The sequence below is a fragment of the Arthrobacter sp. lap29 genome (assembly GCF_032458965.1).
GTDB lineage: Bacteria > Actinomycetota > Actinomycetes > Actinomycetales > Micrococcaceae > Specibacter > Specibacter psychrochitiniphilus.
Map to the genome: position 1 here is coordinate 287,701 of NZ_JAUCEK010000003.1, position 57,671 is coordinate 345,371.

The 57,671-nt window shown below is 60.6% G+C and carries 45 protein-coding genes, 3 pseudogenes and 1 riboswitch (2 of these 49 only partly in view); of the genes and pseudogenes, 23 read left to right on the forward strand and 25 right to left on the reverse strand.

All coding sequences use genetic code 11. The annotated features are described in order from the left end of the window. On the forward strand, positions 1 to 491 hold the end of the coding sequence (locus RY113_RS06860; protein WP_315913981.1) for a cytochrome c biogenesis protein ResB. The gene continues 1,216 nt to the left of window position 1, outside the view; the window shows 491 of its 1,707 coding nt (coding positions 1,217-1,707); the start codon falls outside the window, past its left edge; its stop codon occupies positions 489 to 491. Further along, positions 491 to 1,594, forward strand: a complete 1,104-nt coding sequence (ccsB, locus tag RY113_RS06865) for a c-type cytochrome biogenesis protein CcsB (RefSeq protein ID WP_315913982.1) — start codon at positions 491 to 493, stop codon at positions 1,592 to 1,594. Before RY113_RS06860 ends, ccsB begins: the two co-directional genes overlap by 1 nt. A 144-nt stretch (positions 1,595 to 1,738) precedes the next feature. On the opposite strand, the gene RY113_RS06870 is transcribed toward ccsB, so the two are convergent. The 3 genes from RY113_RS06870 to RY113_RS06880 all read right to left on the reverse strand — a co-directional run bounded on the left by RY113_RS06870 (position 1,739) and on the right by RY113_RS06880 (position 5,808). Then, positions 1,739 to 2,200, reverse strand: a complete 462-nt coding sequence (locus tag RY113_RS06870) for a hypothetical protein (protein ID WP_315913983.1) — start codon at positions 2,198 to 2,200, stop codon at positions 1,739 to 1,741. A gap of 127 nt (positions 2,201 to 2,327) precedes the next feature. After that, a complete protein-coding gene (locus tag RY113_RS06875) occupies positions 2,328 to 3,728 on the reverse strand; it encodes an NAD(P)/FAD-dependent oxidoreductase (RefSeq protein WP_315913984.1) in 1,401 nt (466 codons plus the stop codon). Between the two features lie 442 nt (positions 3,729 to 4,170). Then, positions 4,171 to 5,808 (reverse strand): ABC-F family ATP-binding cassette domain-containing protein, encoded by a 1,638-nt coding sequence (locus RY113_RS06880; protein WP_315913985.1) that lies wholly within the window; start codon positions 5,806 to 5,808, stop codon positions 4,171 to 4,173. A 256-nt stretch (positions 5,809 to 6,064) separates the two neighbouring features. Then, positions 6,065 to 6,183, forward strand: a riboswitch (SAM riboswitch). Between the two features lie 37 nt (positions 6,184 to 6,220). On the opposite strand from RY113_RS06880, the gene RY113_RS06885 reads away from it, so the two are divergent. Further along, on the forward strand, positions 6,221 to 6,763 hold the full coding sequence (locus RY113_RS06885) for an OsmC family protein (protein ID WP_315913986.1): 543 nt from the start codon (positions 6,221 to 6,223) through the stop codon (positions 6,761 to 6,763). A 114-nt stretch (positions 6,764 to 6,877) separates the two neighbouring features. Here RY113_RS06885 and RY113_RS06890 read toward each other — a convergent pair whose 3' ends face one another. After that, positions 6,878 to 7,546 carry a GntR family transcriptional regulator gene (locus tag RY113_RS06890; protein WP_315913987.1) on the reverse strand — a complete coding sequence of 223 codons (669 nt, stop codon included), beginning with the start codon at positions 7,544 to 7,546 and terminating at the stop codon, positions 6,878 to 6,880. Between the two features lie 12 nt (positions 7,547 to 7,558). On the opposite strand from RY113_RS06890, the pseudogene RY113_RS06895 reads away from it, so the two are divergent. After that, positions 7,559 to 8,546, forward strand: a pseudogene (locus RY113_RS06895) (1-aminocyclopropane-1-carboxylate deaminase). A gap of 234 nt (positions 8,547 to 8,780) precedes the next feature. On the opposite strand, the gene RY113_RS06900 reads toward RY113_RS06895, so the two are convergent. Next, positions 8,781 to 9,737 (reverse strand): hypothetical protein, encoded by a 957-nt coding sequence (locus RY113_RS06900; protein WP_315913988.1) that lies wholly within the window; start codon positions 9,735 to 9,737, stop codon positions 8,781 to 8,783. Between the two features lie 360 nt (positions 9,738 to 10,097). Here RY113_RS06900 and RY113_RS06905 point away from each other — a divergent pair, with 360 nt between their 5' ends. From RY113_RS06905 to RY113_RS06930, 6 genes and pseudogenes are all read left to right on the forward strand, one after another. Then, positions 10,098 to 11,897, forward strand: a complete 1,800-nt coding sequence (locus RY113_RS06905) for an ABC transporter ATP-binding protein (RefSeq protein WP_315913989.1) — start codon at positions 10,098 to 10,100, stop codon at positions 11,895 to 11,897. After that, positions 11,897 to 13,642, forward strand: coding sequence for an ABC transporter ATP-binding protein (locus RY113_RS06910; protein WP_315913990.1), 1,746 nt, complete (start codon positions 11,897 to 11,899; stop codon positions 13,640 to 13,642). The genes RY113_RS06905 and RY113_RS06910 overlap by 1 nt, the downstream gene beginning before the upstream one ends. A gap of 98 nt (positions 13,643 to 13,740) precedes the next feature. Further along, a complete protein-coding gene (locus RY113_RS06915; RefSeq protein ID WP_170120891.1) occupies positions 13,741 to 13,887 on the forward strand; it encodes a hypothetical protein in 147 nt (48 codons plus the stop codon). 88 nt (positions 13,888 to 13,975) lie between these two features. After that, positions 13,976 to 15,024, forward strand: a pseudogene (locus RY113_RS06920) (LLM class flavin-dependent oxidoreductase). 197 nt (positions 15,025 to 15,221) lie between these two features. Continuing rightward, positions 15,222 to 15,722 (forward strand): N-acetyltransferase, encoded by a 501-nt coding sequence (locus RY113_RS06925; protein WP_110105107.1) that lies wholly within the window; start codon positions 15,222 to 15,224, stop codon positions 15,720 to 15,722. 306 nt (positions 15,723 to 16,028) lie between these two features. After that, complete coding sequence (locus RY113_RS06930) at positions 16,029 to 17,702, forward strand: ribonuclease J (RefSeq protein ID WP_110105106.1); 1,674 nt, start codon at positions 16,029 to 16,031, stop codon at positions 17,700 to 17,702. Between the two features lie 116 nt (positions 17,703 to 17,818). Here RY113_RS06930 and RY113_RS06935 read toward each other — a convergent pair whose 3' ends face one another. Both RY113_RS06935 and RY113_RS06940 read right to left on the reverse strand, forming a co-directional pair. Further along, a complete protein-coding gene (locus RY113_RS06935; RefSeq protein WP_315913991.1) occupies positions 17,819 to 19,537 on the reverse strand; it encodes an L-lactate permease in 1,719 nt (572 codons plus the stop codon). Positions 19,538 to 20,151: 614 nt separating this feature from the next. Continuing rightward, positions 20,152 to 23,340 carry a type I restriction endonuclease subunit R gene (locus tag RY113_RS06940; protein WP_315913992.1) on the reverse strand — a complete coding sequence of 1,063 codons (3,189 nt, stop codon included), beginning with the start codon at positions 23,338 to 23,340 and terminating at the stop codon, positions 20,152 to 20,154. 418 nt (positions 23,341 to 23,758) lie between these two features. Between RY113_RS06940 and RY113_RS06945 the strand changes: the two genes are divergently transcribed. Together RY113_RS06945 and RY113_RS06950 are read left to right on the forward strand one after the other, a co-directional pair. Next, positions 23,759 to 24,607, forward strand: coding sequence for a Fic family protein (locus tag RY113_RS06945; protein WP_315913993.1), 849 nt, complete (start codon positions 23,759 to 23,761; stop codon positions 24,605 to 24,607). A gap of 335 nt (positions 24,608 to 24,942) precedes the next feature. After that, positions 24,943 to 26,751, forward strand: coding sequence for a plasmid pRiA4b ORF-3 family protein (locus tag RY113_RS06950; protein WP_315913994.1), 1,809 nt, complete (start codon positions 24,943 to 24,945; stop codon positions 26,749 to 26,751). Between the two features lie 126 nt (positions 26,752 to 26,877). Here the strand turns inward: RY113_RS06950 and RY113_RS06955 are convergent, their stop codons facing one another. After that, positions 26,878 to 28,791, reverse strand: coding sequence for a hypothetical protein (locus RY113_RS06955; protein WP_315913995.1), 1,914 nt, complete (start codon positions 28,789 to 28,791; stop codon positions 26,878 to 26,880). A gap of 234 nt (positions 28,792 to 29,025) precedes the next feature. Here RY113_RS06955 and RY113_RS06960 point away from each other — a divergent pair, with 234 nt between their 5' ends. Next, the gene (locus RY113_RS06960; protein WP_315913996.1) at positions 29,026 to 29,256 is read left to right on the forward strand and encodes a nucleotidyltransferase domain-containing protein; all 231 of its coding nucleotides are present in this window, start codon (positions 29,026 to 29,028) and stop codon (positions 29,254 to 29,256) included. Positions 29,257 to 29,507: 251 nt separating this feature from the next. On the opposite strand, the gene RY113_RS06965 is transcribed toward RY113_RS06960, so the two are convergent. From RY113_RS06965 to RY113_RS06985, 6 genes are all read right to left on the reverse strand, one after another. Further along, complete coding sequence (locus RY113_RS06965; protein ID WP_315913997.1) at positions 29,508 to 30,797, reverse strand: HipA domain-containing protein; 1,290 nt, start codon at positions 30,795 to 30,797, stop codon at positions 29,508 to 29,510. Continuing rightward, positions 30,790 to 31,089: a helix-turn-helix transcriptional regulator gene (locus tag RY113_RS18500; protein WP_354212230.1), complete on the reverse strand. Its 300-nt coding sequence runs from the start codon at positions 31,087 to 31,089 to the stop codon at positions 30,790 to 30,792. The genes RY113_RS06965 and RY113_RS18500 overlap by 8 nt, the downstream gene beginning before the upstream one ends. A gap of 233 nt (positions 31,090 to 31,322) precedes the next feature. Beyond that, positions 31,323 to 32,360 carry a 5'-nucleotidase gene (locus tag RY113_RS06970; RefSeq protein ID WP_315913998.1) on the reverse strand — a complete coding sequence of 346 codons (1,038 nt, stop codon included), beginning with the start codon at positions 32,358 to 32,360 and terminating at the stop codon, positions 31,323 to 31,325. Positions 32,361 to 32,482: 122 nt separating this feature from the next. Beyond that, complete coding sequence (locus RY113_RS06975; protein ID WP_315913999.1) at positions 32,483 to 33,676, reverse strand: restriction endonuclease subunit S; 1,194 nt, start codon at positions 33,674 to 33,676, stop codon at positions 32,483 to 32,485. Further along, positions 33,673 to 35,280, reverse strand: a complete 1,608-nt coding sequence (locus tag RY113_RS06980) for a class I SAM-dependent DNA methyltransferase (RefSeq protein ID WP_315914000.1) — start codon at positions 35,278 to 35,280, stop codon at positions 33,673 to 33,675. Before RY113_RS06980 ends, RY113_RS06975 begins: the two co-directional genes overlap by 4 nt. Positions 35,281 to 35,294: 14 nt before the next feature. Next, positions 35,295 to 37,367 (reverse strand): hypothetical protein, encoded by a 2,073-nt coding sequence (locus RY113_RS06985; protein ID WP_315914001.1) that lies wholly within the window; start codon positions 37,365 to 37,367, stop codon positions 35,295 to 35,297. A gap of 383 nt (positions 37,368 to 37,750) precedes the next feature. Between RY113_RS06985 and RY113_RS06990 the strand changes: the two genes are divergently transcribed. Both RY113_RS06990 and RY113_RS06995 read left to right on the forward strand, forming a co-directional pair. Then, positions 37,751 to 38,422 carry a hypothetical protein gene (locus RY113_RS06990; RefSeq protein WP_315914002.1) on the forward strand — a complete coding sequence of 224 codons (672 nt, stop codon included), beginning with the start codon at positions 37,751 to 37,753 and terminating at the stop codon, positions 38,420 to 38,422. 80 nt (positions 38,423 to 38,502) lie between these two features. Next, complete coding sequence (locus RY113_RS06995; RefSeq protein ID WP_315914003.1) at positions 38,503 to 39,378, forward strand: TM2 domain-containing protein; 876 nt, start codon at positions 38,503 to 38,505, stop codon at positions 39,376 to 39,378. A gap of 98 nt (positions 39,379 to 39,476) precedes the next feature. Here the strand turns inward: RY113_RS06995 and RY113_RS07000 are convergent, their stop codons facing one another. From RY113_RS07000 to aceA, 6 genes and pseudogenes are all read right to left on the reverse strand, one after another. Continuing rightward, positions 39,477 to 39,857, reverse strand: coding sequence for an RNA-binding S4 domain-containing protein (locus tag RY113_RS07000; protein ID WP_315914004.1), 381 nt, complete (start codon positions 39,855 to 39,857; stop codon positions 39,477 to 39,479). Between the two features lie 136 nt (positions 39,858 to 39,993). After that, positions 39,994 to 40,422, reverse strand: a pseudogene (locus tag RY113_RS07005) (sugar phosphate isomerase/epimerase family protein); the annotation flags it as partial. A gap of 68 nt (positions 40,423 to 40,490) precedes the next feature. Continuing rightward, positions 40,491 to 40,673: a hypothetical protein gene (locus tag RY113_RS07010; RefSeq protein WP_315914005.1), complete on the reverse strand. Its 183-nt coding sequence runs from the start codon at positions 40,671 to 40,673 to the stop codon at positions 40,491 to 40,493. A gap of 191 nt (positions 40,674 to 40,864) precedes the next feature. Further along, entirely contained in the window at positions 40,865 to 41,572 is a 708-nt protein-coding gene (locus tag RY113_RS07015; RefSeq protein WP_315914006.1) for a DsbA family oxidoreductase, read from the reverse strand. Between the two features lie 197 nt (positions 41,573 to 41,769). Beyond that, positions 41,770 to 43,425 carry a malate synthase A gene (aceB, locus tag RY113_RS07020; protein WP_315914007.1) on the reverse strand — a complete coding sequence of 552 codons (1,656 nt, stop codon included), beginning with the start codon at positions 43,423 to 43,425 and terminating at the stop codon, positions 41,770 to 41,772. A gap of 112 nt (positions 43,426 to 43,537) precedes the next feature. Next, positions 43,538 to 44,860, reverse strand: coding sequence for an isocitrate lyase (gene aceA, locus RY113_RS07025; RefSeq protein ID WP_315914008.1), 1,323 nt, complete (start codon positions 44,858 to 44,860; stop codon positions 43,538 to 43,540). A 166-nt stretch (positions 44,861 to 45,026) separates the two neighbouring features. Between aceA and RY113_RS07030 the strand changes: the two genes are divergently transcribed. From RY113_RS07030 to RY113_RS07060, 7 genes are all read left to right on the forward strand, one after another. Next, positions 45,027 to 46,523: a helix-turn-helix domain-containing protein gene (locus tag RY113_RS07030; RefSeq protein ID WP_315914009.1), complete on the forward strand. Its 1,497-nt coding sequence runs from the start codon at positions 45,027 to 45,029 to the stop codon at positions 46,521 to 46,523. A gap of 277 nt (positions 46,524 to 46,800) precedes the next feature. Further along, positions 46,801 to 47,043, forward strand: a complete 243-nt coding sequence (locus RY113_RS07035) for a hypothetical protein (RefSeq protein ID WP_315914010.1) — start codon at positions 46,801 to 46,803, stop codon at positions 47,041 to 47,043. 9 nt (positions 47,044 to 47,052) lie between these two features. Continuing rightward, positions 47,053 to 47,571, forward strand: a complete 519-nt coding sequence (locus tag RY113_RS07040; protein ID WP_110105090.1) for a GIY-YIG nuclease family protein — start codon at positions 47,053 to 47,055, stop codon at positions 47,569 to 47,571. Positions 47,572 to 47,721: 150 nt separating this feature from the next. Then, positions 47,722 to 48,540, forward strand: coding sequence for an SDR family oxidoreductase (locus RY113_RS07045; RefSeq protein ID WP_396334219.1), 819 nt, complete (start codon positions 47,722 to 47,724; stop codon positions 48,538 to 48,540). A gap of 2 nt (positions 48,541 to 48,542) precedes the next feature. Beyond that, complete coding sequence (locus RY113_RS07050) at positions 48,543 to 49,805, forward strand: acyl-CoA dehydrogenase family protein (RefSeq protein WP_315914011.1); 1,263 nt, start codon at positions 48,543 to 48,545, stop codon at positions 49,803 to 49,805. Between the two features lie 11 nt (positions 49,806 to 49,816). Further along, positions 49,817 to 50,884 carry a phosphotransferase family protein gene (locus RY113_RS07055; RefSeq protein WP_315914012.1) on the forward strand — a complete coding sequence of 356 codons (1,068 nt, stop codon included), beginning with the start codon at positions 49,817 to 49,819 and terminating at the stop codon, positions 50,882 to 50,884. 131 nt (positions 50,885 to 51,015) lie between these two features. Beyond that, positions 51,016 to 52,908 (forward strand): FAD-binding monooxygenase, encoded by a 1,893-nt coding sequence (locus tag RY113_RS07060; RefSeq protein WP_315914013.1) that lies wholly within the window; start codon positions 51,016 to 51,018, stop codon positions 52,906 to 52,908. On the opposite strand, the gene RY113_RS07065 is transcribed toward RY113_RS07060, so the two are convergent. Beyond that, positions 52,905 to 53,654, reverse strand: coding sequence for a hypothetical protein (locus RY113_RS07065; protein ID WP_315914014.1), 750 nt, complete (start codon positions 53,652 to 53,654; stop codon positions 52,905 to 52,907). The genes RY113_RS07060 and RY113_RS07065 overlap by 4 nt on opposite strands. Before the next feature lie 148 nt (positions 53,655 to 53,802). Between RY113_RS07065 and RY113_RS07070 the strand changes: the two genes are divergently transcribed. Next, a complete protein-coding gene (locus tag RY113_RS07070) occupies positions 53,803 to 54,435 on the forward strand; it encodes a hypothetical protein (RefSeq protein WP_315914015.1) in 633 nt (210 codons plus the stop codon). Between the two features lie 18 nt (positions 54,436 to 54,453). On the opposite strand, the gene RY113_RS07075 is transcribed toward RY113_RS07070, so the two are convergent. The 4 genes from RY113_RS07075 to hpaE form a co-directional block, all read right to left on the reverse strand. Then, on the reverse strand, positions 54,454 to 55,257 hold the full coding sequence (locus tag RY113_RS07075) for an aldolase/citrate lyase family protein (RefSeq protein ID WP_315914016.1): 804 nt from the start codon (positions 55,255 to 55,257) through the stop codon (positions 54,454 to 54,456). Further along, a complete protein-coding gene (hpaH, locus tag RY113_RS07080) occupies positions 55,224 to 56,027 on the reverse strand; it encodes a 2-oxo-hept-4-ene-1,7-dioate hydratase (protein ID WP_315914017.1) in 804 nt (267 codons plus the stop codon). Before hpaH ends, RY113_RS07075 begins: the two co-directional genes overlap by 34 nt. Positions 56,028 to 56,108: 81 nt before the next feature. Further along, the gene (gene hpaD / locus RY113_RS07085; RefSeq protein WP_315914018.1) at positions 56,109 to 57,173 is read right to left on the reverse strand and encodes a 3,4-dihydroxyphenylacetate 2,3-dioxygenase; all 1,065 of its coding nucleotides are present in this window, start codon (positions 57,171 to 57,173) and stop codon (positions 56,109 to 56,111) included. Continuing rightward, on the reverse strand, positions 57,170 to 57,671 hold the 3' end of the coding sequence (gene hpaE, locus RY113_RS07090) for a 5-carboxymethyl-2-hydroxymuconate semialdehyde dehydrogenase (protein ID WP_315914019.1). It continues 998 nt past the right edge of the window; 502 of the gene's 1,500 nt are visible here — the last part of the coding sequence; the start codon falls outside the window, past its right edge; its stop codon occupies positions 57,170 to 57,172. The genes hpaD and hpaE overlap by 4 nt, the downstream gene beginning before the upstream one ends.

Consider the following 57,671-nt stretch of genomic DNA (forward strand, 5'->3'; position numbering starts at 1 on the left):
ACAGCGGGGTGCCGCGCAACGTTTTCACCTTGGATACTTCCGGAATGAAGGAGATCAACTCCCGCAACCTGGACGCTGGCGGCATTGTTCTGAAACCAAATCAGAGCTACACGCTCCCCGACGGCAACGGCACCATCAGCTTCGATGGCATCAAACGATTTGCTGCCTTGGATATCCGTCACGACCCGGGTCAGGCCTACGTTCTAGTATTCGCATTGTTGGCGTTGGCGGGCCTCATGGGCTCCTTGTTCTTGAACCGCCGCCGTGTCTGGGTCCGCACGGGTAACCACCCAGACGGGCGCACCATGGTGGAATTTGGTCTGCTGGCTCGCGGCGAGGACCACCGATTGGCCGGAGAATATGCGGCCATCAACAAGGCGCTGCACGCAAAATGGCTGGTGCCAATGGACGCGGCAGGGCAAAATGATGATGAGCAGATAATAATCAACGACTCCGCACAGAGCGTCACTGCGGCAAGTAAGGACCAGTAATGCCAGAGATCAATCAAAGCTTCGCCCTGCTGAGCGAGAGGCTCATGCTGCTGGCCGGTCTGGCGTATGCAGTGGCTTTTTGCGCCTATGCGTGGGATCTGTTTACTTTTAGCCAGGCAGCCAAGCGCGGCCTCGCAGCCGACACCCGTGCCACGGCCGCCGCTGCCGGTGTGGAGAAGGACGCCGTCCTGGCCGGTGTGGGTTCAGGTGCGGCTCGCGGTTCCGCAGGCCAGGATCTTGGTGCCGGTCCACAGGACCGCGGTGTGCGTCCCAGCTCCAAGACCCATGCAGGGTCTGACGGCGTCACGGCCGGGGACTCCATGCGCTACGGCAAGGAGCGGCGCGTTGTAGCCCGGGTAGCCGTGGCACTGACCATACTGGCCGCCGTGGTTCAGGGCTTTGCTGTGCTCTTCCGCGGGTTGGCGGCAGGGCGTGTGCCGTGGGGCAATATGTATGAATTCTGCACCACTGGCTCTTTTGCTGTGGCCGTAGTATTTTTGCTTGTTCTGACCCGCCGCGATCTGCGGTTCCTGGGGACCTTTGTCATTGGCCTGGTGCTGGTGATGGTGGTGGCCGCGTCCGTGGCGTTCTGGACACCTGTTGGGCACTTGGTTCCGGCACTTCAGAGCTACTGGCTGGTTATTCACGTCTCCATTGCGGTTCTGTCCTCGGCGTTCTTCACCCTCACCTTTGCCATGTCCGTGCTGCAACTTTTCCAGTCTCGGCGCGAGGCCTCTATCGCCTCGGGCAAGCCGGATAAGTTCCACGTCATGCGCCTGGTGCCGAACGCGCTGAGTCTGGAGAACCTTTCTTACCGCATCAACGGCATTGCGTTTGTTGGCTGGACACTGACGCTGATGTTCGGCTCCATCTGGGCCGAAAAGGCATGGGGCCGCTTCTGGGGCTGGGACACCAAGGAAGTCTGGACGTTCGTGATCTGGGTTGTCTACGCCGGTTACCTGCACGCCCGGGCAACCAAGGGCTGGACCGGAACCCGTGCGGCCTGGCTGTCCATTGTTGGCTACCTGTGCGTGGTCTTCAACTTCACCATTGTGAACGTGTACTTCTCCGGCCTGCACTCCTACGCCGGTGTGGGTAGCTAAGACGTAAGTGCTCCTGCGTACAGTTTGATCCTGAGTACTGTTTGACCCCGAATGGTGTGCCACTTCAACAGTGGCGCACCATTTGGCCTTTAACGGTGTGCAGGTTCGGGGCAGGGTCACACGCAGGTGAACTTCAGCGTGAAACTACTTCGTGCCGCCTTGGCGGAAGCCTGGCTTGGTGTAGGTGCGGGCCAGTAGTGCCAGCGCTATAGCGGCCACCATGAGGCCAAAATCGCGCAGAGCCACGTCGTAGAAGCCTGGGTAAGTGAGCAGGTTGACGATAATGCCTGCCAGCCAGAGCGCCACAATGTAGGCGGCGTACCGTGGGCGCAGGATCATGGCAATTGCTGCAATGATCTCCACTACGCCAATCGCCATCATGGTGCCGTGGGCGCTGAACGGGGAGACGTTCTCGATCCATGGTGCCAGGTAGTTTTCCCAATGGGTTAAGACATTGAAGAATTTGTCCACGCCCATGATCAGCGGGATGGCGATGAAGCCAACCCACAAGAGCAGGAAAGCCCCATAAGCGGGCTCGGCCTTGACGCGTGCCAGTGTCTGGGAGCTCCAACCACTGGACGGTGCGGGAATTGAATGTGTTGCCATGACTCCTCCATCTAAAAACGTGATCTATGTTTTTAGAGTGCGCTTCACGACACAACTTGTCAATAGTCCAGCAAAAAGTGGGCCGGGGCAGCTGCCCCGGCCCACGACGTGAAACTTTGATGCGAAACTACTTCGCGCTGAACTCGCTGGTCAGGGCGGTCAGGGTGCCGGTGTCCACATCTTGCGACGGGCCATTAAGGTAGCGGTCCAGCGAATCATCCATGGCATTGATCCACCGGGTGTGGTGCTTGGTGGCCATGGTGCCGGTGACCACGGATTGGTGAATCATGTCCCGGTAGCCCAGGATGTCGGTTTCCTTGTGGTGCATCCAGTCCTTGAACAGCTGCGAAACGGCGTGCAGATCAAACGGCGGGTAGTCCGTTGCGGCAATGAGCTCACGCAGGTAGTCCGACTGGAAATCCGCTTCGGCATTGTGATCCGCCAAGGCAGCCTGACGTTCCAGCCACAGCTGAATATCAGCCTCGCGCTGGGCTAGAGACGGCAGCTCGATGGCGCCCGTCATGACGTCGCGGGCAAACCATGCCTGCGCGTCAAACATGTTGAACGTGTAGTACTGATCCTGCGCGCCAAGGTAAAACAGGTTGGTGTTCTCCTGCCACACCGCGCCCTTGTAGAGATTCCCCGGGTAGAGCACATTCTTGGACGTCAGTGACAGATCGCTGGGCAGGAACGGGTACTTGTGCTGGTATCCGGTGCACAGCACGACGGCGTCAAACTCGCCGCAGGTGCCGTCGGAGAAGTGCGCGGTTTTACCCTCGAAATGGGTGACGAGCGGGCGCTCCACAGTGTTCTCGGGCCAGTCGAAGCCCATGGGGTTGCTGCGGTAGCTAAAAGTAATCGAGGCGGCGCCCATCTTGTGGGCCTGCATGCCAATGTCCTCCGCGGAGTAGCTGGCGCCAATCAGCAGCATATTCTTGCCGCTAAAGCGCTCTGCGCCGCGAAAATCGTGGGCGTGCAGAACCTCGCCGGGGAAAGAGCCAATGCCCTTGAACTCGGGGACCGTGGGGGTGGAGAAATGGCCGGAGGAGACCACGAGCTTGTCAAAGACATGATCGGTGGTGACGCCGGTGATCAGGTTCTCCACCGTCAACGTGAATTCCTGTGTGTCCTGGTTGTAGCTGGTGTGCCGGGCAACAGTATTGAACTGGACGTATTTGCGCACATCTGACTTTTCAACACGGCCCTTGATGTAATCAAAGAGGACCTCGCGGGGCGGGAAAGAGGAGATGGCGCGGCCAAAGTGTTCGTCGAAGGAGTAGTCGGAGAATTCCAGGCATTCCTTCGGGCCGTTGGACCACAGGTGGCGGTACATGCTCGAGTGCACGGGTTCACCGTGTTCATCCAAGCCAGTGCGCCAACTGCTGTTCCACTGGCCGCCCCAGTCGCTTTGCTTCTCAAAGCACATGATCTCCGGGATGTCAGCGCCGTTCTGGCTTGCTGAGTCAAAGGCACGCAACTGTGCCATGCCGCTGGGGCCTGCTCCAATGATTCCGACTCGCAATGTCATGCTTTTCTCCTCATTATTTGGATCATTTTGTCCTCGTGTCACCAGACGCTTCGAATCCATAGCTCAACAGCATGAACGGGCGGGCCGTGATCGGCGCTCCCGTGGCGGAGCATCAAGGCGCTAAGTGCGCGGGCGGCAGACTTGCTGCGGCAAAAGACCAGGCGGATGGCCGCCCGTGGTTCTGGCGGAACTTACACGCGGAAGGCGTTGTCCGGAACCTGTGTGAGGTACAAGGAGTGCACCAGGATTCGAAAAGCAGCCTGCTGCAGATCCAAAAAGTGCAGCAAACTTGTTACCTATTGCAACATTTTAGGGATAATAAGTCAAAGCGTACTGATTAGTAAGTACTTCTAATGCTTTGTTTCTGTGGGCTCCGCGAAACGGCAAAGGGTCTGCGCAATCCTTTGATTGTGCAGACCCTTATGGAACGTTGCTTGATGCCTTAAAGCTCTTGTAGCTGGCCGCTCTCCACCATCCACCGGGAGTCCAAGCGCACGTTTTCAAGGAGCCGGCGGTCGTGGGTGACCAGGAGCAGCGTGCCTTCGTAGCTCTCCAGCGCTTCCTCGAGTTGCTCGATGGCTGGCAGGTCCAAATGGTTGGTGGGCTCATCTAGCACCAATACGTTCACGCCGCGGGCCTGCAAAAGTGCCAACGATGCGCGGGTGCGTTCGCCGGGAGAGAGCGCACCCACCGGGCTTGTCACCTGGTCAGCTTTCAGCCCAAACTTAGCCAAAAGGGTACGCACCTCGCCCTGATTCAGTTCCGGCACGAGCGCCTCGAAGCCCTCTCCTAGCGGAGCCTGTTCTGGGAATTGGCTGCGCGCCTGGTCAATCTCCCCGATGGCAACATTCGCGCCCAGGGAGGCAACACCGTCATTCGGGGAAATGCGGCCCAGCAACAGCCGCAACAGGGTGGACTTGCCGGCGCCGTTGGGGCCGGTGATGCCTATGCGTTCTCCAGCGTTCACCTGTGCAGTCACCGGCCCCAGGGTGAAGCTGCCCTGGCGCACCACCGCAGCGTTAAGCGTAGAGACCACGGTGCTTGAGCGGGGTGCTGCGCCAATGCTGAATTGGAGGGCCCACTCCTTGCGTGGCTCCTCAACCTCGTCCAGGCGGGCGATCCGGGACTCCATCTGGCGCACCTTCTGCGCCTGCTTCTCACTGGATTCACTGGCGGCCTTGCGCCGAATCTTGTCATTGTCGGGGGCTTTTTTCATGGCGTTGCGTACACCCTGCGAGCTCCACTCGCGCTGGACTCGGGCGCGCCCCACGAGGTCCGCCTTCTTGTCCGCGAACTCGTCATAGGCTTCGCGGGCGTGGCGCTTTGCAATGGCACGTTCTTCCAAGAAGGAGTCGTAACCGCCGTCATACACGGCCACCTTGTTCTGCGCCTGGTCCAGCTCCACTACGGAGGTGATGGTGCGGGCCAGGAACTCGCGGTCATGCGAGACGAGGACCACGCCGCCGCGCAGACCCCTGACGAACTCTTCCAGCCGGGCCAGTCCCGCCAGGTCCAGATCATTGGTGGGTTCATCCAGAAGTACTATGTCGAAGCGGCTCAGCAGGAGCGCGGCCAACGCCACGCGGGCGGCCTGCCCGCCGGAGAGCCCTGTCATGGGGGTGCTGGGAGTGAGGTCCAAGCCGAGCTCGGCCAGGGTGGCCGGGATGCGTTCATCCACGTCTGCGGCACCGCAGGCGAGCCAGTGGTCCAGGGCTGCGGCGTAGCGGTCATCGTCGGCGCAGTTGCCGGAGCCTAGTGCTTCTGCGGATGATTCCATCTCCTCCGTGGCCTGGGTGCAACCGGTGCGCCGGCCAATGTAGGCGGCGATGCTTTCGCCCTCGATCCGCTCATGTTCCTGCGGCAGCCAGCCGACGAAGGCGTCTTGTGGGGCAGTGCTGACGGTGCCGCCCTGCGGGGTGGTGGCGCCCGCGAGGAGAGCCAAAAGTGTTGACTTGCCGGCACCATTGGCACCCACCACGCCTATGACGTCGCCCGGGGCCACAGTGAAGGAGAGGTTACTGAAAAGGGTGCGGTGTGCGTGGCCTCCGGAAAGGTCCTTCGCGACAAGTGTTGCGCTCATGCATCCATCTTAAGTCGCTTCCTTGCGCCGCCCGGACGTTTTTGTGCTGCCGGGGTCCCGGCGCACCCGCTCCCACCCGTCCCCGCCTTCAACCGCGCCTCCATTGTGCATCTCCCATCGGTCCGTGAGAAAAGGTCGTTTAGAACTGAGTTAAGCGACTTTTTCTCACGGACCGATTCGGGGAAGCCGCCGAAATGTTGCCGTGTGTGACGGCAAGGTTGCTTGAGGCCCTCTGTCAGGGCAATCTAGTGGACAGAATCAAGAGTTCCAGTCAGAGGCCCTGGCCGACTGGACGGCAACCCTCGCAACCATAGTGGGGTGCCCCAGGTGAGGATTCGACGCCGCCGGCAGCTGCCGCGGGCGTAAGTATGGCGCGGTGCCTGGCACTTGCGTTCCCCTGAATGGAGACATCATGACTGAGACCACTGTAACTATTGACGACGCAGCACAGCGATCGGCGCGCCTTGGCGAAGCCGGCGCAGCCTGGGCCAAGCGCATCGGAGCCAATCCGGACAATGCGAAGCTCACGTACACAGCCGCCGGCGTGGGGGTTGGCTCGGTGGCCACGCGCATCAGCGCCGGCAAACACCAATTCCTCGTCGACGAACCTGCCGCACTTGCTGGGGACGATGCCGCAGCCAGTCCCGTGGAATTCGCACTCGGTGCCGTCATCGCCTGCCAAGTTGTGGTGTACCGCCTCTACGCGGAGCAACTGGGTATCCAGCTCGATGACATCACCATCAAGGCCGAAGGTGATCTGGACGTCCGTGGCTTGTTCGGGATCGATGAGTCAATCCGTCCCGGCTTCAGCGACATCCGCCTAGCCGTAAGCATCACGGGACCTGAATCGCAGGAACGCTACGAAGAGCTCGGCCGCATTGTTGAAGCACGCTGCCCTGTCCAAGACCTGTTAAGCAACACCACGCCTGTCAGCGCAGTCGTCACGAAGGCTTAGACATCACTAAATCCTGAGCAGCGTCAACGCCGAGAACGCCGCACCGCATGTGTTCGAGGATGAAGCCTAACGATTCGACACGGTGGTGCGGCGCAGGCAAGTAGCCCACAACACTCAAGCTGTAGTTTCTTCGGCGACTGCTTGGATGCCGAGAGCCAGCCAGTTCGCACGTGTGGCCAGTGCTGCGCCGTCGGCGTCGCCCGCAGTGGCAAGTTTGATGATGTCCGCATGCGCACTGACCGAATGCTGCGCATCGTGGGAACTGAACCGTTGACGCTCCACTCTCCGCAACAGTGGCATGGCCTGGTCCAGCATGGTTGGCACCATGTCATTTCCGCACGCACCAACGAGAACGGCATGGAACTGGTCATCGGCAGCCAAGGCGGCATCGGCGTCGTTCTTCTTGATGGCGGCGGCAAAGCGCACGTTGGCAGCGGTCATGGCGGCAAGGTCCTGCTCGCTCAGCAGGGGAACTGCCAGCCGCGCCGCCAGCTCGTGCATGGCCGCGACTACCTGCTGCGCATTCACGGTGGAGGCGGCATCAAGCGGGGCGACGATGGTGGCCCGGCCCGGCTGGGCAATAATCAGCCCGGCCCGCTCAAGCCGGAGCAGAGCCTCCCGGATAGGGGTTCGACTCACGCCCAACCATGCCTCTAGCTCCGGATCCCGCAGGCGCTCGCCCGGAGCGAAGGTGCCATTGACGATGGCGTCGCGGATGGAATCGTACACGTCATTACGAAGCAGGGAGCGCTTGTGAATTCCCTGGGGCGGAGGAGTCGGCATGCAACATAGGATATATCGTCCCAGGTGGAGTTTGGCCGCAGCCCCGTCCACGAGTTGGCGCGTCTGAGCAAACATCCCGGCGGCGCGAGGATTTGGGCCAAACGTGAGGATGTCAACAGTGGTCTGGCTTTTGGTGGCAATAAGACCCGCAAACTCGACTACATTGTTCCGGACACCATTGCCCAAGGAGCTGACACGCTCGTCTCCATCAGCGGATATCAGTCGAATCACACCCGTCAGGTGGCGGCAGTGGCTGCAAGCCGGGTGTGAAAGCCCGTCTCGCGCAGGAAAACTGGGTGGACTGACCGGACCCGCTATCCAACCGGGTAGGCAATATTGAGCTTTCGCGCATCATGGGTGCCGACGTCCACCTCGATGCAGCTGGGTTCGACATTGGCATCCGTAGCAGCTGGGAACAAGCCATCAAGGACGTCGAAGATGCCAGGGCAAGCCCTATCCCATCCCGGCAGGCGCCTCCGAACATCACTTGGGCGGGCTGGGCTTTGCTAACTGGGCCTATGAAGTGGAGCAGCAGGAGAAGGAACTAGGTGTCTTCTTCGACACGATTGTGCTCTGCACCGTTACCGCCTCCACCCACGCAGGCATGATCGCTGGATTTGCGGGACAAGACAGGCCGCGGCGCGTCATCGGCATTGACGCCTCAGCCACCATTGAAAAGACTCGCGCTCAGGTGGCCCGGATCGCCCGTCACACAGCTGAGCTGATGGACTTGGACAGGAAGATCTGTGACGACGAGACCACTGTCTTGCAAGGCTGGGCCGGCAACCACTCCGGCATCCCTGTGGACTCCACGCTCGAGGCCATAAAACTCACCGGATCCCTTGAAAGCATGATCATCGACCCTGTGTATGAAGGAAAATCCATGGCTGGGTTGATTGACCTTGTCCGCAGCAAGGACATTCCTTCCAGCAGCAACGTCCTCTACGCGCATTCGGGCGGACGGCTGGCGTTGAATGCCTACAGCGGACTGTTTCGCTAAAGAACATTAGCGGACTGGGGCAGGATTCCCCAGCGCTCGGGGCTTCCCGTTCAGCGCCAAGGGCTTCCGGCCCTGTAATCGGAGCGCCTCTGGCAGGCTCTGCCTCCGCGGCGAGGGCGGTGGCCTGTGCCAGCTCAAAGCGGGCTAGCTTAGTCTGGTAGTGCAGCTGCCGCCTGGCCTCCAAGGTCAGCTCCACCCAGTACGCTGCCTCACGGGCGCCGGCGAAAATGGCGATCAGGCCGTGGGGTACGCGTTTTTTGGGCCGGGCGGAGAGCTTGAATTCGAGAGGGACATGTGGGCGGACTGGGGCTTGCGGAAAATGAGGAACAGGGCTGGTCCCAGCCAAATGAAGTAGCTGAGCAAGGCCAGTAACACCTTGTTGTTCTGCCATGCGGCCACAACAAGCGGGCTGACCACTGCCAACGCCACCACCAGCAGTACTGAGGCGTACGCCAGCCCCACGCCTGGGCGCGGATTGCTGCGGTACAAGGACACTGCCAGAGCGGATAGTGCAGCGCTCACAACTGCCAGCAGGGTCAGTGCCAGTGCCGAGAGCAGGACCCGCACGGGCGTGAGCTCACTGTGCAAGATCAACGAAACCAAGGTGATGAGTAGCCCGGCAAAGGCCCACCAGGCCACCAGCCTGGTGATCTTGCGCCCATCCACCCGGATCCGGTTGTGTGTGGAAATGCCCCACATCCGTTCCCACCGCTGAATGTGCAGCCGCATGGAAGTAGTCAGGTGGAACTCATCAATATCTCGTTGTACTGCCGTGTCACGCTGGCGGACCACGGAGAAAATAACCAGCATCAACGAGAGCATGCCCAGGAAGAACTTAGGCCCGGAATCAGGGTCGGAGGGCAGGAAGAAGACGTTGTGCAACGCCATCCACATGGTTGCGGCGGCGGCAATGCCAACTAATAGCGTCAGGAGCTCCAGTAGCTCCTCCAGTGCCATAACCTGGGATTCATTGGCCATACCCAAGGGGCTACGGCCGCTAAAGACCAAAGCAACCAGCGTGGTTGCCGTGGCGCCAAGGATCCACCCAAGGGCATCAATGCTAAATTCAAAGGTCCCCGGACTGGTGAAAGGTGCCAGCAACCGCTCGAGGAGACGTCCCCACACCATGTTGAGATCGCCAAACGAGGCAATGCGCCCCTTGTCTAGGGGGTGATGGATTTGCAGGATCATTAAACACAGGAGCAAGCCTAAGAACAGCAACGTAAGAATTTGCCGTCGCTGGCTGCGTTTCTCCCGGTGAAACTCGGAAACGGCGCGAATATGGCGTTCCTGAGGTGCGTGAATTGTCATCTCCGATCATTGACCCTGTCCCGTGATGCTATCGGAGGGCAGTGCGGCCCGGCACAAAATACCGGAGGCTCCACAAGCTGCAAGATTTCACTTGGTCCATGACTCCTGTGTGCACTAGGGTCAATAACTGTGAGGTAGAGAACACAGACACGCAGATCGCACCGCCCGCAGCAAGCTGCCGCGGCGTGCTGGATCGCGTCTTCGTAGCCCACCAACCCCTGAATTCGATAGAAGGCCGCAGTGCGTTCATTCCCTTACAAATCCGCCGGAAAACCCGATCTCCGTTCACCCTCACGCTATCTTTTGTGGCTGGCTGGCGCCCAACGAGGAACCCTCCTGCTCGGCATTCTGTACGGTTCCATCTGGACGGTGTGCCAGGCCCTGACGCCATACATTCTGGGCCAAGCCATCGACCAGGGCATCCTGCCGGGCAACTTCGGCCGTCTCTCCTTCTGGGTGGGCCTGCTGGTGGGCTTGACCATCATCCAGTCAATCTCCGCCACGCTGCGTCACCGCGCCGCTATGAGCAACTGGATGCAGGCGGCCTTCCGGTCCGCCCAGATTGTTGGCCACAAGGTCACCCGCAGCGGCGACGCTCTCCCGCAAAAGTTCTCCACCGGCGAGGTGGTCTCCACGTGTGCCTCCGACGCCATGCGCATTGGCGAGATTTTCGACGTCGCCGCACGCCTGGCCGGCTCCGTTGTGGGATACCTGCTGGTCTCCTACCTTGTCTTCCAGTCCTCCTGGCAGCTGGGACTGGTGGTCCTGGTGGGCGTGCCGCTGTGCGGTGCCGGGATGTTGTTCGTGATCCGCCCCCTCCAACGTCGCCAAAAAGACCAACGTGAAGCGGCCGGAAAAATGACGGCATTGGGCGCTGACACCGTGGCCGGCCTGCGCGTTTTGCGAGGTATTGGTGGCGAGCACATCTTCGTCCAGCGTTACCGCGAGCGTTCCCGGGAAACTCAGCTCGCCGGCAACAAGGTGGCCTGGTCCCTGGCCGACCTCGACGCCGCCCAGGTCTTCGTCGTTGGAATTTTCAGTGTCGCTTTCACCTGGATCGGCGCGGTACAGGCCGTGACCGGGCAGATCGAGGCCGGCCAGCTCGTGGCCCTCTACGGTTACGCGGTCTTCCTGGTCTCGCCCATCCGCACCGCCGCTGACGCCGTCTCCCGCCTCATCCGTGCCCAGGTCGGTGCCCGCCGCATCATCGATGTGCTGGCCACCCCTTCAGCCGTGCACGACGCCGAGACAACAGTCCCAGCCCCGGCCGCACCGAGCGCTTTGCTCGACTCGGTTTCAGGAGTGGTGGTTGCCCCGGGTGGGATGAGCGCGATTGTTTCGGAGGACCCCGCCGCAGCCGCTGAGCTGGCCCGGCGGTTGGGCCGTTTTGAGGACGCAGTGCTGCGTGAGGCTGTGGTGCAGTGGGGCAGCGAGGCCCTGCACCTGATGCCGCTGCGTGAGGTGCGCTCCCGCATTGTGGTCTCCGACGCCGAACCGCAGTTGTTCACCGGCACTCTCCGCGAGGAGCTGGACCCGGACGGCCGGCACAGCGACACGGAGATTATGGCGGCCATTGAGGTGGCCAGTGCACAGGACGTCTTTGATGGTCTGGAGCAGGGCCTAGACGCGGAAGTCACGGAAAAGGGGCGCAGCTTTTCCGGCGGCCAGCGCCAGAGACTGGCCTTGGCTCGTGCTGTGCTGACCGAAGCGGAGGTGCTGGTGCTCATTGAACCAACCAGCGCCGTCGATGCACATACCGAACAACGGATAGCAGGGGCGCTGGGCAAAAGCCGCGGTTCCGCTGCGCACACCACACTTGTGGTGACGGCCAGCCCGCTGCTGCTGGGCGCCATGGACACTGTGGCTTTTCTGAAGCACGGCAAGCTGCAGGCTCAGGGCACACACCGGCACCTGCTGGACACTGTCCCGGAATACCGCAAGGTGGTGGTCCGTGGTGAGGGCATGAACGGTCAAGGCCACACCGAAGCAGCAGTAGCCGCCAACGCCAACCACAGCACCGCCACCGAGGGGGAGAAGTAATGACAGAGACAATGTTGCCTGTGGCGGACTCCGCCCAGGTCAAGGCCGAAGGCCTGCGGTTGATGCGGTTGCACAAAAAGCCGCTGGCCGGCGTCGTTAGTCTTTATGGTGTGGCCGCAATTGCCGGTCTGGCCGGACCGTTCCTGTTGGGGCGGCTCGTGGATGCGGTCACGGCAGGCACCACTACCGGCTTTGTGGCCATGGTGGCGTTGACCCTGGGCGGGTTCGTACTCATCCAGACCGTGCTGGCGCGCTGGGCCCGGCGCAAGGGCATGATGCTGGGCGAGAAAGTGTTCGCGCAACTCCGTGAGGAATTTATGGAGCAGGTCACGTCTCTGCCGCTCTCCACGGTGGAACGGGCCGGCACCGGCGACCTGGTCTCGCGCACCACCAACGACGTTGACGCGGTCTCCCACACTGTCCGCTTCGGTGTGCCGCAGGTGCTTGTCTCGGTCGCGTCCATCGTGCTGACGGCGGCCGCGGCAGTGTTGACGAGCCCCATCCTGGCCGTGGCCCTACTGGTGGGCGTGCCGCTGCTGGTGCCCGTGACTCGCTGGTATCTCAAGCGAGCCACGCCGGGGTACCTGTTGGAACGCGAAAGCTACGCCGGGCTCAATGGTGCCGTTACCGAAACCATTGAGGGTGCCCGCACGGTGGATGCGCTGAGTCTTGGCGCCAACCGCCGCCACCGGATTGACGCGGCCCTGCGCAACTGCTTTGAACGGGAAAAGTACACGCTGGGCCTGCGCACGGTGCTATTTCCGGCGGCCGAATTTTCCTTTTGGCTGCCCGTTGCGGCAGTGCTTTTGTGGGGCGGCTGGCTCGCCTCGCAGGGACAGGTCAGCACGGGCATGGTAGCCACAGTGGCGTTGTACGCGTTGCAGTTGATCGACCCCGTGGACACGCTCATCATGTGGATTGACGAGATTCAGGTGGGCGCCTCATCTCTGGCCCGCATTGTGGGCATCCGCAACGTGGCGCCGGACCGTACCGCAACGGATGCTGTGCCCACCGATGAACAAATCCTGGTGGAGCAGGCCCGCTTCGCCTACCGCGAAGGCCACGACGTGCTGCACAACATTGACCTCACACTCCGTCCTGGCGAGCGGCTGGCCATGGTGGGTCCTTCCGGCGCGGGAAAGTCCACGCTGGGGCGGCTGCTCGCTGGTATCAATGGGCCCACGGCCGGCTCCGTCACGGTGGGCGGGGTGCCACTCATGGATCGACCGCTGGATGAGCTGCGCGGCGAGGTGGCCCTGGTCACGCAGGAGCACCACGTGTTCGTGGGCACGCTGGCCGACAACGTCCGTCTGGGGAAGGCCGACGCAACTGATGCCGAGATTGAAAAGGCCCTGTCCGACGTCGGATCCCTGGCTTGGGTGCGCGCCCTCCCCAAAGGGCTGGCCACCGAGGTGGGCTCAGGGTCGCATTCGCTCACGCCTGCTCAGGCGCAGGAGTTGGCGCTGGCCCGGCTGGTACTGGCGGACCCGCACACGCTGGTGCTGGACGAGGCCACCTCGCTGATTGACCCGCAGGCCGCTAGGGATCTGGAGTTCTCCCTCAGTGCAGTGCTTCAGGGGCGTACGGTAGTGGCGATCGCGCACCGGCTGCACACCGCGCACGACGCCGACCGGGTCGCCGTCGTGGAAAAGGGGCGCATCACGGAGCTGGGCCCGCACGACGAACTGCTGGCACAGAATGGCTCATATGCGGCGTTGTGGAACTCGTGGCGGCAGGACATTTGAGCCTGTTCTGCGCGGCGAAATAAGCGTAACGTTCAAAGAGGGGCGTGTTGGGCCAGCTGACCCGGTGCGCAATGAGCGCGATGCAGAAGGAGCTTGCCATGCCTGACAAACAGCCTCACCACCACGAACACAAGAAGCTGGATAAGGGCCACGCCATCAAGGCCAAGCGCGCAGAGAAGAAGGCCCGCGGTGCTGCCAATGAATCCGAGGATCCGGTTGCGAAGATCACGAAGAAGCACACCTGATCGCAAACGGCCGGAGGAGCCACCGACCCGCACCTGACTGCATGCGTATGCATGGAATAGTTTGGTGCGGAGTCCGGTTGTGCTGATCATGGAGAGCACATTCAAGAAACGCCTTGGGTTTTTGTCCTTTGGCCACTACGGAACGGGACGCGGCTCGCAGACCAACACGGCTGCCGATGCGTTGCGGCAGGCATTGACTTGGCCGTGGCCGCCGAGGAACTGGGCATCGATGGGGCCTTCTTCCGGGTGCACCACTTCGCCCGGCAACAGGCTGCCCCGTTCCCGCTCATGGCTGCCATTGCTGCGCGCACCAGCCGGATCGAAATTGGTACCGGCGTCATCGACATGCGTTATGAAAACCCGCTGTACATGGCCGAACAGGCAGCCGCCACGGACCTGATCAGTGGGGGTCGGCTGCAGCTAGGGGTGAGCCGCGGCTCACCCGAACCCGCTGCCAATGGGGCCGCAGACTTCGGCTACCGCCCGCTCGACGGCGAAACGGTTGCGGACATGGCCCGCCGCCACACCGCCTTATTTCGGCAGGCAATTTCCGGTGCAGGAGTGGCCGAGCCTGGGGAGTACTCACACATGGGCGGCGAGTGGCTGTTGCGCATTGAACCGCAATCGCCGGGGCTGTCCCAGCGGATCTGGTGGGGCGCTGGCACCCGTGCCACAGCCGTATGGGCCGCGGCGCAGGGGATGAACCTGATGAGCTCCACGCTGCTGACCGAGGACACCGGTGTGCCGTTTGATCAGTTGCAGGCCGAACAGATTCAGTTGTTCCGTGATGAGTGGGCGCGTGCCGGCCATGATTTTACGCCCCGCGTCTCCATCAGCCGCTCCGTCATTCCTGTGGTGGATGACGTCGACAGGACGTACTTCGGGGTGCGTGCCCAGGCGGACAGCCGGGATCAGGTCGGCATGATCGACGGCTTCCTCTCACGCTTTGGCAAGAGCTACATTGGCGATCCCGCAGTGCTCGCCGAGGAGCTGGCTGCCGATGCAGCTGTTCAAGCAGCGGACACCGTCATGCTCACCGTGCCCAACCAGCTAGGTCTCGACTACAACACAAAAATGCTGGCCAACATTGCCGAACACATCGCCCCGGCGATCGGCTGGGAGCCGGCCACGGCTTGAGGTGCCCAGCCTGCAGGAGGTGCGTGCCGCCGTCGTACGTCAATGTCCGGTGGCTGGTTCTGTGCCCCTGCGCCGGCGGACAGGCGCATCTACGCGGACCTTGGGGATTTCCTTGCTGGAATTGACCCGTCCACCGGATTGCTCGCAGACCCCTAAGGAACCAAGGCAGTGGGGCGGAATTGGCATACGCTGGGTCGATGGCAATTTGTCTTGAACTTTTGGATCCTGGCAGCTTCCCGCAGTGGTTGGAACAAAGCTGCAGCGAGTATGTGGCCGATCTCATCTCCTCGGGAAGCGCGCCCGGAGCGGCTCGTCAGCAGGCTGAAGCCTCACTTCACAAATCCTTCCCTGAGGGCCGCCCGGGCCTCGACAACGCCGTATTCACCCTGATGGACCAGGGTGGATCTGCCGTGGGCTATATCTGGGTTGGCCGGGACCACTCCGACGACCCGACCGCGTGGTGGGTGTGGGACATCCTTGTTGACTCCGCACACCGAGGGAAGGGGTATGGCAGGGAAGCCATGCAACTCGCGGAAGAGTATGCTCGCTCACGTGGCGCCCTCACCCTGGGATTGAACGTGTTCGGCTACAACGCTTCGGCCCGCGGACTCTACGAATCGCTGGGCTACGAAACTACCAGCATCAAGATGCGCAAAAGCCTCCTCTCTGCCGGAAGCGGCGAAGACGCGAGCAATTAGGTGATGATCTCTTTGCCGGTGGTACGGATCGCAGCAAACTGTGCGCGCCGCAAAGTCACGGTGACCAGTAGGGTGCCAGCCACAGCGTGAGAGGGCTGATTGCACCCAACCTGGGTGCCGCCGTCGGACGTTAAAGCGCGACGGCGGCACGTGGTGCCATCCCATGTGTCACGGTGGTAAAATCGGCTGTGGAGCAATCCCCCTAAATTTTAGCGACACCGGAACAGCTTTTGGCCGAACGAGTCGCACGAGAAGGCAGCGCAGCATCGCCGCCAGACGCCCACTACAGAATAAAGTTTGGAACCCATGAGAAGAACTGCACGCCAGACCCCGCCCGCCCTCGCTGATGGTGCAATGCGCATCGTAGCCCTTGGCGGATTGGGGGAGATTGGCCGCAACATGACCGTCTTCGAATTCGCGGGAAAGTTGCTGATCGTTGATTGCGGTGTGCTCTTCCCTGAGGATCACCACCCCGGCGTTGACCTGATCCTGCCGGACTTCTCCTACTTGAAGAACCGCTGGCAAGACGTTGTTGGCTTGGTGCTGACACACGGCCACGAAGATCACATTGGCGGGGTTCCGTACCTGCTCAAGCACCGCGGCGACATCCCGGTTATCTCAGCCAAGCTGACGTTGGCTTTCTTGAAGACCAAGCTTGAAGAGCACCGCATCAAGGGCAAGATGGTCCAGGTTAAGGAAGGCGACCGCCGCAAATTCGGTCCGTTCGACGTCGAATTCCTCGCCGTCAACCACTCCATCCCGGACGGACTGGCCGTTGCTATCCGCACCCCTGCCGGTCTGGTGCTGGAAACTGGTGACTTCAAGATGGACCAGTTCCCCTTGGATAAGCGCATCACTGACCTAGCTGGCTTTGCCCGTCTGGGCGAGGAAGGCGTGGATCTGTTCCTGCCTGACTCCACCAACGCAGAAGTACCCGGCTTCCTGGCCGCTGAAGCAGACCTCATCCCGGCCATTGACCAGGTGATGCGCACGGCTCCGCGCCGCGTTGTGGTTTCCAGCTTCGCGAGCCACGTGCACCGCATCCAGCAGATCATTGACTCTGCGCACAAGTACAACCGCAAGATTGCCTTTGTTGGCCGCTCCATGGTCCGGAACATGACCACGGCACGCGAACTGGGCTACCTGAAGATTCCCCGCGGCGTACTCGTTGACGCCAAGGAATTGGAAAAGATGGACCCCAAGAAGGCCGTGCTGATCTGCACCGGTTCACAGGGTGAGCCCATGGCCGCGTTGGCCCGCATGGCCAACGGTGACCACCAGATCAACCTGACCGAGGGCGACACCGTCCTGCTGGCCAGTTCCCTGGTTCCCGGCAACGAGTCCTCGATCTACCGCCTGATCAATGACCTCACCAAGCAGGGCGCCAACGTTATCCACAAGGGCAACGCCAAGGTGCACGTCTCCGGGCACGCCAGTGCTGGCGAGCTCGTGTACTGCTACAACTTGGTCCGCCCCAAGAACGTCATGCCGGTCCACGGCGAATACCGCCACCTGAAGGCGAACGCCGAGCTGGCGGTCCGCACCGGTGTTGAACCCAAGAACACGTTCATCATTGAAGACGGCACTGCGCTGGACCTCAAGGACGGCGTGGTCAAGGTCAGCGGCAGCGTCCCGGCTGCCTACGTCTACGTGGAGAACATGGTTGCCGGTGCGGCAACTGAAGAATCACTCCAGGACCGCATCCGTCTGGCCGAAGATGGTGCCGTCACGGTGCTGCTCATTGTTAACCCGGACACCGGCAAGATTGAAGAAGACCCCGAGTTCTTCTCCGTGGGCTTCAACCTGACGGACAAGGACATTGAAAAGGCCGCCGGAATTGTGGAGAAGACCATCTCCGGGATCCGCGGCGAAAAGACCGGACCGGCGGCTGAGAAGGCTGTGGCCAACGGTCTGCTGCGCTGGTCTGACCGCGCACTGCGCCGCAAGCCCGTTTACACGGTCATCATCGTCGAGGCGTAAGCCTTCGCGGCCAATGCCGCCGCTTCATCGATCCGTGAGAAAAGGTCGCTTTGACACTGTCAAAGCGACCTTTTCTCACGGATCGATTTAGAGATTGCGCCAAGCGCCCGGCGGGGCTACGGTGTGGGCAGCATCCAGCTCAGAACCGGTGTCGACTGCAGATAGACCAGGACGCACAGGATCAGGAGCATGCCCACCGACCACCCGGCAACCTTCTTCAAGATGACCGACTCCTTGCCTTCCATACCCACCGCTGTTGCGGCAATGGCAAGGTTCTGTGGGGAGATTAGCTTGCCCACCACGCCACCGGAGGTGTTGGCGGCAACCAAGAGGTTCGGATCAATCCCAGCGTTGATGCCGGCAGTTTGTTGCAGGTTCGCGAACAAGGCGTTGGCCGAGGTGTCCGATCCGGTGACCGCGGTGCCGATCCAGCCAAGAATGGGTGACAGGAAGGCAAAGAATGCTCCTGTTCCGGCTAGCCAGGTCCCGATGGTGATGGTCTGGCCGGAGAGGTTCATGACGTAGGCCAATGCGAGCACGGACAAGATGGTGGTGGCTGCCCAGCGCATTCTGTAGATGGTGTGCCAGATTTCGGCGATAGCCCGGGAAACCTTGATCTTGTATTTGCCGCCACCGTCAAAGATTGAATAGACCACGGCAACAATCAGACCTGTGAACAGCAGCAGGGTGCCGGGGTTCGAGAGCCACTGGAAGTTATAGACGGTTGAGGTAACGGGGTTCCCTCCGGCATCCAGGATGTGGCCATAGAGTAGTGGCCATTGAACCTTGACGTCCGTGGATCCAAGGACGGCGGGAACACTGACTCCCATTGTCCAAAGCTTGGCGATGCCGAAGATGATGATCACAAGCAAGTAGGGGAACAAGGCCAGGAACGTTGGGCCCGGCAGTAGCTTGCGGTTGGACTCGTCGTACGTTGTGGTAATGCCGGCGCTTCCCCCGGTAGCCCCGTTGGTTCCGCCCACCATGATGCGTTCACGTGCTGCTTCGCGGCCCTTGGAGGACCAGAAACGCAGGAAAATGACGGCTGCGCCAAGGCCAGCCAGCGAGGCAACAATATCCGTCAATTCGTAGGAGAAATAGGTAGCGCACAAGAACTGAGTCACAGCGAACGTGGCGCCGATGACCAACGCTGCCGGCCAGACTTCCTTGACACCGCGTTTGCCATCAATGATGAACAACAGCAGCGTCGGAACAAAGAGGGCAAGGATCGGTGCCTGGTGTCCCACGATGGCGCCGATGTGGTTGGCGTCTAATCCTGTCAGCGAGGCTGCGGTGGTGATTGGGATGGCTACCGCGCCGAAGGCCACCGGGGCGGTGTTGGCAACCAGGACTGCGGCCGCAGCGCGCAGCGGAGACATCCCCAAGGCCAGCAGCATCGTGGCTGTGATGGCCACGGGGGCTCCGAATCCGGCCAGTGCCTCAAGCAGGCCACCGAAACAGAAGGCGATGAGAATCGATTGGATACGCACATCCCCGCCGCCGATCACGTCAAAGACTCGGCGCAGATCCTCGAAGCGTCCTGAAACCACGGTGATTTGGTACAGCCAGATAGCCATGATGACGATCCAGACAACGGGGAACGCGCCGAATACGGCACCCATCACGCCGGACATCAACGTCATGCCCACGGGCATCTTAAAGACGAAGATGGCCACAAGGATCGCTACCGCTAAGGAGGTTAGGCCGGAGACGTGGGCCTTGGCCTTGACTACTGCCAGCATGATGAAGAATGTCACTAGGGGCAGGAGGGCGACGATGGCCGAAAGCGCGATGCTGCCGACCAGCGGATCTGTTGTAGGTGTGAATGTATCCACGGGGGTCCTTCGCTTGGAGTGGGGCGGGGAAGGTTCTTAGTGGTCCCTTTGTGAGGCAACCGTGGTCAGACCACTATGGTCCGACCACGAAATTATAGCCTAGATAATCACTACCGGTGAGCAGAATCACAGAGGTGCCCCAAAGTCCTGCCAGCGCCGCTGTGGTTGGATTCCGGAAGTTGGATGTTCCTCCTCATCAACGGCTATGACGTGTCGCGCGCTAAGGGCATAAGGGGTGATCTCAAGGGTGAAGGTTACCCATGGCCAAGAAAACGAGGCGAACCGGCAAGGTTCAGCGCATCATCAAGTGATCTCTGGCGGTGAGCTGCGGGCCACCCGCGCTCTGGAGGCCATCACTGGTCCCTCCCATGGGGAATATACGGATTATCGGGGCTGGCTCGGGCTGAACGGCCAGCTTGCCGACAGGTTCTAAGCCGTCTGGGCCCGGCTTTTTACGCAAGTACGACGGCGGCACTTGCCTCCCAGCGTCTGCACAGCGCTGCTGGGTGTGGCGATCATGGCACTGACAGTATTCATTCACAAACCGCGCGTGAAGCCGTTAAACCCTGAGGATCACAGCTCAGCAATACTCACCGGTACGTGGACGAGCCCGGTCATCCCCGCGCCTCCGCAAACCGAGGCGCCATGGACTCCATCTGTTCCATGACCAGCTTGATCGCCGCAGGCTGGCTGTCCGGCGGATACCCGTTGATCACCAAGAGCCGTTTGATGGATGAGCGCAGTTTCGCCCGAACATCATCGCGGACCGTCCAATCGGTGCGAATATCGCGTTGCATGACGGTTACCAGCTGGCGTGCAATTTCGGCCAGCTTACCCTCGCCCTGGACTTCAACAGCGGATTCGTTGGAGGCGACGGCGTCGTAAAACGCCAGCTCATCAGAATTCAATGCGGGCGTGAAGTGCTGCCCGCGGTTGGCTTCAGCAGCCACTTCCTTGGCCAACTCCACCAGCTCCGCAATCACTTCAGCGGAGGTGAGCTGTTGATTCGTGTACTTGCGCATCAGCTCGGTGATGCGCTCTGAAAACGTCCGCTGACGCACAATGTTGTTGCGGGTAGTGGCTACCGATTCCTCAGCTACGAGCTTGCGCAGGGCCTCAATGGCCAGCTGAGGGTTTCGTGCCGCCTTGGTTTTGGCGATGAATTCGGGCGTCAGATCATCAAGTGAGGGCTTGGGCATGCCAGCCGCCGAATAGATGTCCAGGACCTCGCCTGATTGGGTGGCACCGGCAATCAGCTCACCCAGAAGCCGCTGGATCTCCTCCGGGATAGGTTCGCCGGATGCCTGACGGTCTGCGGCGTCAAACTTTGCCATCCAGACGCGAATCTCCTCGTACATCTGGACTTCAGGTTTGTGTTCCGCCAGATTCACCGCGCCGGAACACAGCGCCCAGGCCCGCGAGAGCTGCCCACTATAGCGCCGGTACTTTGACGCCAAGGTTTCATCTTCTGACGGCGCGTTCCCCGGTGTTGCCGCATCGCGAAGGTACGAGGTGGCTCCGGTTGCGGCATTGATCCAGGCCTTGGGGCCGCCCTTGTGGAGAACCGCTTTCCAGTTGTAACCGGCCAGCAACTGGCGCAGGGTGCCCATCACTGTCACAGTCAGCGCGATGGCCTCGTCGATGTTCTTTCCCACAGGCTTGTTGGCCTGATCGGACTGCGTGTATTCGCCCAGCGCCTTGGCCAGGTTCTCGGCGAGCGGGGCGTACGCCACCAACAGCCCGTCTTCCTTGCCCCGGAACGTGCGGTTCACACGGGCAAGGGTCTGCATGAGCAACGCCCCCTTGAGTGGGCGGTCCAGGTAGAGGGTGTGCAGAGGCGGCGCATCAAAGCCTGTGAGCATCATGTCCTTGACAATCACCAACTCCAGCTCGTCATCCGCGTCCTTGAGCCTGGCCTTGACGATGGCGTTGAGCGAATCGCGGCGAACGTGGTTGGACACCGGCGCTGTGTCTGTTGCATCCCCGGAGTAGACCACCTTGATTTTGCCGGCGCTCAGTTCATTGGAGTGCCAATCCGGGCGCAGCTCAACAATGGCTGTGTAGAGCCTCGCGCAAATCTCGCGGGTGCCGCCCACGATCATCGCTTTTCCCGGTACCGAGATGAACTTTTTCATCACGGATCGGCGGCCTTCCCAGTGTTCCACCAGGTCTGCAGCCAGCGCGGCAATGCGTTCTGGGGCGCCATAAACGGCGTTGACCACGGCCACGCTCGCCTCGATGCGGGCGCGTTCGGTGAAGTCCAGACCCACCGTGGCGTCGTCGGCCGCGGAATCCAGCTGTTCTTCAGTAATGGAACCGGCCAGGCCCACCTTGATCAGGCGAGGCTCGAAATAGACAGGAACGGTGGCGCCGTCATCCACGGCCCGGGTGAGATCGTAAATGTCGATGTAATCACCAAAAACATCGCGGGTGTTGCGGTCTTCGAAGGAGATGGGTGTGCCCGTGAAGGCGATCAGCGTGGCGTGGGGAAGCGCATCGCGCAGGTGCCGGGCGTACCCGTCCAAATCGTCGTAGTGGCTGCGGTGCGCCTCATCGACCACCACGATGACGTTCCGGCGATCGCTGAGCAAGGGATGCTCTGTTCCGGCTTCCTTTTCGGCCTGGCTGCGACCAAATTTCTGCAGCGTGGTGAAGTAGATGCCACCGGTGGTGCGGTTGCTCAGTTCCTCGCGCAGCTCGCTCCGGCGCCGGATCTTCTGTGGCTTTTCCGGCAGCAGCTGGCTCTGCAGGAACGTCTCATACAGCTGACCGTCCAGCTCATTTCGGTCGGTGATGACAACCACCGTGGGGTTCTTCAGCCGTGGGTGGCGGATCACGCGGTTGGTATAGAGCTCCATTTCCATAGACTTGCCCGAACCCTGGGTGTGCCAGACGACGCCGGCCTTTCCATTGGATTCGACCGCCTGGACCGTGCTTCCCACAGCTTTGGTGACGGCGAAGTACTGGTGTGGCTTGGCAATGCGCTTACTCAAGCCGTCTGCGTTCTCATCAAAAGCGGTGAAGTCATTGAGCAGTTGCAGGAATCTGTCTTGGTTGTAGAGCCCCTGTAGGGCCGTCTCCATTTCAGTGACGGCCTCCCCCTCAATCATCAATCCCGGGGGAACAGGGACGCCGTCGTCATTCACGTTCCATGGGGAGAAGTGATTGAAGGGTGTGAAGGGGGTGCCGTATTTGGCCTGGATACCATCGCTGGCGAGGGTAAAGACGCAGAAGCGGAAGGCCATGGGGAATTCGCGCAGGTATGTTTGCAGCTGGGCGTGCGCGCCGGTGAGGTTGGCGTGTGCACTACCGGCCTTCTTCAACTCGATGACGCTGACGGGCATGCCGTTGCAGTACAGCACCAGATCGAAGCGGCGCTTGTAGTCGCCTGCCACCAAGGTCACTTGGCTGACGGCGAGCCAGTCATTTTGGTCTGGGTCGGCACTGAGGAGATGGATAGTGGCGTTGACGTCGCTGCCGTCCGCATCGATGTAGCTGAGCCTGTAGCCGTTGACCAGATAGCCGTGGATGCGCTGATTTTCGGTAATGGCATCGTTGGATTTGGGTGCGATGATCTCCGCCAGTGCCTGCTTCACGTACTGCAGCGGAACGGTGGGGTTGAACTTTTGCAGCGCAGCGAGCAGGCGTGGACGGATCAACAGCTCAGACCAAGACTCACGTTCGTCCTTGCCTGGGGCAATGTCCTCGCCGTGCTTTGGGAGCCAGCCGAGAGGCTCGGCGAGTTGCTCCAGCGCGAGGCCTTCCCAGTCGGCTTCGGAAAAGCCCGTGGCTGCCAATGTCATCGTATTCTCCCCAGTGGTTGTCATCTTCAATGACGCTATCAGCTGAGCGTCATCGCGATGTTTTTTTGTCCGGTATGTGGGGTTATCAAGGCTTTTGGGCCGTGCCATCTTTGAGTTCGATGCAGTTGCAGATGAGAAGAAACTTAGTTCTTTCTTCTCTTGAAGTTAATTGTTGACGAAATTTGATCGCAAAAAACACTGAAAACAAAGGATTTTTTTGCCTTTTCCCTAAGTTGTTGTTTTGTTGATGCTAAATTCTTGGCATGCCGAGCATTGAGTTTCCTGAGCTCTCCTTCAGTCCGCCCTTGGCTGGCACGATCATCGACCTTGAGCGGTTGAGAGGAGATTTGAGCACAGGAAACGCCCGCCCGCTAATTTTTTGCAGCTGAAGTCTTTGTTCCAGCTGATGTCCAGCATCATGAGCGCACGCATCGAGGGCAACCGGACATCCATCGTCGACGCTGTTGAAGGCGCTACAAGGTCAATTGGGGGCGACTGTACTCCTTCCGAGGGCGTCCAAGAGATCATCAATTTGCAGGATGCTGCGGCTTTTGTTGACAGGGTTGTGAAGCCAGGTACGCCCATAACGCATGCTCTGGTGAGGGAGCTTCACAAGATTGCGGTTAGTGGATTGAATCGGGAAGGGGATAAGACTCCCGGTTCTTACAGAACCGGTGAGGTCATGATCGGTGGTTCAGCCCACGTTCCATCGCCGCCTGTGTCTGTTCAAGGGGACATGACTGAGCTTTTGGACTTTGTGAATAGGCCCGTGGAGCAGAACTTCGACCTTCTGAAAGTGGCCATCACGCACCACCGGTTCGTCTGGATACATCCCTTTGGAAACGGAAACGGAAACGGAAATGGTCGCGTCTGTCGCCTATTTACCTACGCGATTATCCTTTCCCAAGGATTCAGCGATTCCGGGATGTACCGGGCAGTCAACCCGACATCGGTTTTTGGATCGGACAGGTCGCGGTATTACAGCATGTTGGAGGAAGCAGATTCACTTACTCCGGATGGCATTATCCGGTGGTGCGAATACCTCTTGAACGGCATGCTCAACGACATGCAAAAGCTCAATAAGCTCAGCGACAGTACCTTTGTGTTGGACGGCTTGTTGCGGCCAGCCATAAAGCGCGTGGTTGATGCCGGTGCATTTTCTGCGCGCGAGTCGGCTGCTCTCGATGTTGTGGCGCGGCTGACTGAAGTTAAGGCCGCGGATCTGGAGATCGCACTGCCAGGGTCGTTTTCGAGTCGAAGCCAGTAAACTCGCAAGCTTGTTGACAGGAAACTGATTCAGCCCGTTGCCGAGGGCAAGCGCAGCTACCAACTTGTCTTGGCGCCCGGTCCGATTACGCCATTCATCATTCGGCAGCTGGATGAGCTTGGCTTCCTGCCGAGCATCCTCAAAGACGACTTCGCCTGAGGGTATGAACGCTACTTCAGGGCTGTGGATAAACGTTGCAACCTGCTTTACATGTCTCGCTAACGTTTAAACCTTTTGCCCCCTTCTTTACATCTCTGCCGAGCGGCTGGCTACGCAGCCGTCGCGGATAGACTGTGTGTTCGAGACCCCGCCCGCTCGGCACACGAAGGAATCCCATGGCTAAGAAGACCGATCGCTCGGCAAAAGATTCGAAAATGACGTCGGTTGGCGAGCTTCGGGCAAGCCGGGCCGTGGACGCCGTGGTACCTGCGTTTGTTCAATGGTGCCAGGACTCTCACGGGATGCCGGCAGATGCTGCCATGGAATACCTGAACCCGGTGAAGGACGTGGCGGCAGCATATTTTGAGCTGGTGCCGTCATCCGTGGCCACAGCATTTGATGCGGAACCGTTCGGGACCGTACTGGGGAAGGTATACGCGGCTTACGACAACGCCAGCACCGGGTCCGACAACGCTGTTATGTTCGTCTTTGAAGCCGTTCACCTGTATGTCGAATTCCTAGAACGCGCAGGTATGTGGACGGGTACGGAGGCAGAATATGACGCGGTGCATTCCCTGTTCCACGTGAGCGAGGAAAACGCCGGCGCCCAGCTTGAAGTGCCCCAGCTGACCGCAAACGATGAGTTGGCGTTCTACGAAGGCACAGAGCTGGTGCACTATCTGGAAAATTTCTTGCACTGGCTAGGCAAGGGCAGGGAAGTGACTTCCACGGGCCTGCTGCGCCTGAAGGAAATTGAGGGCGCAGCATCTGCCATAGGCCTTCGTGCCAGGGGAGGCAGGCCGCTCCGCGATCAGAGATGGGAAAAGCCCAGCCGCGATCCGAACCAGCCCGATGCCGAGGTCTACGCCGTCCTGTCCATGAACGGCCTGGACGAGCTCATGAAGTTCTGGGTGACGCTGGAGGCGTGCCACCTGGTCCAGGTCGGCCCCACAAGGGTCCGCCCCACTGCATTCGCGGAGGAACTGCTGGAAACAGGGCATCCGGGGCGGCTGGGCATTCTGCGCAGTTTTGTGAGCAAGTTCCTGGAAATCTCTGTTCATGGTGAGAGTCACTGGAGCATGCTCTTCCAAGATGTCGCTTTGGTCCAATCCATCCTGTTACTGGACATCTGCCATCCAGGGGGATTCACCATGGATTACATCCCCGAGTTGGTGGCAAACATTGGACTAAAAGCCGTGGATCCCATCATTGACATCGTGACGGAACGGACGCATGAAATGGCCCGCCTGGGGCTGCTCACCCTGGAACCTGTCATCCAGGTCCTGCCGCCACTAGTGCCATTCATCCCCTCCTTGCTCGAATACGCAAAGAACAGGCCGGAGGGGGACGATGAATGGGAGGGCTTGGCCGGTATCGATGCCATCGGCGGGCCTGCGCCCAAGGCGAGCCCGCAGACTCGGCTCCTGCAAGTCAAGATCATGCTCAAGGATTCCAAGCCGCCCGTGTGGCGGCGCCTACTGGTGCGCAACGACTTGAATTTGGCGCAGCTACACCACATCATTCAGCGGGCGTTTGGCTGGATGAACTGCCACCTGCATGAGTTCCGTGTGGGCGGTTACAACGGTACGGCGTACGGCCCGGTTGGTGATGACTTTGATTTTGGGGACCAGATGCCCATCGATGAAGCCAGCATAAAAGTGGGCCAGATCTTGTCGCAGGAAAAGGACAAGATTGGCTATACCTACGATTTTGGTGACAACTGGGAGCACTCCATCGCCGTGGAGAACGTGTTGGAGTACCGCGGCGGTCCCGCCGCACGCTGTACTGGCGGACGGGGTGCCGGACCGGCTGAGGACAGCGGCGGTGTGTGGGGCTGGGAAAACATCGGCGCCATCATGACCCAGCCCACCCACCCGGAATATCAGGAATACCGTGACTGGCTCGGGATTGAAGAGGGTGAAGCGTTTGACCCCAAGAGCTTTGATGAGGATGGCGTGGACGAGATTCTTTCCGAGTTGTTCTGAGGAAAGTACGACGACGGCGCTCGCCTTTCAGCCGCAACTTGCCTGCCGCTCATGGAAGCAAAGTTGTTTCTCCAAGCTTCCTCCAAGTTCAAAGTGAACTTGGAGGAAGTTTGGAGACGGGGAATTTTACTTGGTGCGCTGGAACTGCGGGACGAACCTTGCCCCGCGCCTATCACTGGGGTTGCCGTCCGGTTCAGCCATCTCAGGAACACCTGGTTCCAAGCCGTTGTCACTCATGTATGTGAGCGCCCGTTTCACTAAGATGCGTTTCTTGGCAAGTGCTGCAACAGACGGGGCCTTTGGGTCAGAGATTTCATCAAGGCGCTCATGCTGCCGGCTAACCTTGGTTTCAATCTCGGTCAGCAACTGCCACACGGAGGGATTGCTGTCGATCTTGTGTTGCTGCCGCAGTGTTACAGCGGCCATTTGCAGGGCAAGAAATCCTTCAAATTGATCGACGCTGGTCTCGTCCCCTGCAAGGCCGGTCACCATGGTTCCGCCTCCGGAACCGACCAATAGCCCGCCGCCACCCACCAAGGCTCCAGCTGTTATCAGCCCGCCAATCATCCCGCCGGGACCGAAGCTGGCCAAAGCGCTTGTGATAACAGCTGCACCTGCAAGACCTGGGGCGGCTGCCAAGGCAAGCCCGCCCGTTCCCACAACCAATGCCGCTGTACCGGCCACCAATGCCCCGACCTTGACCCATTGCAGATTTTGACTGTCTCGCAGGATGCCTTGGGCACGTTTGCCGGCTTCTAGCACATCAGAACCGAACTGCCGTTTTAGTCCCATCTCCGAGGCCAGTCCTTCCAGGGCCGCCCGTTCTATGTCCTTTGAAATTGTGATTTCGAAAGGAGCAATAACGTTTGTCACAGCAACGGCCGTCAGCAGTGTCACGGCCTCCTCTTTTGATGTTCCCGAGCGGTTGAACGTCGGTTCCGGCAGCAGTGAAGTGCTGTCGGAATAGTCAAAGTCGAGCCGTGCTATTTGTGATGGGAGGGGCCTCTTGATGGCTGCGTTGTGCGTGCGGACGTCAGCCACTGCTTGCGCCTGAACGGATCGCAACGCGGCAAGGTAGCGGCGCCTTATATCACCGCTCAACTCATTCTTGATGAGATGGCAGTACCGCAAACCCAGCAGTGTCTTACTCTCAACTTCATTGAGCGAGATTTCTACGCCTCTTTCAACGAAGGCAACCTCCTTGAACTTGGAACCGAAGACCGCGTATCCAATGGTGTCCGCTACGGTGCTGTGTTCCAGGTAAACACTTGCGGTATGAGGGAGTATTGGGTTTGGGTCATATCCTGTGTTGATCACATGGTCCAACATCCACGGAAATACGGAAGACAGGCCACGCCTGATTGCCACCGGATCCCACGCATTCCTGAAGTTCACCCACCATGACAGATGGGACGGCGGATCGGCCAGTGCGTCATGCAAATCATCGAGCTTGAACTTCCCGCTGGCTAAAGGACTGCCAATGGTGACCATGGCGGAGACTTCAACTTCCACTGGCAGCCGCAGCAGCAGATCGGCAGCGATCACGGACCCCAAACTATGGGCGACAATGACAAGCTTGCCGGATTCTGGCACGGCGGCCAAGATGCGGTTTAGGACTTGGGCTCGGATTTGCTTGCTGTTCAAGTAGTTCGCAGCTTGCTTAAAGGACCAGGTTTCTAATGCTGCGTCCGCAACTAGGTCATGTGCCGGTGCTACTAGGATCCCAACAGCCGCTTTGATGAGGTGTTCCTGATCTTGCCGTCCTATCCGGTGTTCAATGGCGGCAAGGCGGCGCTCGAAGTCTCTGCGATTCAGCTTGGCAGCGTCACGGCTGAGCGCCTTGACGGTCCGGGTGGGAAGCTGCTCAGGTTCATCGAACCCCTTGAGCGCATGCGCAAACCTGGGGGCGATAACGCTAACCGCGTCGAGGCCCGGATACCCGGAGAGTGTCAGGGCCTCATCAAGCGCTGCCCTCCATTGGCCCTCCGGGTCTCCGTCCCCCACACCGTGCAAGAAAAGTAGAACAGGTTTTTCAGTCAAGACGAGCCCCCATCGTGGCGCTAATTTGCGCACCCAACGTTGGATGCTTCGGTACTTAAAGATCAGACTACCCGCCCAATTTCGGGACTAAGTTCCCGCCCGTATTATGACGGGCTCGTGAGTCAATGTCGTCCAGTGCGATGGCGGTCTCGTCACAAGTGGAGCTGGCAATACTTCATGTTTCTACGTGCGGGATCTTGGCGCCCAATCAGGACCTCTCGCTATCTTTGATGCATGCCTATGGCAGCCGCAACGCCTGTGACGATCGCACTCCGCGAGCTCCTCAACGCCCACTGTGGTGAGCTCCTTGCACTCCTGGCAAAGCACGCAGCAACAAACCCCAAGATTTTTGGATCAATTGTCCGCGGAACCGCCCGTGAGGGTAGCGACATCGACCCCTTTCCGGTCCACTTGCTCAAGCAGCCGATCTCAGAGTCCGCGCTCTCCGACGCAGTTGCTTTGTGAGGCGAAGCACCGAGCAGCGCATCGCTGACATCCTAGTTGACCAGCACTTCGAGGTCGACGTCGATAAAGTTCGTGACGCGATTCAGGCGCATTTGGTTCCGCTGGAGCCTCTTCAAGCAGATGATTTTTGATGGGTTCCGTGATGAACAGAAGGTCGAATCCGCGGAATTGGATGAATCAGTACTGGTTTGGCTAAAGCTCGACGCTGACCCTGAGCCCCACTGCAATTTTGGATTGCGGTGGGGTGCGGACTATGACACCCGCAGGTTTTCAATGCGGATAAGGGAACCGGCTACTACTGAGTCCAAAAGAGGGTGATCCCAACCTTCGGCTATTGCAGCTTGCCGGACGGCCGGAAGTGCCACTTCCAATGCTGTGAGTGAGCGGTTGATGATCCTTTTGGAAAGGGGGCGTCGCATACCCCAGCTTGTCGCCTCGGCGAGGAGGTCCTCACCACGAAGATCGTCAAGAAATGCCTCGCCGCCAACACGTAGGGACAGTTCCCTATCATGGTCGGGCCAGACGGCAGTGGGGACCACGTCGTAGGCCGGTGTCAGGCCGATTTTTCCGTTGTCGAGAAGTAACGCAAGGTTTCTCGCGTGCATGTCGCAGTTGCCGATGGCGGCGTTCAGTGTCACCATTTCCAGAAGCTGATTCACTGCACTTGCTGGCGCCGTTGCATGGACTCTAAGCAGGTTGGCAATGTCTGTTAGCCGAGGCGCAGTGTGGGAGTCAAGTTGGTACTTTTGTTTGATACCCAGCGCTTGGGCGAGGTCTTCCTGGTGGATGCGTTGCACGAGGCCCGATTTGTCTTTTTTTCGATCAAATCGATTGGCGAGGAGGCCGAGTCGTCCGGAAATGTCGATGACGCGAGCATCGGAGGCAGTAACTGAAACCCCGGCCTCGCTGGCAGCCTTGATGAGGCGAAGTCCCATGGTCTCCAACTGTGCAATGCCCGGCCAGCGTTCCAGCCCTTTTTCGGTGAGTCTAGCCGGTTTGAGTATGTGGGTTGAAGCTTGTCCATTCAAGGGAATGCCAATTCGGTCGCCATCGACGACGACGACCAGCTTTCCCTGGAGCCCACCCAGGCTCGAGCGGACACCGGGATCAGCCGAAATGCCAAGCGGAGCCGACGGAAGGTCTGAGACGACAACTGCGAACTCGTTTTCATCAAGCCATCGGATGCCTGGTTCTCGCGCGTGATCGGGAACTTCCGGGTCAGTCACTTGGATGGCTCCGGCGCAGTCGAGCCCGTATGCGCGCAATAATCCAAACGTATCGTCGGTACTTACACGGGCCTCATTGGCAAATTGTGCACGGATATGATCTTCCGGGAGTAACCCATCAAGGAACGCACGCGTCTGCGTGGCCGGGTACATTTCCAATCTGACCGGCATACGGACCGACAAGAGCGGGAAGCCGACGCCGAAGTCCTTCAGCGCATGAGCTGTGTACGTCAGTGCCGCTCCGCCGCCCGGGCCATCGGATGTCAGATCGGCCACGTGGGCATTGTTGAACCAGACTTCTAGGGAGTCAGCCATTATTGGTACGCCTCACTCGAGTGCCCCTGGTCTTGATCCTAAAATCGTCTTGGGTCAGGAGAATCGCGCGAGCGGTCCTGTCGTCGCGAGGGAGCATGAATACTTCGAGCCCGATGGCTTCAGTCACTTCAAAAAGCAATCGGGTACTCCCGAAGCGGCCGTTTTCCATGGCGCTGATCTTTGATCGCGAAATTCCCAGCTGCTCGGAGAGTTCCTCTTGCGACATACCAAGGGCGATTCGTCGGCTGCGAAGGGAAGCACCTAGCCGGGTAGTAGTTGATGTGATTGTCATTCAGCCCCTCGCAGCCTAATGTGATTATGTACTCGATTTCGAGTACATAATCACATTATCTTGTTAATGCACCCAAGAGCGGGTGCATTGGTAATTTTTAGATCTAATGATGTCAATCTGGGTACGTTAATCGGACCTGCGCTGCAACACTGCCTTGGGTGGCTGGTCTCACTCCGCAGCGTACTCTTCAGGACGGCTGACGGAACCAACGCGGAGCAGGAGCATCCAGCACTTCAACCTGCTGACGTTAGAAGGTCTTCAACCTTATTGCCATCCTGAGGAGTGATTAGGTCGATCGCACCGACGGCAGGCTGGGCAGACTGTGTTTCATTGAGTACAAGAGCCTTGTTTGCGATGCCGTAGGGAACATGAACACCAGCAGTGAAACCTGCGGCAGGGTCTAGGTGGGATTTTTGGTCATCAAAGAAGATATGTGGGCGCATTACTTCGAGGACCTTAGATTTTGCGATGCCACCCAAGAAAAACGCGTCGTTAACGGTGACACCCCACTGCGTGAGTGATCTGATCGCACGCTCGTGTGCCGGGGCACTGCGTGCCGTGATGAGGGATATCCGCAATCTCGGTTTGTAGTCTTTATCGTACTTTTGACGAGTGGTCTCGAGCTCTTGGATCAAATTTAGATCTTCAAGTAGCCGCTTTAGCGGACCCGGGGAAAGGGGTCTGTCTTGATTGGCGGTTTCGTAGTCGTAGTATCTGGCCAGGTCCCCTGAAGTCTCTTGGTAGACCTTTTCTGACTCATCGTCACCGAGCACGCTGTCGAAGTCGAATGCTACTCGCAATGCGTCCCCTCCAGTGTAGATAGCAGTTGAGGGCAGAACATGTCCAGCAGGGAAACCCATCTGAGTAGCCGCGTCAACATCTTTGCGGTTTGCCGAGAGGAACAGTGACATGTCGAAGGAGCCGATGTATTTGTAGGGCGCCTGCCCCTGAGTAAACACCGCGCGTGATATGCCTAGGCCGTGTTTCTTGACCGAACGCATTACGCGCAATCCGGTGGAGGGGTCGTTCTTCGAGAGAATGATGACTTCAACTACCGGATCCTCGGGTCCTCTCAAATTGTTGAGACTCAAGAGGCGCTCAATGAACGGGAAGGCATAGCCAGGCGCCAAGGTATCGTCAATGCTTTTGTCTTGATAGATGCGATATTTCGCCTCACCGTACTTGTTGAAATAGTCATCAGACCGTTTCAAGTCAAACAGAGCGCTTGAAGCCACCCCGACAACAAGGCGATTTTCGAGTGAATACGGCATTTCTTCCTTTGGATGATGACTGGGGAGCGGTGACCCCGCGAAGCGTATTCCTGAAGTGCAGAGTGCTACCTCCAAGTTTTCTCCAAATCCAATTTGAACTTGGAGGAAACTTGGAGTTGTTTTTAGACAGCGGCCGAGACGAGCGACTCGACGTCCTTAACGCGCAGCTTGCCGGACATCAGCTGCGGGAGCAAAGCGTCGCGGGTTGTGGCCAACTTGTGGTTTTCGAGGACTGCCCCCGTGATTGTCTCTAGAAGTGGCGCGATCTTGGCTTCGGTGTTGGCCATCGTGTCTCCCTCGAAATCAGGGAACTCCAAGTGGTCAAAAGTCTTCATGGTTATCGTGTCAAAAACCGAACCATGAGCGATGGCCTTGGCCCGCTGTGTTGCGTGCACGATCGAGAAGTACAACACGCCGGGTGGAACAACTCCGGGTACGAACCCATAACAGGACTGATTAAAGGATGCGGGAACAGCGAGTCGGGCGACTGCTCCCACGGTTCCGCGGGCGGTCAGAATAACGCTTCCAGCAGGCAACGGCTTCGCTTTTGTCTTTTCGACTGCACTGCATGAAATTTTTTCATCGGTGTCCACAACAGTGGAAAATTCTGCACCCGTAATGTCCTTGGCAGATGCCCACAATTGGTCTCCCGCCCAGAAGTCGTCCCTTGACCGTGGTGGAGTTCCACCAAGAACAGGGGACAGAACGTCACTCATCGGTACGGAATCAAAAGGATTCGTGGAGCAGTCGTAAATGTGTCCGGCCAGCTCGTGGGCGGTTGCAGCGAGTTTGGTGTTGGCGGCGATCTTGTCGTCGAGGGCGCCCAGGACTTCTGCGATGGCGCGCTGCTCACTTAGTGGCGGAAATGGGATCTGTATGGACGAGAGTTCAGAGAGGCTGAGGTTGGCCTGCACCGACTGAACTACTAGCGACAGTGCATTCTGGATTCGATTTTTGTCTCGAAGGCAGTACAGCAAAAATCCGACGGCAATCTTGTTTTTATCAGGTCGAATTATTGCAAGTGCTTGATTGGTATTGGCAGGGAGAACCTGCGGTGTTACGCGAGCTACTCGCCCGATCGTTCCAGCGATCGAAAAGAGGAGATCATCTTCCTCTAGAATTGACCGTGCCAGGAACTGATTCGTTTCATCGTTGATGTAGGCCAATTTCGAGGGAACGAATTGCCCCTCACTTGTGATTGATTCAACTTTGACGAATGAAACACCGCCAGTTGTGTAGCCCCCCACTTTCGGGGTCGTGCCTTTGGTCACGCGCGTAGATACGAAACCGACAGTTGAGATTGGCCACTCGTTCATGAAACCCTCCCCAACTGGTCGCGCACTACAGCCGCCAGCCGTGAAGACTCGTCGAACTGGGTAAACAACTCCGCAGACAGCCGGGCGATTTTCTCTTCGATCGCTTCGCCGTCGTCCTCTACTTCGGCGGCGCCAACGTAGCGCCCCGGGGTCAGTGCATAGTCGGCAGCCTTGATTTCGGCGAGGGTGGCGGACTTGCAGAAGCCGGCTTCGTCGTCGTACGTGCCAGCATCAGCAGTGGTGCCGCGCCAGGCGTGGAACGTTCCCGCAATGCGAGCGATGTCCTCATCAGAGAGCGCACGCTCGGCCCGATCCACCATGTGGCCCAGGTTCCGGGCGTCGATGAACAGCACCTGCCCGGTCCGGTCCACAGACCCGGCAGGACCGGCGCTCTTGTCCTTGGCGAAGAACCACGTGCACACCGGGATGCCGGTGGAACGGAACAGCTGGGTGGGCAGGGCAATCATGCAGGAAACCAGGTCCGCCTCTACCAGCTGCGCACGGATCTCACCCTCACCGCCAGAGTTGGACGACATGGAACCATTCGCCATGACTACACCGGCCGTACCGCCGGGGGCCAGCTTGGAAATGATGTGCTGGATCCACGCATAGTTCGCGTTCCCAGCCGGTGGAACGCCGTACTTCCAGCGCGGGTCGGACTCCGAACGTGCCCAGTCCTTGATGTTGAACGGCGGGTTGGCCATGATGAAATCGGCCTGCATGTCCGGGTGCTGGTCGCGGGCAAAGGTGTCGCCCCACCGCGAGGCCAAGTTGCCGTTGAGCCCGTGGATGGCCAGGTTCATTTTCGCCATCCGCCAGGTACGCTCATTGAGCTCCTGGCCGTAGACGGAAATCTCCGAGCCCTCCTTGTTGTGGGCTTCCAGGAACTTCTCGGCCTGGACAAACATGCCGCCGGAACCACACGCGGGATCGTACACGCGGCCGTGATCCGGGCGCAGCACCTCAACCAAAACGCGCACCACACCGGCCGGGGTGTAGAACTCGCCGCCGCGCTTGCCTTCTGCGCGGGCAAACTTCTCCAGGAAGTATTCGTACACCTCGCCCAGAAGATCGCGGGCCTTCGTGGCGCCCTGGCCGGTGAACTTGGCCGAGTTGAACAGATCCAGCAGTTCGCCCAGTCGGCGCTGGTCGATGTTGTCCTTGTTGAAGATCATGGGAAGCGTGGCAGCCAACGACGGGTTGGTGCCCATCACGTCCGCCATGGCGTCGTCAATCAGCTCGCCGATGCTTTTGGCATGCGAATCCATCGAAGCCGGTGTGCCCTTGGCATTCTGTGCCAAGTAGGTCCAGCGTGCACGGGCCGGAACCCAAAACACGCCACGGCCGGTGTACTCATCAATATCGTCAATGAGCTGGCCGATCTGCTCCTCGTTCAGGCCCTCGGCCGTCAGCTCGGAGGAGATCTGCTCACGGCGCTCATCAAAGGCATCCGAAACATACTTCAGGAACACGAGCCCCAGAATCACGTCCTTGTACTGCGAGGCATCCATGGAGCCGCGCAGCTTATCCGCGGCCTTCCACAGAGTGTCCTTGAGTTCCTTCATGGTGGACGGGGCGGCGTCCACATTCTTCTTCGGGGGCATGGGCCATACTTCCTTTACGTTAAAACGATGTTAGCGTCCACAACCATCCCGCCGGCGCTGACGCCGTCACGGATGAGTGTGGTGAGTTCATTGAGCCGCTGGAGCCTGAGCTGAACGGCAGCCTGCTCGGTTTCAAGCAGTAATAGCACGGGGCGCAGCGCCTGTACGGTGCTATGCGGAATGAGGCGAAGAGACCAACTCCGCCATTCCTTGGATGCGGCACCATTGATATCGGCTGCCAAGAGTTCCGGCATAAGCCCGCCGGGATCCATGGCGCTGACCCGAAGCACCCTAGCCGGATATTCGACGACGGCCCCTCCTTCTGCGTCCACCATCGCCGCCGGCGTGGGAGTTGTGGCAAAGACGACATCACCTGGTTCGGTCAGCCGCGCATTGGGGTGAGTCCTGGCCAATACCAGCCGCTGGATGCGGCGTTCGCGCACACCCGCCCCTCCCACAGCCTCGGGCAGTCCCGACGGCTGCGCCCGTCCCAAAGGCTCCGCGAGCCCAAGTTCCGGCAGCCCCAAAACGCGGGGGCCGGCGTCGTCCGTTAGGGACAAATTGGGATCCAGCCGGGCGCCGGTTTGATACTTCAGATGGTCCTTGTCCAGCAACTGCTGCACCGTGGCCGTGGCACCGGTGCCCTGGCCTAGCGTCAGCCCAATGGGCAGGGGCGCGGGCGTGGTATCAGCACCATTGAGCAGTGCAATGAGCTGATCGGCACGCACGGCCTGCTCGGCAGGATGAGATGTGCTCCGCTCGGTTGCGGGCCTTACCAGCGCACCACGCATGGCCAGCAGGCGTGAGGTGGGGACAAGGTGTGCAAAGCGCATGGAGTGGGCGCGGATCACTGCCGCCGAATCCATGGACACGGCAAGATCGCTCACCAGATCCTGCACCACCACCCGGCTCAAGGTAGTCCCGGACAGATCGGCCACCATGGTCCAACGCTCGGCAATCGGCACGGCAGCAAGAGCCGGCCCAAGCATCCAGAGGGCCAGCGACTGGCGGGTCTTGGCCGGGACCAGGCCTGCGGGCAGCCTGACAATGGCGCGCACCCGGCCCGAGCGGAGCAGGTCCGAGCGCACGGCGGCAGCCGGTTCAGTTAAAGCATCGGTGAGCACCGTGGCGGGGGCCATGATGACGCCGCGCTGGCGGTCATCCATCTGCAACACAGTGTTTTCGATGCTGGCGAGAATGTCTGCCGCGGCCATGTCCGGGGCGCCCGCGGAAGGGTACGCCGCCACATGCACGGCCGGATCCTGCACGGAGAACTGTCCGGAACCGGTGACCTCGAGGCACTCGCGGTGAACGCCGTGGACCAACAGGCGGCACAGTGCTGTCCGGGGTGCCTGGCCGGGCGCGTTGGGTGTGATGAAGGTTGGATCGGCGTCCTCCGGCAATAGCCCGGCCACGGCCACCAACAAGTCACTGCTGCCGGGAGTGGGATCCACAAATATTGGGTGCCTGGCGCCGATGGCCGTACCAAGTTCCACGGCGCAGCGGGCTGCCAGCTCAATGGCCGGATCCGCTAAGGCCGTATCAGCATGGTCCCGCAGACCGGCGCGGAAGCGTTCGCCCAGCAGATGCTCGAAGGCGGCAGCAGGGGAGTAGGCGGCGTCCACTAATCCGTCAGCATGTGCGCCCTGCTGCATTGCCGTGGAGCCCAGGGCTTCGATTTCTGAGTATAGAAAGACGTTGTCCGGATCATGATCATCCGCAGCATCCAACAAGTCATCGTGGTCCAGACCGTTCAGTGGCTGGCCCGTTAAGTAGCGCAGCGTGACAAGTGCGCTCAGTGAGGCAAACGCTGCTTCCGGATCCGTCCGGGCCGAATCTGCGCGGGCATAGGCGGCCATGTCCGCGGGGGCCTGTGGATTGTTGCCGTGATGAGTTGTCTCAAGCCAGGTCATGACTTCAGCGGCGTCAAATAGCTGCTGACCGCGGTGCACGTTAGCTGGCTCCGGGAAGGGATTCTCGGTGCCCTTGCTGCGACTGCGCCACATGGAGACCACAGGACGCTGCACCCGGGTCAGCTCTGCAATTTCAGCCAAGGAGATGCGCAGGGGTGCGGGTTGCTGGTGCATGCGCCCTCCTTTCATGTCTGTGTGGCAGGTGCAAATACAGCCTATGCCGTAATCCACAGTCTGTTTACAACTTGTTGATAAGTCCTCTTATCAGAACGATCCTCAGTAATTTTCTCACGACGGCTTAGCGTATTCCTGACAGCAACGAGCACCATTCACCATTTGGGGGAAGCACATCATGGGCAGCAAAAACGCCGATGCAGGAAAAGCCAGACGGCGGTTGATATACAGCAGCACGGGCCAAGTCCTGGGGCTGGCGGACGGTCAGTTGTTTGTTAGCCCTCCGTTGGTGAACGCCCTCCGGCCAGTCCCAACGGCAGCCGGCGCTGCCACTGATGTGCCTGATGAACAAGGAACTCCAACACGGAATGAGGAAGACGGCTATGAAGCCTGAGCAGCAAAACGACCAAGTGGTCTCAGAAGCTCCAAGAGCCAATGCTGCGCAGGTGCCGTCTTCGAAGCCGAAGGCCGGTACAAAGCGCACGTTGAAGGCCAAGGTGCTGGTAAGTGCAGTGGCCGGCGCGGTACTTCTTGGGGCGGGGACGTTCTTCGGGACAACACTGCCGGACCCCAGCAAGAGCTCGGCGTACGTGGCATTGCAAGAAAGCAAGGCCGGTGTGGACCAGAAAATTCGGTTGCTGCAGACGGACTACGCCACCTTGGAGGAGCTTCACCTCAAGCTCAAAGGGGATATTGAGTCTCGTGAATCGGCGGTTGTGAGCCGGGAGAAGGCCGCGACTGAGACGGAGAAGAAGAACTCCGAGGCAGAAGCTGCGCTCAAGAAGCGTGAAACCACAGTGAGTGGAGCCGAAGCGGCGAAGGCCAAGAACACCTTTGGCGATGGAACCCGGACAGTGGGACGTGACATTGAGCCGGGCACCTACATTGCCACAGCCGACGTTGGCTCCTCGTGCTACTGGGCGATCCTGACCAGTGGGAGCAACGGCTCGGACATTGTGGACAACGACATCCCGGGAGGGGGCCGCCCGTCGGTGACCATCAGCGCCGGCCAGGACTTTAAATCGAGCCGCTGTGGTAGCTGGACCAAACAGTAGTTCCCCGGGTAATCCCGGTTCATCATCACTTTCACTCGCGGCCACCATGGACCGCAGTGCCACAGACAAGGACACCTAAATTGACGAACGACATGTACACCAAGGCACCGTCAGCGCCCTTTGCAACGGAGCCGCAGGGCGCCGGAGTAGGGACCAAATCCTTCATTGCCACCTGGCTCTTTGCCTTGTTCCTGGGGATTTTCGGAGTTGACCGGTTCTACCTGGGCAAGGTGGGCACCGGCATCCTCAAACTCGTTACCCTCGGCGGCGCGGGCATATGGGTATTGGTGGATCTCATCATCACACTGGCTGGAAAGCAGCGGGACAAGCAGGGACGACTGCTGGCGGGATATGACAAGCACAAGGTTGTGGCCTGGATAGTCACCGCCGTCTTGTTGGTGATTGGTTCGGTGTCCGGAGGTGGCGCAGCGGGCGGATCCTCAGCAGCCCCCGACGCCTTGAAGAATACTGTGATCACGGCTCCCAAGGTCGATGCCCCTGTTGAGGCACCTGCGGTAGATCCTGCCGCTGACGCTCCAGCCCCGGAGGCGCCAGCCCAAGAAGCGGAGCCTACTGTTGGCGTCCCCTTCACGGTAAAGATGGGCAATGGCAACGTTGCTAGGATCACCATTGTCTCGGCGGTGCGCACAGATGTTGTCAGCACGAACGTGCTCGCCACCGAGGCCAAAAATGGCGAGTACCTGCTGCTGGATGTGCTGTGGGAGACCGAGTCTGGAACCACCTCCGCCAATCCGCTGTATTTCTCCGTAAAGACTGACGACGGCCGCAAGGGCGACTTTCAGTTCTTCGCCGACGATCAGTTGCCTGCTGGCGACGTGCCTGCTGGAGATAAATCACGCGGCTTTGTTGCCTTCGACATTGCTCCGGGTGCAGCGAGCATTGGCATCTCGGATCCGCTGATGCAGCAGGTTGCCCGAGTTCAGATTCCCGGCTAACTGCCGCTGGCCGCAAAACTTGAGGGCCGCCGTCGTACTTTTTCAAGTACGACGGCGGCCCTTGCGTTCGGTAGGTTCACTCAGCGCCCGCTTTGGAGTCATTCTCCGCGAAGTTTGTCCATGTCTCGGCGGTCCTTCTTAGTGGGCCGGCCAGTGCCCCGATCGCGCTGGGGCAAGCCCAGCGCTGGCAGGACCGGGCGCGGGGGAGTGTGGTCGGTGAAGCAGTGCGAGGCCGCTTCGGGACCAACGCGTTTTTTGATCAACAGGCGAACTTCCAGGATCCGGTCATAGCCGGGCTGGCGGACTCGGACGGTGTCGCCGGGGACCACCGTGTGAGCAGCCTTGGCGTTCACGTCATTGAGTTTCACATGGCCGGCGCGGCAGGCGGCAGTGGCCATGGACCGGGTCTTGTAGGCGCGGATGGACCACAGCCAGGCGTCAATGCGCACTGAGGCGGGTGCTGACTTTGGAATGCTCATGATGGAATCCACTCTATCCGTGAGCCTGTCCCACGAAAAATGAAACCGATCCCGCTTTCTGATCCCGGATTTCCGGGATCAGAAAGCGGGATCGGTGTCAGAACTCGTCAGATACCCCAAAACGCCATCGGTAGGGCTAGTCCTGGTTGCTGAACGCAGCGTCAAAAGACTGCGTGGACGGGGCGAAGTCGAACTTCTTCAGTGCTGCGAGGGCCTCGGGTGCGCCTTGCAGACGGTCCATTCCGGCGTCTTCCCACTCGATGGAGATGGGGCCGTGGTATCCGATGGCGCTCAGTGCGCGGAAGGAGGATTCCCACGGCACATCTCCCCGGCCAGCCGAAACGAAGTCGCAGCCGCGGCGCGGATCTCCCCATGGCAAATGCGAGCCCATGACCGTGTTGCGGCCCGTGGGACGCAGCTTCGTATCCTTGCAATCAACATGGTAGATCCGGTCCTTGAAGTCCCAGATGAAGGAAACCGGATCAATGCCCTGCCACATGAAGTGGGAGGGGTCCCAGTTCAGTCCAGACGCTGGGCGGTGGTAAATGGCCTCCAGAGCGCGCACCACCGCCTATCTGTTGCCGTCAGTCTTGGCACGCCGTCACGAATCTAGGGGAGCAGAGGGGCTCCGTGTCAGGGCAGGGCGCCGAGTGTCGCGGTGCTGGTGGCGGGGCGATTATCCAGTAGCGCCACGACGTCGCTTGTTCGCAGTCCGGCCAGGGCAGCGGGACCGCCGGGCACCTCAGCCTGCAAGTACAGGGCGTCGGCCACCCCGAGCTCTTTGGCAACCAACGGCGGCAGGGGAACGGCGCTCACCCCTCAGTACCGCCCGTGCCACGGCGGTGGCATCGAAGCCACCCACCAGAGCAGCGGCCGTGGCTGCGGGCCGGGCCAAGGCACTGCCGGGCCAACCGCCAGCCAACCCAGCCACAAGGGCCAGCACAGCGCTGGGGATCCTTATGGTATTTCACCTGCTTCGGGCCCACCTGCTCGGAAGGCCGGAGAGCCTAGATGGCGCAGCCGTCCGGGCCGCAGGCCTGCGCGTCTTCTCCACCGGTGGCCGAAACCATGGTCAGCGGGTTGGCTTCCTGCCAAGCCTGCTCCAGAGCCTGGCCGAACACCTCGGAAGGCTGAGCGCCGGAGATGCCGTACTTCCGGTCGATGACGAAGAACGGAACACCCTGGACGCCAACCGCGCGGGCCTCGGCAATGTCGTTGCGGACGGCGTCTGCGTATTGCGAACTCCCCAGAGCATCATTGATTTCGACGGCGGACAGCCCCGCCTTGGTGCCGATCGCAACGAGGGCTTCTCGGTTGCCAATATCCACGCCGTGCTCAAAGTGGGCTGAGAGCAGGGCTTCCTTGACGGCGTCGCCCAATCCGTGGGACTTGGCCAGGTGGAGCAGCTCGTGGGCGCGGAAACTATTGGCGACCACCACGTTATCGAACTTAAAGTCCAGCCCCACTCCCTGGGCAGCCTGCGTGACGTGGCCCAGCATGCCCAGCAATTGTCCGCGGTCCATGCCCTTGCGCTCCACAAGGTACTCCAGCTCGGTGCCGTCGTAGTGCTCGGGAAGGGTGGGATCCAGCTGAAAACTCTTCCACGTCACTTCCACGGAATCCTTGTGGGCAAAGCCGCTCAGAGCGGTTTCAAAACGGCGCTTGCCGATGTAGCACCAGGGGCAGGCCACATCGGACCAGATCTCAATCTTCATACTGTGGCTAACATGCCCCGTTCGGCGCTTATTCCCCGCCCGCCCCACCCCGCAAACGCCCCGTTAAACGCCGAACGTACAGTTGATGCCTGTGGGAACAGGGCATCAACTGTACGTTCGGTGATGGTAATGACACTCTCGCCGAGACCCGGATCTCGGGTGTGCAGTGGCGTCGCGTTCGGCGAGAGCTGTCAAACTTAGGCCGCGATCAACTGCTGTTCGGGCACTTCGGCGTGCGCGTGCAGGTAGTTGGCGTAGGCGGAGGTAGTCAGGAAGGCCGGGAACTCTTCGCCCATGGCTACATCGGTGAAGATTTCCAGTGCGTCATCGAACCGGTCCTTATCAAATCGGGGGAGCCGTGCGAACTCCTCGTCGAGCATTTCCTTGACCCAGTCATAGGTGATGAGTTCGCCTGTGTCCGTGATGGCCTGGCTGTGGATCCACTGCCAGATCTGGGAACGGGAGATTTCCGCGGTGGCGGCGTCCTCCATGAGGTTGTTCAAGGCCACAGCACCATGGCCGCGCAGCCAGGACTCGATGTACTGGATACCCACCCAGATGTTGTCACGAATGCCCTGCTCGGTGATCTTGCCTTCCGTGCCGGCCACGTTCAGCAGTGCACGGTCATCGAGGAGAACATCCTCACGGGTGCGAATAATCTGGTTCGGGTTCCAGCCAAGCACCTCGTCAAAGACCTCCATGGCTACGGGAACCAGGTCAGGGTGGGCCACCCAGGAACCGTCAAAGCCGTCGTTGGCTTCCCGGGTCTTGTCTGCACGGACCTTCTCCATGGCGTTGGCGTTGGCCTCCGGATCGCGACGGTTGGGCACAAAGGCTGCCATGCCGCCGATCGCCATAGCGCCACGGGTGTGGCAGGCGCGGACCAGTTGTTCGGTGTAGGCGCGCATGAAGGGTGCGGTCATGGTGATCTGGTTGCGGTCCGGAAGCACAAAGCGCGGGCCGCGGGTGCGGAAGTTCTTGATGACTGAGAACAGGTAGTCCCACCGGCCGGCGTTCAGGCCAGCGGCGTGGTCGCGGAGTTCGTAGAGGATCTCCTCCATTTCGAACGCGGCCGTAATGGTCTCGATCAGCACCGTGGCACGGATGGTGCCCTGGGGGATGCCGAGCAGGTCCTGCGCCTGGATGAAGATGTCATTCCAGAGACGGGCCTCCTGGTGATTTTCAATCTTCGGCAGGTAAAAGTACGGTCCCTTGCCCTGAGCGATCAGCCGGCGGGCATTGTGGAAGAAATACAGGCCAAAGTCGACGATGCCGCCGGCCATGGGCTTGGAGTTGATCAGCAGGTGCTTCTCCGGCAAGTGCCAGCCGCGGGGACGGACAACAATAGTGGGGAGTTCCTCCGCCGGCGCCAGTTTGTATTCTTTGCCTTCGGGGCTGGTGAAGTCGATGCGGCGCTCCAGTGCGTCAATCAAGTTCAGCTGGCCGCGGATCACATTGCCCCAGGTGGGTGTGGAGGAGTCTTCCATATCAGCCAGCCAGACCTTCGCCCCGGAGTTCAGCGCATTGATGGTCATCTTGCGGTCAACAGGGCCGGTGATTTCCACGCGGCGATCCTCCAAGCCCGGGGCAGGGGGAGCAACGCGCCAGCGGGGATCTTCCCGGATGGCGGACGTTTCGCGCAGGTAGCGCGGATCAGTGCCACTGAGGATCTGGGAGCGGCGAGTGCGGCGGGCTGCCAGCAATTCGGTGCGCCGCGCCGTCGTGGTGCGGTTTAGTGCAGCAATGAAATCCAGTGCCTCAGGAGTCAGGATTTCTTCCTGGCGGTAGATGGGCGGTGCGGTCATGGTGATGCCGTTGAACGTGATTCCGTTCAGGCTGTTCGTTGAGTTCATGGGGCTTGCTCCAAGTCTGAAAGTGCCGGTGACGGGACTGCGAGCCGCCTCTTGTTGCAACGTGAGTCTCAACAAGAAGCGGCCAGCAGTCCCACCCAGCGGGAAAGAGTTGTTAGTGGAACTGCTCGGCTTCTGTGGAGCCTGCCAAAGCGAGGGTGCCGCTGTTTGGGTTCAGGGCGGTCGCCACCGCATCGAAGTAGCCTGTGCCCACTTCGCGCTGGTGTTTGGTTGCGGTGTAGCCGCGGGATTCGGAGTCGAATTCTCGCTCCTGCAGTTCGACGTAGGAACTCATGCCGTTACGGGCGTAGCCATGGGCAAGATCAAACATCGAGTAGTTCAGGGAGTGGAAACCAGCCAAGGTGATGAACTGGAAGGTGTATCCCATAGCGCCAAGCTCCCGTTGGAACTTAGCGATAGTTGCGTCATCCAAATGCTTTTTCCAGTTGAATGACGGTGAGCAGTTGTAGGCAAGCATCTGGTCCGGGAATTCGGACTTGACGCCCTCAGCAAACTTCTTTGCATGCTCAAGGTCAGGTGTTCCGGTCTCCATCCAGATGAGGTCTGAGTGAGGGGCGTAGGCGCGTGCCCTGGCAATGGAAGGCTCGAGCCCGTTGCGCACATGGTAGAAACCTTCCGCCGTGCGCTCGCCGGTGAGAAAGGGGCGATCGCGCTCATCCACATCCGAGGTGATCAAGGTGGCGGCCTCGGCGTCGGTACGGGCAATAATTACCGAGGGGACGCCGGCGACGTCGGCCGCGAGCCTTGCCGCGTTCAACGTGCGGACATGCTGGGCCGTGGGGATCAACACCTTACCGCCCAAGTGCCCGCACTTCTTCTCGCTGGCAAGCTGATCTTCCCAGTGCACACCGGCCGCACCGGAGGTGATCATGGACTTCATGAGTTCGTAGGCGTTGAGGGGGCCACCAAAGCCGGCCTCGGCATCGGCCACAATCGGCACCAGCCAATCCTCAACGCTCTGGATTCCTTCTGAGAACTCAATCTGGTCTGAACGCAGGAGCGCATTGTTGATGCGGCGAACTACCTTGGGCACCGAATCTACCGGGTACAGCGACTGGTCCGGGTAGGTGTTGCCGTTGGAGTTGGCATCCGCGGCAACCTGCCAGCCGGACAGGTAAATGGCTTTCAAGCCGGCCTTGACCTGCTGAACCGCCTGGTTGCCGGTGAGGGCGCCCAGTGCGTTGGTGTAGCCGCCAGGTGCGGCGTTTGTCAGTTGGTCCCACAGCTTCTCGGAGCCGCGGCGGGCCAGGGTGTGTTCCTCTTGGACCCGGCCGCGGAGCTTGATGACGTCCGCGGCGCTGAATGAGCGTTCCACACCGTTCCAGCGGGGGTTGGCTGCCCACTCGAGCTCGAGGGCTGCGGCTGCCTCGGTGCGGTTCTGCTCCGGCGTGGTGGCGGGTTCAAATGCTGCGCTCATGGTGGAAGCTCCTTGTTATTGTGGATCTCGACAAGCTCGATCACCGGGGTGGGTGAGCTGGTTGAAGCTGCGTTCTTCTTCGTGATTTCTACTATTCAGCGCTTTTCAAGGGGTTACTAGAGGTAATTGATGGAAAGAAACGCGTTTCTTCGCGTATTGTCAAGAAATGACGAATGTGGGATGGAACACAGGTGAGGCATCTGCCCGGCGCGGTAAGAAAGCTGCTGCGCAAGGAGAATTGGACATCATTTCCTTAGGGCGCCGGGTGCGGCACCTGCGTAAGGCCCAGGGCATGACCCTGGATGATCTCGGGGTGAAAGTGGGGGCCGCGCCGTCGCAGCTTTCCTTGATTGAAAACGGCAAACGGGAGCCCAAACTGGGGCTGCTGCAGGCGCTGTCCGGGGCGCTCGGCGTAGGGCTTGATCAGCTGCTGGGCAACGAGCCGCCCAGCCGGCGCGCGGCACTGGAAATTGAGCTGGAACGGGCGCAGCGCGGGCCGCTGTACCAATCGCTGGGGCTGCCCACAGTCCGCGTCAGCTCACGGCTTTCCACCGAAGTCCTTGAATCTTTAGTGGGTTTGCAACACGAGTTGGAACGGCGGCTGGATGAACAGTCCGCTACGCCGGAGGAGGCCCGCCGGGCGAACAACGAACTACGCCAGGAAATGCGTGAACGCAACAACTACTATCCGGAGATTGAACGCCAGGCCCAGGATCTACTGGCGGCGGTGGGGCATGACCGTGGGCCACTGTCCCACCACGTTGCTGCGGACGTGGCCGAACACCTCGGATTTGACCTGCATTATGTGGGGGATCTGCCGCATTCCACCCGGTCTGTGACGGATTTGAAGAATCGCCGAATTTATCTCACTCACGGGCAGCGCTCCGACCACGATCCGCGTTCGGTACTGCTGCAAGCGCTGGGTCACTATGTGCTGGGGCACCAGACCCCCCGCGACTACGCTGACTTCCTGCGCCAACGCGTGTACACCAACTACTTTGCGGCTTCCTTGCTCATGCCGGAGCGGGCCACAGTGGACTTCCTCAAGACAGCCAAGATGGCGAAGGAGCTTGCCATTGAGGACATCCGTGACGCCTTCGCCGTCTCCTATGAAACGGCCGCGCACCGCTTCACCAACCTGGCCACCGAGCACCTGGGCATCACCACACACTTTCAGAAGGTGCATGAGTCAGGGATCATCCACAAAGCCTACGAGAACGACGGCGTGAACTTCCCTGCCGATCACACCGGCGCCATCGAAGGCCAGGCCGTGTGCCGGTACTGGACCTCCCGGGCCGTCTTTGAAGTGCCGGATAAGTTCCGTGCGTTCAACCAATACACGGACACGGCCGTTGGGACGTACTGGTGCACTGCCCGCACTGAACGCCATTCCTCGGGAGAGTATTCGCTCAGTATTGGGGTACCTTATGAGCACGTTAAATGGTTCCGGGGCCGGGACACCACGGAGCGTTCGGCATCCCGCTGCCCGGATCCTGACTGCTGCCGGCGCCCACCCACCGAGCTTTCGGCCCAGTGGGCAGGGCATGCCTGGCCCTCAACCCGCGCCAACTCGCACCTTTTGGCGGCTATGCCCCAGGGCGCCTTCCCCGGAGTGGACGAGACAGAGGTGTACAGGTTCTTGGCAGCGCACGAAGGCCGGTAAAAGAGGCCGCAGGTCATGGCCGGGTCATGGCGTGAAACGTTCCCCGGTTTTTCCCTGGCGTTCACGCGAGCACAGGGGTGAAGTCAACTCCTGTGCTCGCGTGGAAGGGCCAACCGCATCCGAAGAGCTAAGGAACGTCCATGACTACACGCCACATCCCCGTTGTGCTGAGTGCCGCAGGTGCCGCCGGGAACAATGAAGACGTGATCGCAGACAACGTTTTGTGTTGTCAATGACATGTTCCGGGCACTGTTGACTCCAGCGGACATTGCCACGAATGCGCCGCGGAGACCTTGATGCCTACGTCCGCGAAGGGCTTGGCGCCATGGAGCGGTTGGATGTGGAGTTTGAAGACCTCTTCGAGTCCGAAGACGTCACGGGCTTGAATGCCGCGTGGTTGCGCGCCCAGCCGGGGCTCTTGGTATTGGAGGAGACGAAGGTGGCAGCCCCTATTGCCGAGCGGGTTTCTTGGCGCTCTGCCAGGGCTCAACGGCAGGACGCCACAGGCTCCATGCCGTAAAGTCAACGGATGAGCGAACTCAAATGGACTGCAACCGCCCCCGCAAAAAGCGCATGGCAGGCGATGCCTTTTGCCCCCGGCCTTTATAAGTACTACCTGAGCGGAGGCCTGCCCAAGGACATGAATTGGCCGGCGGAGCTGACCCCGCTCAAACGCGGTGACCTGCTCTACGTGGGCAAGGCCACGAACCTCAAGGGCAGGGCAAAACACCACGATATTCAAACGTCAAAATCCACTTTCCGCCGTTCCCTGGCGGCATTGCTGGGACTTCAGGCCCAGTGGCATGGGCGCTCCGCACACCCGCGCCTGACCGATGTAGATGAAGAAGTGTTGAGCGTCTGGATGACGCAAAACCTGAGCGTGCAGTTTTGCGTACTCCCGGACGCTGCACCCCTTGCCGATCTTGAGGAAGCAATGCGCGCCGAGCTTTGCCCGCCGCTGAACCGTGACGGGCGCACACCCGAGCAGGTGCACGTTTCGGAAGTTGCTGCAGCCGCGCATGGCAAGGCCCTCCGCGAGAAGGGCTGAGCAACTGAAGGCTGCTCAACGAGAGAGTGGGGCAGCCGTGGGGTGAAGGTGCAGAAACCCGGGCCGCCGCACACTAGCGGTTTCCAGCATTCCCTTGACCGTTGCCGCATTCCACAGCATGCTGGCAATAGCTACCGCCGAGTAGGCGCGATGGCAACGGAAAAAGAGGATCCCATGGCATTAGATGGCACGCACTCAACCCCGAACCCGGCCCAGCGATTTCTTGGCAAGAATGCCATCGTCACCGGCGCCAGCCGGGGGATAGGGCTGGCCATTGCCCGGAGGCTGGTGGAGGAGGGGGCCCGCGTCCTCATCACGGCCAGGCGCCAGGATGCGTTGGATGAGGCAGTTGCCAGCCTCGGTGCGAACGCCCTCGCCGTGGCCGGGCATGCCGATGACCCGGAGCACCGCGCAGAGGTGCTGGCCACAGCCGAACATCACTTTGGCGGGCTGGATGTGCTGGTCAACAACGCCGGCATCAACCCCGTCTACGGGCCTCTGGAAACCGCGGAGCTGGACGCGGGGCGCAAAATTTTTGAGGTTAACGTGTGGGGCACCCTCGCCTGGACGCAGGCCGTGCTGGCGCATCCTGGGCTCAAGTTCAAGGTGCGGCGCGGGACCGTGGTGAACGTGTCCTCCATCAGCGCCAACGTTCCCGCCCCCGGCCTGGGCCTGTATGGGGTGAGCAAGGCCGCCGTTTCACACCTGACCCGCACACTGTCCATGGAACTGGCACCGGAAATCCGGGTTAATGCCGTGGCGCCGGCCGTGGTAAAAACCCGTTTTGCGGGTGCGCTCTATGAGGGGCGTGAAGCGGCAGTGGCGGCCTCCTACCCGCTGGACCGGTTGGGCGAGCCTAGCGACGTTGCCTCCGCCGTGGCCTTTCTCGCCTCCTGTGACGCAAGCTGGGTGACGGGACAGGTCCTGATTCTTGATGGCGGTTTGGGCAATGCGGGAGGGTTGGGCTGATCATGAACAGTACACCACCAGAGGGGCAATACCCGGAGGCCGTGGAAAATCTCCGGGCACGCACGCGTCAATTCATCCGTGAAACGGTGATCCCTGCCGAACCCCGGCCGGGGCAGGCACTAAACGTTTCGGTGCGCCGTGACTTAGCGGCTGCTGCCCGGGCGGCCCGGGTTTTCGCCCCGCACGTACCGGTGGAATTCGGTGGGCAGGGACTGGCCGTGGAGCACTGGTCACCGGTGTTTCAGGAAGCCGGTTACTCACCTATCGGTCCGGCGGTGCTTAACGCCATGGCACCGGATGAGGGCAATATGCACATGTTGAACCTGATCGGCACAGCGGAGCAGAAACGGCGTTTCCTAGCCCCGCTGGCCGCCGGAGACATCAGCTCCTGCTTTGCCATGACGGAGCCACACCCCGGCGCCGGGTCCGATCCCGCAGCACTAGCCACCACGGCTGTGCGGGACGGCAACCGCTGGCGGATCAACGGGCACAAGCGCTTCACCAGTGGTGCTACGCTCGCCGGGTTCGCCATTGTCATGGCGCGCACGGACGCAGACGCAGCTGACGGTGCGCACGGGGCCAGCACAGGTGCCTCAATGTTCCTGGTGCCCATGGACACTCCCGGCGTACGGCTTGGCGCCCCCATCCACACCATGGACACCTACCTCCCTGGCGGGCATTCCCATCTCCACTTTGAGGACGTTCTAGTCCCGGACTCCGGTGTCCTCGGGGAAGCGGGCCTTGGCTTCCAATACGCCCAGGTGCGGTTGGGCCCTGCCCGGCTGACCCACTGCATGCGTTGGCTGGGCTTGGCCCGGCGAGCCATGGACATCATGCTTGACCGCGCCAATACCAGGGAGATATTCGGTGCGCACCTTGCCCAGCTGGGCATTGCGCAGGACATGATTGCGCAGTCCGTGATGGACATTGAGACCTCTGACGCCATCATCGCCAAGTGTGCGCGCCTGCTTGCCGTAGATGCGAAGGCGGGTTCGGCACTCTCCTCAGTGGCCAAAGTGCACTGCTCCGAGGCGGTGTACCGGGTCATGGACAGGGCGGTGCAGTTGTGCGGCGGAGACGGCGTCTCTGACGGGTTGCCACTGATGCAGTACCTCAATGAAGTCCGCCCGTTCCGGATCTATGACGGCTCCACGGAAACTCATAAATGGGCCATTGCACGCCGTGCTGCCGCTGAGCGGCGCCGTGCCGTTGCCGGCGGAGAACCGTTCCAGGGCACGGCTGTCAGCCACGAGGGAGAACGCTAATGGGGGTCCCGATGGATATTGTGCAAACCATTGAAGATGCGGCAAGGGCGCAGTCACCGCCACTGCTGATCCTTGACCGGGTGGCGGAATTCCTTGATGCCTGCCACCTCGGGACAGGGCCAGTCCACGCCCGCCGTATTGGCGAGGGGCAATCCAACGTGACGTTCAGGATTAAACGGCGCGGGGCGCACGTGGTGCTTCGCCGGGGACCTCGCCCACCCTTGCCGCCCTCTACCCATGACATGGTCCGTGAGGCACGCATCCAATCGCTGCTAGCGCCGCTGGGCATTCCGGTGCCGAAAATTCTGGCTACATGTGCCGATGCCAACGTGCTGGGAGTGCCGTTCTACATCATGAAATTCGTTGACGGGGAGGTGGTTACAGACGCCGTGCCGGCGCACCTGGATACGCTGGCGCAGCGCCGGGCTACGAGCGAAGCGGCAGCAGACATGCTGGTGAAGCTGCATTCCGTGGACGCTACTAGTGGTCCGCTGGCAGAGATTGGGCGCCCCGAGGGCTACCTGAAACGTCAGGTGGCGCGGTTTGCGGGGTTGTGGGACTTAGTGGCAACACGTGAACTTCCCGAAGTGGCGCAGCTGGCCCGGTGGTTGGAGGAGAACCGTCCAGAGACCCAGCGCCATGCCGTGATCCACGGGGACTACCGGCTGGGAAATCTGATGTTTGCCAGGCAGGGTCCCGCCCAGGTGAAAGCGGTGCTGGACTGGGAAATGGCCACCGTGGGTGATCCATTGGCTGATCTGGGGTACCTCAGTGCCACGTACTCGCAGGCAGGCTCCACTGCCACCTTGCTGGAACTTTCGCCCGTGACGGCTCTGCCGGGATACCTGGACCGTGCGGGCATGGCGGCACGGTACAACGCGCATTTTAATCTGGACCTTTCCGCATTGCCCTGGTATGAGGCGCTGGCGCTGTGGAAGGCAGCCATTTTCAGTGAGGCCATTTACACGCGATGGAAGAACGGGGAACGGGCAGATGGTGAGAGGTTCGGCGCCGCGCTCGAGGCGGGAGTGCCGGAGCTGTTGGCGGCCGCGGCCGCCCACGCCGCCCGGCTGCCGTAACGCTGCTTTGCCGCGGCTGAGGATCTGCTCCATACCGGACTGCCGCCACGGGTGCGCCAAAGCCCCTTGATTGGACTGCCCCAGGGGCACATGATGAAGGTGCGGGCGCCACACAGGCAGGGAGGAAGTACATGCAATTCCACCAGCACGGTTACGTGTCCGGGAACCCACGCGTCAAGGCCGCGGAAGGGACGGGTATTGGCCGTCCGGCGGAACTGCCGGATGAGATGGACGTGCTCATTGTGGGCTCGGGACCTGCCGGCATGATCACTGCGGCCGCACTTGGTGCATTCCCGTTCATCAACACCCGCATTGTGGAGCGACGCGTCGGGCGCCTGGAGATTGGCCAGGCGGACGGTATCCAAGCCCGCAGCGTGGAGACGTTTCAGGCGTTTGGCTTCGCCGAGCGCATCATCACCGAGGCGTACCGGATTACTGCCACAGTGTTTTGGAAACCTGACCCGGCTGATCACACCCGCATTACCCGGGCGGCCCGCGCCCCGGATGACACCACGGGGATCAGCGAATTCCCGCACCTTATTGTCAACCAGGCCCGCGTGCTGGACTACTTTGCTGAGGTCATGGCCAACTCCCCGGCGCGCATCCGCCCCGACTACGGCTGGGAGTTGCGCACCCTGAAAATCGAGGACCATGGAGACTTTCCGGTCGCGGTGACGCTGGTGGGTACCCATGGTGCGCAAACCGGCGTCGAACGTGTGGTCCGGGCGAAGTACGTGGTGGGTGCGGACGGGGCGCACAGTGCCGTGCGCGAATCCATTGGGGCAAAGCACAGCAGCATCCACGCGAACCACGCATGGGGTGTCATGGATGTTCTGGCCGTCACTGATTTCCCGGACATTCGCGCCAAATGCGCCATCCAGTCCGGTGATGGCGGGAACATCCTTCTCATTCCGCGCGAGGGCGGCTCCCTGTTCCGCATGTACGTGGATCTGGGTGAGGTGCCAGAAGACGGTTCGCACACCGTGCGCAGCACCAGCATCGAAACGATCATCGCCAAGGCCAACAAGATCCTGCACCCCTACACACTGGATGTGCGCAGCGTGGCCTGGACCAGCGTTTACGAGGTGGGGCACCGCCTGACTGACAGGTTCGACGACGTCCCCCTGGAGTTGCTCGGCACTCGCCTTCCGCGCGTGTTCATCACAGGGGATGCCTGCCATACGCACAGTGCCAAGGCGGGCCAGGGCATGAACGTCTCCATGCAGGACGGCTTCAACCTTGCGTGGAAGATTGCGCATGTGTTGGCCGGGCGCAGCCCGGCGTCGCTGCTGGCCACGTATTCGGCCGAGCGCCAGGTCATTGCCAAGAACCTCATTGACTTCGATTTGGAATGGTCCAAGCTGATGGCCATGCGGCCCGAGGACATGGCGGATGCCACCGAGTTGGAGGACTTTTATGTGCGCACCTTCGAGTTCCCGGCAGGCTTCATGACCCAGTACCAGCCCTCCATGATCACCGCACCAGCAACGCATCAGGAACTGGCCACGGGATTTCCCCTCGGCAAGCGCTTTAAGTCTGCGCCAGTGGTTAGGGTTGCGGATGCGAACCCGGTGCAGTTGGGTCACCACCACCGGGCCGATGGGCGGTGGCGCATCTACGCCTTCGCCGATGAACCCGCCATTGGCGAGCAGTCAGCCCTGTCGGAGTGGGCACACTGGCTCTCTCACAGTCCTGAGTCGCCGCTGCTCAAGTACACGCCACCGGAGGGGGACTCCGATGCCGTGTTTGATGTAAAACTTATTACCCAGCAGGACTTTGAGGGTGTGGAGCTGGGCCAAGTTCCGGAAGTGTTCATGCCACGCACCGGCCCTTTTGGGCTCATCGACTACGAACTGGTCTATGCCACGGACCCGTCACGCGACATTTTCGAAGCCCGCGGGATCAGCCGCTCCGGCGCCGTCGTAGTGGTCCGCCCGGACCAGTACGTGGCGAACGTGCTGCCGTTGAGCGACACGGCAGGGCTGGCAGCATTTTTCGCCCCCATCATGCTGGCGCACGGTTAACTGTGCTCACCCGCGTTTGCGCGGGTTGCCTGCTGGGCCAGTTCTACTGCAGTCTTGCTCATTTCCTCCACGAGCTTCAGCACGTCGAACATACCTCCCACTGCCCTGTCGTCACTGTGTGCGGTGATACGGGTTTCGCCGCGGATTTCATCGATCCTGAAATGGATCTCAGGCCTGACTTTCATATAGCGGGCGGCGTCCTCGTGCTGCCAGGTCCCGCCAGCCCAATCTTTACCGATCTTGAGCCAGAGGTCCTGGCCTGCCGTTGTTGCAATCAACCCCGGCTGGTGGAACGCCTCGGTCAGTGAGACCCAGGCGGCTTCGCCGGAGAGCGAGCTGGTCCACTGTTCCTCGCGTGGGAAGCGGGCGGTCATGGGTCTGAAGCTCAAAAGAATCCACAACGCCACCATATTGGGCCACAGGGCTGTGGTGATGAGTGCATCTGGGCCCGCCGAGAATCCGAAGATGACTGCGGCCGTTCCCACCACACCAAAAGCGGCCAATCCAATGAGCCACCACCGGCCGGTAATCAGTTCCAAGGCTCCTGCCTTGCGCCAACCACTGCAAAGATAGACGCCGGCGCCCAGCGTAAACAGCGCCTGGAGACCGTAGATAACCGCGAGTGGAATTGCGCTCCAGAGATTGAGCCCGGACAAGTAGATCATGACCATCGACAAGAACGACAAAGCAATGATGGCCAAGCCAGCAGTTGCCCTGATCTTTTTGTCCCGTCCCGAAGCGTGCATCAATACATGTCAGCACGGTACGCCGAGCTTGTCCATGAAAGCCAGGAAACCCAAGAAGGCAGAGTCAGCATAAGCCCTATCTTTTGTGGGCACGGCACAACGATGATGGTATGGCAGGGCAAAACAGCGTCTGGTGGGGAGGAACAGGATGAGCGGACTTGACGATCTCTTGGCCGAGTCCAATGAACGGTGGCAGTGGGCCATGAAGAGGGCCGACGGCGTCGAAGACGTTTGCCTGGGGCGCGCCGTCAGAAGCTACTACTTGCGGTATTTCCCTGTTGGTTTCCTTGCCTTGCTGGTTCTCGGAATCGCTGGCGGGATCTTGCTTTTCGGAACAACTGCGGGCGATTGGGCGAACTATCTGAGCGTGGGGCTTCTACTGTCCACGTTGGGTGCGTTCGTGGGCGGATTGATCTACAACGCTAAGAAGGTGGCACCCGCCGTTCGGCTCAACACCCTAGATGTATTGTTTCGGTTGGCAGAGAGCGAACGCAAGAACATCACTGCGCAGATTACCGGGAAGGCACCTCTGGAGCGGGAGCACTTACCGGTGGTCCGGGCTGCTGCGGTTCAACGCCTCAAGGGCTTGGCCACACAACTGGTCATCATGCCGGCCTACCCGTTGATGTTCGCCTCCCAAACGCTCAACTGGGCGGGACAGGACGAGATGTTCGTATGGATAGGGGTGGTGGCATCCGGCGTAGGGATAATCGGGATCGCTTTGCTGTCTCGTGATTTTAGGCGCACAGCCCGTTTTCTGGAGGCGACCGCAAAAGGATGAGCCGTGCACCCGATGAGCTCACAGCAAGGGGCGGCCCACGCGTTTGGGAATGAACGCTGAGGCCAGACCCTCGCTGCCCCGGGCCAGAAGGGTGACATCGGCGCCCACCAGGATGAAGTCCACCCCGGCGTCCATGTAGTACTGGGCAGTGGCCGGAGCGAAGGCGTTCACTCCCACCGGCTTTCCGGCTGCCTTCGCCGCGGCAATGCACTGCTCCACGGCCGCCATCACCATGGGGTGTTCCTGCGCTCCCAGCAATCCCATGGAGGCGGCGAGATCGGCCGGTCCCACGAAGATGGCGTCCACCCCGTCCACAGCCAGGATCCCAGCCACGTTCTCCACGGCCTGGGCCGATTCAATTTGTACCATGAGGCTCACGGTATCCCCGGCGCGTTGAACATAGTCAGGGATGCGGTTCCAGCGCGAGGACCGGGCCAAGGCCGAGCCCACCCCGCGTACCCCGCGCGGAGGATAGTGGACCGCAGCCACGGCGGCCTCGGCCTCGGCCACGGTGTGGACCATCGGGATCAGCAGCGACTGCGCACCCAAGTCCAAATACTGCTTAATGATTACGGTGTCGTTGACCGGCGGGCGCACCACGGCCGTGACCGGGTAGCCGTGCACCGCCTGCAACTGGGCCAGGATTCCCTCGAGCCCGTTGGGGCTGTGCTCGCCGTCGATCACTACGGCGTCTAGCCCGGCCCCGGCACAAATCTCCGCCACTAGGGCGCTGCCGGAACACACCCACATGCCCACCAGCGGCCTGCTGGTGGCGGCGAGCGCGTCCTTTAGTGAAGGATCTGGGCTGATTCGAAGCGGCATGTGACTCTCCCTAGCATTCCGAAATCGGCATGGATGGTATCGCCGGCGGCAACCCAGAGTGGGCGGGTGAAGGAGCCTGCCAGGATCAGTTCCCCGGCCCTGAGTGACTCGCCGTGGACGGCCAGCTTGTTTGCCAGCCAGGCCACGCCCCGCCCAGGGTGACCCAGCACGCCGGCAGCAACACCCGTCTCCTCCACCACCTCGTTGCGGAGCAGGATGGCGGATACCCACGGCAGATCAATGGCGTCCGGTTTCACCGGGTTGCCGCCCACCACTACGGCACCGAGGGCGGCGTTGTCACTGATGGTGTCAACAATGGTGCGCCACTCCATCTCTACCCGGGAATCGAGGATTTCCAGGGCTGGGGTGACGTAGTCGGTGGCACGCAGAACATCGATCAGGGTGATGCCAGGGCCAACAAGATCTTCCTTGAGCAAGAAGGCGAGTTCCACTTCCACCCTGGGGTGGGTGAACTGCTGCCAGGGAAGCGTACGCCCCGTTTCTAGGATGGCGTCTTCAAAGATGATGCCGTAATCGGGTTCACTGATACCGGTGGCCTGCTGCATGGTGCGGGAAGTCAACCCAATTTTGTGCCCGGCCACGACCCTTCCGGCAGCCTCACCGCGCTGACGCCACAGCTTTTGCACCCGGTAGGCGTCCTCCACGCTCATGCCGGGATAGCGAACGCTCAGCAGGGGGACCGGCACCCGAGTCCGTGCCGCCTCCGCGAGTTCGTCGGCAATCTCGGTAAGCGTTGCATCGTCAAGCATGAGCTGTCTCCTTCTCGCTCGCGGCGCAGTCCCGGCGGGAATATGCCCCTGCCGGGCCAAGAGGACGCCGGTGAGTACGGTTCACAGCTGCTCTCCCAGCTTGAAGCCCCGGCCGCTGTCGTCGCGCGTGTAGGAAAAACCGTCGGCACCAACCGCGATGCTTTGTTCGGATGCTCCGGCCAGTATGTGCAGCGGCCGGGGGCTGCCATCCAAGTCCAGGACGGTGGAAGCCTCGGTGTACCAGGAGGGAACCACGGGGTTGCCCCACCAATCGCGGCGCTGGTTGTCATGGACATCCCAGCTAACCACTGGATTGTCCGGATCTCCCGTGTAGTAGTCCTGCGTGTAAATCTCCACGCGGTGTCCGTCAGGGTCAAGGATGTACAGGTAAAAAGCGTTGGAGACCCCGTGCCGGCCGGGTCCGCGCTCAATCCGCGCGGAGATGCGCAGGGCGCCCATTTTGTCGCAGATGTGCAAGATGTTGTGCTTCTCATGCGTTGCGAAGGCGATGTGGTGCAGGCGTGGCCCGGCACCGCCTGTCAGAGCGATATCATGCACGGTTTGGGTCCGGTGCATCCAGACCGCATAGGTGGTGCCGGCCGAGTCCCGGATGTCTTCGGAGACCCGAAAACCCAGCTCTTCTAAGTAATCCCGGCCGCGGGCAACCTCGGCCGTGACAAGGTTGACGTGGTCCAGGCGAACCAGTTCCCCGGCCGAGGCAAGGTCATAGCGCCGGGTCAGCCGCTCCACGTGTGCGGCCTCGTAGAAGAACTCGAACGGGAACCCCAAAGGGTCCTCCACCCGGACGGAGTCACCAATCCCGGCAACGAAGCCCTCCCGCCGCCGCTCGGTGCGGCAGCCCAGCGCCGTGTAATACGCCTGAGCAGCATCGACGTCCGCCGGCGTCCTGACCCTGAACGCTGCAACAGCCAGGGCGGGCACGGGGCCAAGACGCAGCACCAGGTTGTGGTGGATGAACTCCTCCAGAGTGCGCAGGTACAGTGCGCCCGGCTCCTCACGGGTGATATGCAGGCCCAGGAGGTCAACATAGAAGGCTCGGGAGGCGCCAAGATCGGTGACAACAAGTTCCACATAGGCGCAGCGGACAATATCCGGGGCAGGGGTTTGCGGGTCGGCAGCGCTCATGGCAAGGCTCCGAACTTCGGGGTGTCCACGCTGCCCAAGGTGATGTGCACAGCTTGCTGGTCCGTATAGAAGTCAAGGGAGCGGAAGCCGCCCTCGTGCCCCAGCCCGGAGGCTTTCACACCGCCGAAAGGGGTGCGTAGATCCCGCGCATTGTGGCTGTTCAGCCACACCATCCCCGCTTCCAGGGCTTGGGCGAAGGTGTGGGCGCGCCTAAGATTGTTCGTCCACACATAGGCGGCCAAACCATACTTGACGCCATTGGCCAAAGCCAGCGCCCCGGCGTCGTCCTCGAAGGGGGTGATGGCAACCACGGGGCCGAAGATCTCCTCCTGGAAAATCCGCGATTCGGGGCCAACATCGGCAAACACGGTGGGTGCCACATAGTTTCCGGTGTCCAGGCCCGCGGGGCGCCCACCACCGGCCAGCAGCCGGCCCTCGGACTTGCCAATTTCCACATAGTTCATGACCTTGGCGTAGTGCTCCGGGTGCACCAGCGCA

Bases quoted from the DNA above. Each gene is read 5' to 3' on its own strand.
- ccsB (WP_315913982.1), top strand. From the start codon at position 491: ATGCCAGAGATCAATCAAAGCTTCGCCCTGCTGAGCGAGAGGCTCATG.
- RY113_RS06870 (WP_315913983.1), bottom strand. From the start codon at position 2,200: ATGGCAACACATTCAATTCCCGCACCGTCCAGTGGTTGGAGCTCCCAG.
- RY113_RS06875 (WP_315913984.1), bottom strand. From the start codon at position 3,728: ATGACATTGCGAGTCGGAATCATTGGAGCAGGCCCCAGCGGCATGGCA.
- RY113_RS06880 (WP_315913985.1), bottom strand. From the start codon at position 5,808: ATGAGCGCAACACTTGTCGCGAAGGACCTTTCCGGAGGCCACGCACAC.
- RY113_RS06885 (WP_315913986.1), top strand. From the start codon at position 6,221: ATGACTGAGACCACTGTAACTATTGACGACGCAGCACAGCGATCGGCG.
- RY113_RS06890 (WP_315913987.1), bottom strand. From the start codon at position 7,546: ATGCCGACTCCTCCGCCCCAGGGAATTCACAAGCGCTCCCTGCTTCGT.
- RY113_RS06900 (WP_315913988.1), bottom strand. From the start codon at position 9,737: ATGATCCTGCAAATCCATCACCCCCTAGACAAGGGGCGCATTGCCTCG.
- RY113_RS06910 (WP_315913990.1), top strand. From the start codon at position 11,897: ATGACAGAGACAATGTTGCCTGTGGCGGACTCCGCCCAGGTCAAGGCC.
- RY113_RS06915 (WP_170120891.1), top strand. From the start codon at position 13,741: ATGCCTGACAAACAGCCTCACCACCACGAACACAAGAAGCTGGATAAG.
- RY113_RS06925 (WP_110105107.1), top strand. From the start codon at position 15,222: ATGGCAATTTGTCTTGAACTTTTGGATCCTGGCAGCTTCCCGCAGTGG.
- RY113_RS06930 (WP_110105106.1), top strand. From the start codon at position 16,029: ATGAGAAGAACTGCACGCCAGACCCCGCCCGCCCTCGCTGATGGTGCA.
- RY113_RS06940 (WP_315913992.1), bottom strand. From the start codon at position 23,340: ATGACATTGGCAGCCACGGGCTTTTCCGAAGCCGACTGGGAAGGCCTC.
- RY113_RS06945 (WP_315913993.1), top strand. From the start codon at position 23,759: ATGAGCGCACGCATCGAGGGCAACCGGACATCCATCGTCGACGCTGTT.
- RY113_RS06950 (WP_315913994.1), top strand. From the start codon at position 24,943: ATGGCTAAGAAGACCGATCGCTCGGCAAAAGATTCGAAAATGACGTCG.
- RY113_RS06960 (WP_315913996.1), top strand. From the start codon at position 29,026: ATGCCTATGGCAGCCGCAACGCCTGTGACGATCGCACTCCGCGAGCTC.
- RY113_RS06965 (WP_315913997.1), bottom strand. From the start codon at position 30,797: ATGGCTGACTCCCTAGAAGTCTGGTTCAACAATGCCCACGTGGCCGAT.
- RY113_RS18500 (WP_354212230.1), bottom strand. From the start codon at position 31,089: ATGACAATCACATCAACTACTACCCGGCTAGGTGCTTCCCTTCGCAGC.
- RY113_RS06970 (WP_315913998.1), bottom strand. From the start codon at position 32,360: ATGCCGTATTCACTCGAAAATCGCCTTGTTGTCGGGGTGGCTTCAAGC.
- RY113_RS06975 (WP_315913999.1), bottom strand. From the start codon at position 33,676: ATGAACGAGTGGCCAATCTCAACTGTCGGTTTCGTATCTACGCGCGTG.
- RY113_RS06980 (WP_315914000.1), bottom strand. From the start codon at position 35,280: ATGCCCCCGAAGAAGAATGTGGACGCCGCCCCGTCCACCATGAAGGAA.
- RY113_RS06985 (WP_315914001.1), bottom strand. From the start codon at position 37,367: ATGCACCAGCAACCCGCACCCCTGCGCATCTCCTTGGCTGAAATTGCA.
- RY113_RS06990 (WP_315914002.1), top strand. From the start codon at position 37,751: ATGAAGCCTGAGCAGCAAAACGACCAAGTGGTCTCAGAAGCTCCAAGA.
- RY113_RS07000 (WP_315914004.1), bottom strand. From the start codon at position 39,857: ATGAGCATTCCAAAGTCAGCACCCGCCTCAGTGCGCATTGACGCCTGG.
- RY113_RS07015 (WP_315914006.1), bottom strand. From the start codon at position 41,572: ATGAAGATTGAGATCTGGTCCGATGTGGCCTGCCCCTGGTGCTACATC.
- aceB (WP_315914007.1), bottom strand. From the start codon at position 43,425: ATGAACTCAACGAACAGCCTGAACGGAATCACGTTCAACGGCATCACC.
- aceA (WP_315914008.1), bottom strand. From the start codon at position 44,860: ATGAGCGCAGCATTTGAACCCGCCACCACGCCGGAGCAGAACCGCACC.
- RY113_RS07030 (WP_315914009.1), top strand. From the start codon at position 45,027: ATGACGAATGTGGGATGGAACACAGGTGAGGCATCTGCCCGGCGCGGT.
- RY113_RS07035 (WP_315914010.1), top strand. From the start codon at position 46,801: ATGCGCCGCGGAGACCTTGATGCCTACGTCCGCGAAGGGCTTGGCGCC.
- RY113_RS07040 (WP_110105090.1), top strand. From the start codon at position 47,053: ATGAGCGAACTCAAATGGACTGCAACCGCCCCCGCAAAAAGCGCATGG.
- RY113_RS07045 (WP_396334219.1), top strand. From the start codon at position 47,722: ATGGCAACGGAAAAAGAGGATCCCATGGCATTAGATGGCACGCACTCA.
- RY113_RS07050 (WP_315914011.1), top strand. From the start codon at position 48,543: ATGAACAGTACACCACCAGAGGGGCAATACCCGGAGGCCGTGGAAAAT.
- RY113_RS07055 (WP_315914012.1), top strand. From the start codon at position 49,817: ATGGATATTGTGCAAACCATTGAAGATGCGGCAAGGGCGCAGTCACCG.
- RY113_RS07060 (WP_315914013.1), top strand. From the start codon at position 51,016: ATGCAATTCCACCAGCACGGTTACGTGTCCGGGAACCCACGCGTCAAG.
- RY113_RS07065 (WP_315914014.1), bottom strand. From the start codon at position 53,654: ATGCACGCTTCGGGACGGGACAAAAAGATCAGGGCAACTGCTGGCTTG.
- RY113_RS07070 (WP_315914015.1), top strand. From the start codon at position 53,803: ATGAGCGGACTTGACGATCTCTTGGCCGAGTCCAATGAACGGTGGCAG.
- RY113_RS07075 (WP_315914016.1), bottom strand. From the start codon at position 55,257: ATGCCGCTTCGAATCAGCCCAGATCCTTCACTAAAGGACGCGCTCGCC.
- hpaH (WP_315914017.1), bottom strand. From the start codon at position 56,027: ATGCTTGACGATGCAACGCTTACCGAGATTGCCGACGAACTCGCGGAG.
- hpaD (WP_315914018.1), bottom strand. From the start codon at position 57,173: ATGAGCGCTGCCGACCCGCAAACCCCTGCCCCGGATATTGTCCGCTGC.